The following is a 57,220-nucleotide window of genomic DNA, read 5'->3' as shown; positions in this document are numbered from 1 at the left end:
ATCGTACCGTCCAAAATATTGGTGATCGTCGCTCCGGAGATCGAGATCCCGGAAATCGTCCCATCCATGATAATCGTTTTTACGTTTCCTGCGGAATCTGTTGCTACGGCTCTCGGCGTTTCGGTAGCGTCTTGTCCAAAAATAAGCGTACGCAAATTTTCGGGATTCGTGTTGAAGGACGCAAAGTTAGGCATAGCTCTCCCCCTTATCCTGCGGTCTGGGCTTGGAAGTACACATCAATAACCGGCTCGGTTCCCGGAGCTTGGGCCCGCACTTGAATTCTCGCGAAGCGCAAAAACCGGGAAGGCACGAGCGCAAGCGTCTCTCCGCCCTTTACAACCCCTTCGCTGTCATCGGCAAAATCGTTTGCATTCGGCCCGATTTGGGCTTTTACAACTACAGGATCGCTGCCCCGGTTCACGATGCCGTAAGAGTACACCGAGAATCGGGATACGTCCATGAGCATGTGCGGCTTCCATACATCGGTCACCTGTATCGAGCGCTCGCTCTGCCCGCAATAACGGCCGGACTTGCCGCATGCGGACCGGATCGGTCGACAATTCAGCGCAGTCCCCTTGGGTGCTAGAAAAGGTTTGCTGCACTTCTGCTTCTCTTTGTGCGGCTTGCATACGAGCTTGCAGCTGCAGCTGCTGCTGGCGCTTCTCTTCCCCTTAGGCTTGGTTCCGGCACATTTTGATCGAGTTCCCATGTCGGCTCTCCTTGTTAGTTGTGCTTCGACAATATATGACGCGCATCCTGATTGGTCACGGCTTCTGCGCATTTCTCGTCGAAATCGAGGGTTGTACCCAGCCAAGCCTGTCTGCGGCGACATATAGTAAGTAAGAACCATGCAAGGGGGCACGATCACCATGACCAATCACTCCATTTTCAATAGCTCAAACCTTCCCCTCTACACCTATTCCACCAACACGTATGTAGCCCCCGAGATCGGCAATACGCCGGAGGGCGACGCGGCCAAGGCCGGCGCTTTCTATATTCTCAGCTCGGGAAATATCAGCGTGGGCGGAGGCAGCAGCTTGCTGCTGCAAGCGGCGAATGCCGGAGGCAGCGGCAAAACGATGTACATCTCCCGCATCGTCGGCGGGACGACAGCAGCTGTAGTGCTCACCATCAACTCCAGCGGCACGATCACAGGCGGCGTTACGCCTACCCCGTTCAATACACGGTTCGGCAGCGCCAATACGAGCGTGATGACCGGCCGGCGGAATACCGGCACGCTCGGCGGCTCACCGACCGTCTTCTGGACGGCTCAGCTAAGCGCGGGGTTGTTCAGCGTCGAGTTTCGCGGCGGTCTGATCGTACCCCCAGGCCAGACGATCAGCATCACGCTCGGTACGACAGCCTCGAGCTCCTCCATCAACTTGAGCTGGTGGGAATATTGATAAGGAGGGCGGTGCCGGCATGACGAACGAATTTGTTTTCGATAGCCCGAATCAACCCATATACACGCAACAGGTCAACACCTACTTAGCTCCAGGAACCGTGGCTCCGCCGGAGGCAAGTGCAGGCAAAAGCGGCTTCCTGTTTGTCGGCACCGCCACTAATACCAGCTCGCTTGGCATTCTTGGGGGCAATGTCATCATCTCCATACAGCTCGCGAATCCCGGCGGCAGCGGACGAACTTGCTACGTCGCCCGATTCACGGGCGGCATCGGCATCTCCCTGAGCCTGCTCTCCAACTTTACCGGGTCGGTTACGCTACTCCAGGGAGGGACTCTGACCGGACCGACTACCGTTACTCCGGCGAACAGCAACTTCACCAGCGCGCAGACCAGCGTTATGACCGTCCGCTCCTCCACATCCGCCGTCTCCGCCGGAACTAGTCTACAGGCGATCCCGCTCGTCGGCGGCCCCTTCCAGTTGAGCGAGAGCGGTCGCATTGTCGTCCCCCCCGGACAGACGCTATCGGTGCAAGTTGCGGGCTCGCTTTCCGTCGCCGGGGTGCTGACCAACACAATCAATCTCGAATGGTGGGAAGCTTGAGCAGGAAAACCGCATCTCGATGCGGAATACATACGAGGAAGTCTGAAGAAACGCCATTAATCGACGGAAGGATGACATTAATGAAGGACAAGCTGAAAGGATTGCTGGTCGGGCTGACGATCGGCACCATGATGACAGGCACGCTTACATATGCGACGATGAGCACCTCGATCGAGGTTTATTTTCGGGAGCTCAAGTACACGTTCGACGGGGTCGACAAACAGCCGCCGAGCGGGAGTCAAGGCTTCATCTACAATGACACTACTTACGTCCCGCTCCGCTGGGTAGCCGAATCGCTCGGCAAGCCGGTGGACTTCGACAATGATACGAGCTCCATCTACATCGGTAAAAATTACGGCGGCGCCGGCGCAGCCGTCGTCGCCACTTATCAAGGCGGCGGCCAAGTGACGAAGGTCGAGCTGGATACGTTTAGTTCAGCCTCCCGCTTCTATGGCTCCCAAGGCGATCCGGGCATCGATCCGGCTTACAAGGAATACCAGCTGAAGCAGTTGATCGCCTTGAAGGTGTTGTCGTCGCGTGCGAGTGCGGAAGATCTGCAAGGGGTTGGCGCTACAGTCGATGCGCAGTTCAATCAAGTCGTCCAGTATTTCGGTTCGACCGATACGCTCGCGGCGCAGCTGAGAGGGTTGAACTTGAACCTGCAAGACCTGCGCCAATATATTCAGTACAACGTGCTTGCCCAGCAAGCGCTCCTCAAGATGGTGGACTCCGCCGCGATTCAAGCGGAGTACGACCGCCAGCGCAAGGAAGATTCGGCTGCGTTCGTGACGGCTACCGTGCGGCACATTCTGGTCGGCTTGAACGATCCGAACACCGGGCAGCCGACTCGTACGGCCGACGAAGCGCTCGCCCGCATCAAGGAAGTGCGGGAGAAGCTCGTGAAGGGCGGCAGCTTCGACGAACTGGCCAAGACATACTCCGACGACCCTGGGTCGAAGGACAGCGGCGGCCGCTACACCGACGCCGTCATCGCCGGCTACGTGACCGAGTTCAAGAAAGCCGCCGCCGATTTGCCGCTCAAACAGCTGAGCGAGCCGGTCAAGACGGAATACGGCTACCATCTCATCGAGGTCGAGTCGCGTACCGTGCAGACGCTGGATCAAGTGAAGGACCAGTTGAAGCAGCAGCTGACCAACACCACGTACAACAAGTTCATAAACGTCGAAATCACCGCTATGATCGAGAGCACGAATTTGAAGTAAATTGAACAAAAAGGACCGTTCGGCTTTTCGCCGGACGGTCCTTTTTGTTCGCAAGGGGAGGTCTGAGGGGTGGTGACGACCCAGTTCTCAGTTGTACAAGCTTTGTACATCTGCGGGCCGAAATCGGCCAAGTTGGTGCTCAGATGTATAAGAATTGTACGCCTGACTAGAATTTTTGACGTTCAGATGTCTATTTCTTATACTTTGACTGCGAAAATAGACCGTTTTAGCGTACAGTTGTACAAATCCTCTACATCTGTAGCTGATTTCCGGGCATTTTCGGCTTCAGATGTAGAATCGTTATACATCTGATTCGGAGCGGGAGGAATTGCTGCCGAACGGGACGCTCTACTCGCCATGTAGACTAAACTTTACCCCACTTCGACCTTTGCCGACCTCTCCATCTGCCAAGTAGACCTTTCTACCGAGCTTTTTAATTCCATCCGTACTGGATTAGGTGAGGAGGTTACTTGGTCGTCGAGGTTACGAAGGTGCAGAGGATGTATGTGAGCGGGGTGAGCGAGGATTGGACGGGGGGTGGAGTAGCTTGGTTTGCTGGGAAATCGGTGCTCGATCGTGCTGGGGCTGTTGGATAGTCGGATTGGGGAGCTGTAAGTAGTTGAGCAACTTGTTACTGGAGGTTGAGGTTGGCTGGGCTTGCTGGGGTGCTGGGTTTGCTGGGGTGGCTGAGCTTGCTGGGGCGGCGGGCTTGGCTGGGCTTGCTGGGCTTGCTGGGCTTGCTGGGCTTGCTGGGGTGGCTGGGTTTGCTGGGCTTGCTGGGCTTGCTGGGCTTGCTGGGCTTGCTGGGCTTGCTGGGCTTGCTGGGCTTGCTGGGCTTGGCTGGGTTGGCTGGGTTGACTGGCTTGGCCGGGTTGGCTGAGCTCTAGTTACTTCGGTTGTTCGGGTTACTTCGATTGTTCTGGTTCTCAGGTAGCTCGGATTGTTTGTGTTGCCAGGTTGCTGCGGCTGCTGAGTTGACAAGGGTTGCTGCATCTAGCCCAGTCAAATCAAACCTGCTGCTGGGTACCAGCTTCAATAACCAACCTCCCCGCAGTTGGACTTTTCCCACCCCACCTACAGGAGCCAGCACTACCTCGAAAGACGCTGCAGTCCGATTTCACACAATTGCAGCGCCACTTTTCGAGCCCACCTTGCGAAACCACCTCGCCAAGTGGGCAAAATCGGCAAAATCGGACTGCAGCGGATATCCGCCCATGCCCCACCTCTGTAGTCCGGAAAAAAATTCGGACTACAACAAACAAGCCAGCCTCAAGCGCCTCGATCCCCTTCCCGCCGCAAGCGCCAAACACGCTCCAGCACCGCACACAGTGCGGTGCCGACGATCAGGCCATTGCCGAGCACGTATTGCAGGTTGCTCGGTAGCGCCTGCAGACTCTCCGCCGGCAAGAACATTAGTCCGCCGCCAAACAGCAGCGACACGCCTATGATCGTCACTCGACGCTGGTCGAACGACTCGGCGGCGATGGATTGCAGACCCACGCCGAGCAGTTGGATGAGCGTGGCCATAATGGCTGCGCTGGCGACCGGGCCCGGGATGGCGCCGAGGTACCCGGTCCAGAGCGGGAAGCAAGCGAGCAGCGCCAGCAGGACGCACGCGACGAGCAGCGGGCGCAGCGCGGCGGCACGCGTCAGCCGGACGAAACCTGCCGTCGATGCCATCGACACCATGCCCGTCGTAGAGAAAAGCGCCGAGATCCACTGGTTCACGCCGCTTGCCAGGATGCTGCGGGCCACGAGCCGCTCGCCAAGCGGCAAGGCACTAACACCAGCTCTCGCACCAGTACCTCCGACAGCTCCCGCGCTCACGCCTGCACTTGCACCCAAACCGGCTTCAGCCCCTGCACCTGCATCGGCACCACCGGCTCCAGCCCTCGTACTAACGTCTCCGTCAACTTCTGCACCTGCACTTCCGGCTCCAGCCCTCGCACCATCGCCTCCACCAACTCCTGCACCTGTACCAACGGCTCCAGCCCTCGCACTAGCGTCTCCGACAGCTCCTGCACCTGCACTTCCGGCTCCAGCCCCGTCTCCGTCAACTTCTGCACCTGCACTTCCGGCTCCAGCCCTCGCACCATCGCCTCTGCCAACTCCTGCACCTGCATCGGTTCCCGCACCGGCCTTCACGCCATCACTCGTACCATCGCCTCTACCCACCTCTGAGCCGCCAGGCTCCAGCTCATCGACCAGCCGGCCGACGGCAGCCGCAGAGGCGATCGTGTTCGAGACGAGCACGAACGCGATCAGTACGGCGGTCGCTGTCATGCCCGCGTTCCACGCCGGCCATCCCCAAGCGAACAGCTGCGGTAGCTCGAATAGCGGCAACTCCGCCATTGCCACAGCGTCCGCGCCGATGCCTCCGCCGCCTTCCGCCCTGCCTGAGCCGGCCAGAAGCGTATAAGCGACCCAGCCAACGGCGATGCCCACAATAACCGAGTAGCCGCGCAGCCAGCTCGCTCCCCGCATCGAGAGCACGAGGATCACCGCGAACACGCCGATCGAGACGCCGGACGCCGACACATCAATCCCTGGCGATGCCGCGCTGACCCCCAGCATTCCTTTGAGGAAGATGCTGCTCAATTGAACGCCAAGCAGCAGCATATACGTGCCGGTCACCGCCGAGCTGAACAAAGCGAGCATGCGCCGGATCAGCCCCGTTACGTTCAACCCCAGAAGCACAAGCCCGGCGGTCAGCATCCCGCCTTCGAACAGCCGCAAAGCTTCACCCGCTGCGGCGCCTTGCCTGACCGTCGTCTCCACCACCAGGAACACGACTGCCGTCCAAATACCGGCCGGCCCGTCGGCGATCGGCAGCCGATGCCCGAACCGCACCTGCAGGAAGGTGGTGACGCCCACCACGAGCAGCGTCCGCTGCATTAGCCCCACCGTCTCCTCGACGGTCGAATGCAGCATCCCGCTCAAGACGATCGGCACGGCGATCGAGTTGGCGAGCAGGAACACCATCCATTGGACGGCGCCGAGCCCTTCTTGCATCCACACGGATTTCTCGACTCTATTCAAGCTGGCCCCCGAACCTTTCCGTTTCAACATTTCGTATGTGCCCAGTGTATGTAGCTTGCCCCTCTCTCATACACCTGCTCCCTCCATCCACTCTACTAGTCCGTTATTCCGGCCCAATCTAGCGTCTTTTGAACCGTTTTCATACCATTTATCGGGCGAATGCTAGGTTGTCTTTAGGAATTTTTACACGCTTACAGTTCCTTTTTTCGAGACAACCCTTGATGCGACAAGCTTTTCCGCCGAGCCCCTCCAGAATGGCAGGGTACTCCTTTTGACATGGACGGCCTATTAGGAGCATAATAAACATAAAATCTTAATACTTTAATAGCTAAACCACTTAGTAAGGAAGGCGTCCTAAATATGAAATCATGGTTCTCTTCCGACCGTTTGCTGCGGGCCCGGCTGTTTGTGTTTTTCTCCGTGCTGTTGCTGCTCAAAAGCTATGTGGCCTGGACTATCCTGTTCGATAACGGCCCATCGTGGTCAACCTTACTCAAGGAGCTTCCGGTAATCTGGATTGTATTCTGCTTGATCGAATGGTTTTCGTCCAAGCGCAAGCTGGCGGTCTATTTGTGGGTCAATCTGTTTTTTACGTTACTCTTCTTCTCTATTATTATGTATTACAAATATTATGGCGTCATCGCAACCTATCATTCTCTCAAACAAGTCAACCAAGTGACCGCTGTGAAGAAAAGCGTCCTTAAGCTGGTCGACCCGTATTATTTGCCGATTTTCATGGATATTGTGGTTTTCGGCATTCTCATGTTCCGGAAAAAAACCAAGATGGTCTGGAATTCGATCAGTTCGGTCCGCATCTCCAAAAAAGCGGTGGCGATTATGTTCACAGCTTCCGTGCTGCTGGCGCTGCTGGATGTCTTGCCGAACCGGGCCAGCCTGAACGAGCATGTGAAGGCCGAGCAGATGGGCATTCTGAATTACGAGTTTTATACTTTGTTCAAAAAGGACGAAATCGAGCTGGCCGATCCTTCGGAGCTGACTCAATCGCGGATCAACGAGCTCAAAAAGCTGCAGCCCGCATCGGAATCTCCGGCTTACTGGGGAGCGGCGAAGGGTCGTAACTTGATCATCATCCAGATGGAATCGTTCCAGAGCTTCCTGATCGACTATAAGGTCGGAGGCAAGGAAGTAACGCCCAACCTGAACCGTCTGGTCAGGAACCACTTCTATTTTCCGAACTTCTATCAGCAAGTAGGGCAAGGGAATACGTCCGATGCGGAGTTTATTACGAACACGTCTTACTATATCCCGCCAAGAGGCCCGGCATCCCAGGAATACGCCGACAAAGTGCTGCCAAGCTTGCCGAGACTGCTGGAGAACCAAGGCTACTCTACGCAGACATTCCATACGAATGTCGTGGAATTCTGGAATCGCGGCGAATTGTACTCGGCGCTCGGCTTCCAGCGCTATTACGATCAGGCGTTCTTCGGTGCCGATGACGCGATTGCCTTCGGTTCCTCCGACGAGATTCTCTACGACAAGACGGTAGAGGAGCTGAAGAAGATTGAGCAGCGCCGAGATGGGAAACCGTTCTACGCACAGCTCATCTCGATGTCGGCCCATCATCCGTTCGATCTGCCACCGGAGAAGAACCGGATGCAGATGCCGGAGAAATACCAGGACAACATCGTAGGCGACTATCTCCGTTCGCAGAACTACGCCGACTACGCGCTAGGCAAATTTATCGACGACTTGAAAGAGAAAGGGCTGTGGGACAACAGCCTGATCGTGCTGTACGGCGATCACCGCGGCGTCCCGATGAACCAGCTCGATCACGAAGAGAAGAAGCTGATGCTTGAGATTTTTGGCCATGAGTACAATTACAAGGACATGATCAATGTGCCTCTGATTATCGCCGCACCTGGCGTGACGGAGCCGAAGACATTCCCGCAGATCGGCGGCCAAGTCGACACGATGCCGACAATCGCCAACCTGCTGGGGATTTCGCTGGACTACTACCTGCATTTCGGGCAGGATTTGCTGAACAACACGAGCAATCTGATCCCGCAGCGCTACTACTTGCCGTCCGGCTCGTTCCTGAGCGACAGCTCGCTGTTCCTGTCGGGCAGCGGCTTCCAGGACGGCACCCAGTTCCCGTTGCTGAACGAGAACGGCGAAGTAGCGACGGAAGAGGATTTCGCCCGAGCTCTCAAGCTGCTCAACTTGTCGGACAGCTACGTGCTACAGCTGCCGGATCGGGTGCAGAAGGAATAGCATTTTACGGAGAAGGACCTCAAGCAACTCCAAGCTTGCGAGGTCCTTCACTTTTGCTGAAGCTGGAAGACTTGACCAGGGTTTATTTTCTGTAGTTACTGTAAACGGATGGTTACGTCCTGGCGGTAGCGATATAATAGTAAGGATGACATAGGCAGGTGAAACCGGGATTGTCTTGGAAAAAAGTCATTTCCACATGTCTTAAGGTTCTGTTGGCGGCAGTCCTCGTATTCTTCATCGTCCGCAGCGTCGATATGAAGCCGGGCGAGATTTGGCGGTATTTGCTCCATACCGGTCCCGTGTTCTATACGTCGCTCGCGCTGTTCACATGCTTCCTCATGTTCCAGTCCGCCATCTGGCTCGCGATCTTGAACGACGGAGGGCGCCAGCTTTCGATGTTCAAGGGGCTATACATTTATAACCGCTCGCAATTCGGCAAATACATTCCAGGCGGGTTCTGGAACTACGCCGGGCGCATCGTTATGGCAAGCCGGGAAGGCGTCGGGATGGCTCCGCAGCTGTCCGCTATTTTCTACGAGCATGTCCTGCTCATTCTAGCCGCGGCGATCTATTCATTGATCTTGCTGCTGATACTGAAGGTGCTCCCTTGGTATGGGCTTGTCTTATTTGTGATCGCCATGGGGCTTGTTTACGGGTTCTACCCTCAAGTGTCGAAGGGCATCGCTCGAGGGGCCGGCTGGTTCATCCGCAAATTCAAAATCAAGAATTTTTCCGCCCCGGCCAAGCTGATGACACGCAAAAGCTTTTTCTTGTACCTCGGCTATTACTTGCTCAGCCATATGGTCATGGGGGTCGCCTTCTGGCTGCTGATCCGCAGCTTCGATGTCCCGTCGGTCGGCCTGATGTACGCTGCGGGCACATTCGCTTGTGCATGGCTGCTCGGTCTGCTGAGCCCGCTTCCAGGCGGACTGGGGATCCGGGAAGGATTTCTCGTCTATTTCCTATCCTTTCACATGGATGCCGCCACCGCGCTGCATATATCGATCATCTCGCGCATTTGGAATATTCTGAGCGAGGCTCTGTTCTTTGCCGTCATGCAAGCCGTCCATTTTACGAGAAAGAGGATGAAGGTCTATGAAGCGTAAAAGTGTCGTTCTCGTTGCGGGCGTCTTCCCTCCCGGTGTCGGGGGCATGCAGAAATACTACTACAATTTAAGCAAATACTCTAAGCATAAAATGACCGTTGTAGCCCCTCATTACCCAGGTGACGCCGCATTCGACGCCGAGCAGCCCTATCAGACCGTACGGGGCGATTTTCTTCAGCAGGAGACCGTTCACTTGAGCAGTTGGCCGCGCCTGTTCCGGATGGTGAAGCGCACGGTGCGGGAAGAGAAGGCGGATGTGACGCTATATGGCTATATCCTGATCGGCATTATCGGGTTGATCTTGAAAAAATGGAAGGGCTGCAAGTACGCCATCTCTACGCACGGCATGGATATGCTGCAATTCCGTAAAATCTGGGGGCTGAACAAGCTCGTTTCGCTTATATTGCAAAAGGCCGACGGCGTGCTGACAAACAGCGAGTTCACGAAGGCGCTCGTCCTCGACTATGGGGTTAACCCGGCTCGGATTCAGCTTGTGTACCCTGGCGTTGAGGACGTGTACGAGAAGCAGCAGCCGAGCCAGACGCTGATCGACGAGTACGGCCTTGCCGGTAAATACAAGCTGCTCACGGTCGGGCGGCTCGTTCGGCGCAAAGGCCACGACAAGGTGATCGAGTCGATGCCGGCCATCCTGGAGGCGATCCCGAACGCGGTGTATGTGATCGCGGGGGACGGGCCCGAGCGCAAGCGGCTCGAGCAGCTTGCCCGCGACCGCGGTGTCGCCGAGCAGGTCGTGTTCACCGGTTATGTGAAGGATTTGGCGGCGATGAACGCCTTCTACAATACATGCGACCAGTTCCTGATGGTGTCGCGGGAGCTCGAGCAGGGCGATGCCGAAGGGTTCGGCATCGTGTACTTGGAGGCGGCGATGACGGGGATCCCGGTCATTGCCGGGAAGTCCGGCGGAGTGGGCGAAGCCGTGCTCGACGGGGAGACGGGCGTGCTCGTCGACCCGCAATCGCCGACGGCTATCGCAGACGCCGTCGTGCGGCTCGCGCGCGATGAAGCGCTGCGCGAGGAGCTGGCGAGCGCCGGCTACGAGCGGGCGCGTTCGCAGTTCCGCTACGCGCAGTTGGCGGAACGGTTCGACCGCGCGATGAGCGCGTTCTGCGCGCCAGCTGGGGCGGAGGCGCGGGCGTCCGCGGCGCAGCGGGGGGCTGGCGCAGCCGGTGCGGCCGGCAAGGAAGTCGGCGCGAGTGCGGGCGGCAAGTAGCGACGGTTAGTCTCAGGTTGCGGTGGCTTAGCAGAATAACGTTATGAAATCACCTTATTTCGCTCCACACTCCGATTCCGAGCAAAATAGCGTTATGGCATCACCTTATTTCGGGTCTAGCCGCTCCCTACGGGGCATTTCGGGGCGAATAGCATTATGGCATCATCTTATTTCTCTCCGGAATGCCGAGTTAGGCAAAATAGCGTTATGGCATCACCTTATTATATCGCAGCGCAATCGAAAAGGCCGTTCCCTCTATCGCTCAGTAAGCGATCAGGGAACGGCCTTTCGTTGTGCCAGAAACTAACCGTGCATCAGGACGGCTTCCTCGCCTTTGCCCTTGCCGTCGCGCGCCTCTTGGGCGCCAGGCTTCTTGCCGCGCCGCAGAACGAGGCCGAGCAGCGCTCCGGCGATGGCGATGAAGATCATGACATGGAACGTCTCGCGGAAGCCATGCACCATCGCCTCCATGAACGCGGCCTGCGCCTCGGGCGTTGCGGCTGTGCCTTTTGCGGCTCCCGCCGCGGCACCTGCACCCGCAGAGCCTGCAGAGCTGGCACCGCCACCTGCCGCCGCCCCCGCACCGCCTGCTGCCGATTGCAACTCGGTCAGCTTGGTCGCCGTCCGCGACGTCAAGATCGTGACGAGCGTCGCGACCGCCAGCGAGCTGATCACCTGCTGCATCGCGTTGGTGAGCGACGTGACGCGACTCACGAGGTCGCGCGGCGCCTTGCTGATCAGATGCGAGTTCATCGGCATCATCATCATGCCCATCCCCGCGCCGCACATGAGCAGCGGCAGAATCAAGTCCACTCGCTGCGTCGTCAGGTCGACATGCGAGTACTGGTACAGCGCGCCCGACACAAGGCCGAGCCCGGCCACGACGAGCCAGCGCACGCCGATCTTGTCGAACAGCATGCCGGCGATCGGCATCATGAGCCCCGAGGCGAGCGCCTGCGGCAGCAGCGTCAAGCCCGTATCGAACGGCTCGAAGCCCCGCGCCTGCTGCAGGAACTGCGGCATCAGGAACAACGCGCCGTACAGCGCGAACTGCGCAATCCACTGTACGATGATGCCGGCCGAGAAGTCCAGCGAGCGGAACACGCGCAGCTCGAGCAGCGGCGTCTTCGACCGCAGCTCGACGAAGATGAACAAGATCAAGGCGATGCCGCCGACGATCAAGCCGGTCAGCGTCTTCGCCGAGGACCAGCCGTGCGCGCCTTCGCTCACGCCGTAGGACAGCGCCGCGAACGCCAGCGGCCCGAGAATAATGCCCGGCACATCGATCGTCGCCACTCGCTGCTTGTCAATCTTCGGCAAGCGGCGCAGGCCGACCCACAGACAGATCAGCCCGATCGGAATGTTGATCAGGAATATCCAGCGCCACGAGTGGAACTCGACGAGCCACCCGGACAGCACCGGTCCGATCGCCGGAGCGAACAGGATCGGCACGCCCATCATGCCCATGACTACGCCGACTTTCTCCGGCGGGCTGAGGCGATACACATAAGCCATGGCGACCGGCAGCACGCAGCCGCCGCCCAGCCCCTGGATGACGCGGAACAGGATGAGCCACTCCGCGCTGTTCGGCAAGGCGCAGAGCGCCGAGCCGACGGTGAACAGAACGACGGACACGAGGAATACGCGTTTCGCCCCGAAGCGGTCCGACAGCCAACCGGACAGCGGAATGACCGAAGCCTGCGCCAGCATGTAGCCGGTCACGGTCCATTGCAGGCGAGACAAAGGCGCGTCGAAGTCGTGCACGAGGCTGGACAGCGCCACGTTCATCGCCGTCGCGTCGAGAATAACCATGAACACGCCGGCGATAATAGCGAGCAGCGGGACTATGATGCTGCCGATGCGGAATTCAGCCGGATTTCGGTTCGGATCTAGCGTTGCTTGGTTGGCACTCATAAAGCGTCTCCTTCTTCTTTTACCCGGCGATAGGACTTAAGCCTTTCTCGGTAAATTGGCTATTGTACAGCTCGGCGTAGAAGCCGTTTTGCTCCAGAAGCTCTTGGTGGGTACCTTGCTCGATGACGCTGCCTTGATTCATGACCAGGATGAGATTGGCGTCCCGAATCGTCGACAGCCGGTGCGCGATGACGAAGCTCGTACGGCCTTCCATCAACCGCTGCATCGCCTTCTGGATGTAGATCTCCGTCCGCGTGTCGACGCTGCTCGTCGCTTCGTCCAGGATCAAGATGGCCGGATCGGCGAGAATCGCGCGGGCGATCGTCAGCAGCTGCTTTTGCCCTTGCGAGATGTTCGACGCCTCTTCATTCAGAACCGTATCGTAACCGTCAGGCAGCGTGCGGATAAAATGGTCGGCATGCGCCGCAACGGCCGCCTGCACGATTTCGTCCTCGGTAGCGCCAGCCCGCCCATATCCGATGTTGTCGCGAATCGTCCCGTTGAACAGCCACGTATCCTGCAGCACCATCCCGAACAGGCCGTGCAGGTGGCTGCGCTTCATCGCCGTGATGTCTACACCGTCGATTGTGATCGAGCCGCCGTTCACCTCGTAAAACCGCATGAGCAGGTTGATCAGCGTCGTTTTCCCCGCTCCCGTCGGACCTACGATCGCAATCGTCTGTCCTTGCTCCACGTCGATGCTCATGTTCTCCATCAGCGGCGCGTCCTCGGTGTAGCCGAACTTCACATTCTGGAACTTCACTTTGCCGCGAGGGTAGGCCAACGCTGTCGGCTGAGCCGCCTCCGGCACTTCCTCCGGCTCATCGAGCAGCTCGAACACCCGTTCCGCCGCCGCAATCGTCGATTGGATGACGTTAGCGATCTGAGCCGTCTGGGCGATCGGCATCGAGAACTGCCGGGCATACTGGATAAACGCTTGAATATCCCCGATGGCAATGGAATTCCGGGTTACGAGCAGCCCGCCGACGATACAGATGAGCACATAGCCGATATTGTTCACAAAGTTAATGAGCGGCATCATAACGCCGGATATGAACTGCGCCTTGCGGCCGGACTCGTAGAGCTTCGCGTTGATGGCGTCGAACTTGGCGATCGACTTCGCCTCATGCCCGAACGCTTTCACGATGCGGTGACCGGTGTACATTTCCTCCACGTGGCCGTTCAACTCGCCGAGCTCTTTTTGCTGCCCCATAAAATGCTTCTGCGACTGCTTCGCGATCCGCGCCACAACGACGCCGCTTAGCGGGATGGTCAGCACTACGATCACGGTGAGCAGCGGACTGATCGTCAGCATCATTACGATAACCCCTAGGATCGTCACGATCGAGGTGATGAGCTGGGTCAAGCTCTGCTGCAGCGTGCCGCTGATCGTATCGACGTCGTTGACGGCGCGGCTCATGATTTCCCCGTGCGTCTTGGAGTCGAAGTAAGAGAGCGGCAGGCGCGTGAGCTTGGCGCTTACTTCGCGGCGCAGCTCGTACACCGTGTTCTGGGCGACGCCCGCCATCAAGTATTGCATGATAAAGCCGAAAATCGCGCTTAATACATATAACAGCGATAATATCGAGACAATGTTCCAAATGTAAGTGAAGTCGATCTCCGCGCCGGGCACTTTGTTCAGACGAGCCATGACGCCTTCGAACATTTTGGTCGTCGCGTGGCCCATCAGCTTCGGGCTGACGATGCCGAATACGGTGCTTGCGATAGCCGTCAACAGGACGGTCATCAGGCGGAACCGGTATGGCCGGAGATAGCCGATCAGGCGACGGAACGTGCCTTTGAAATTTTTGGCTTTCTGCGCCGGCATGCCGAATCCGGGCGGGCCGCCGCCGGGTCTCCAGGCGCCGGGCCCCATGCCGGGACCGCCTTGACCGGGGCCGCCGGGACGGGACGGTGCTTCTCTGCGCTGGTGGTCACTCATGCGATCTCCTCCTCTGACAGCTGGGAAAGCACGATTTCCCGGTATACTTCGCAAGTGGCCATGAGCTCGTCATGATTGCCGTTGCCGGCAATTCGTCCGTCCTCGAGCACGATGATGCGGTCGGCGTCCATAATGGTGCTGACGCGCTGCGCGACGATGAGCACGGTCGCCTCCGACGTCTCGGGCTTAAGCGCCGCACGCAGCTTGGCGTCGGTCTTGAAGTCGAGCGCCGAGAAGCTGTCGTCGAAGATGTAGATATCCGGCCGCCGCACGAGCGCACGAGCGATCGACAGCCTTTGCTTCTGGCCGCCGGAGACATTCTTGCCGCCTTGGGCGAGCACCGAGTCGTAGCCTTCCTTCATGCCGGAGATAAACTCCGTCGCTTGCGCGATATCCGCCGCATGCCGAAGTTCTTCCTCCGTGGCGTCCTCTTTGCCATAGCGAATGTTCTCCGCGATCGTGCCGGTGAACAACACGGCCTTCTGCGGCACGAAGCCGATCTTCGCGCGCAGCGTCTCCTGCTTCATCTCGCGGACGTCCATTCCGTCGATCAGCACCCGGCCTTCGCCCACGTCATAGAAGCGCGGGATCAGGCTGACGAGCGTCGACTTGCCGGCTCCGGTACCGCCGATGATGGCGGTCACTTCGCCCGGCTCGGCGGTGAAGCTGATGCCCCCGACCGCCGGCGCTTCGGCGCCTGGGTAATGGAACGTCACGTTCTCGAACCGAACGTGGCCGCTCCGCTGCATCGCAGGCTCCTTCGTCTGCACGGCATCCTCGATCTCAGGCTTGATGTCGAGCACCTCGTTGATGCGCACGGCCGAAGCGGAAGCCCGCGGCAGCATGACGAACATCATCGACACCATGACGAGCGAGAACATGATCTGCATCGCGTATTGGATGAACGCCATCAGGTCGCCGACCTGCATTCCGCCGGCCTCGATGCGCAGTCCGCCGAACCAGATGATAGCGATCGAGGCGAAGTTCATCACCAGGATCATCGCCGGCATCATCGCCGCCATAATCTGATTGGCGCGGATCGCCGTATCGGTGAGATCCCGGTTCGCCTCGGCGAACCGCTTCGTCTCATAGTCCACCCGGTTGAACGAGCGGATGACGCGGATCCCGGTCAACGACTCGCGCAGCACGAGGTTCAGCTTGTCGAGCTTCGTCTGCATCACTTTGAAGAGCGGAATGCCCTTCCAGGCGATTCCGAAGATCGTCGCCACTAGAATCGGGATGACGACCGCAATGACGAGCGACAGCTTGGCGTCCTTGGAGATCGCCATGACGAGACCGCCGATGCACATCATCGGGGCCATGACCATCATCCGCAGCATCATCATCATGACCATCTGAACTTGCGTGACGTCGTTCGTCGTCCGGGTGATCATCGAGGCGGTGCCGATGCGATCGAATTCCTGCAACGAGAATTTCTCCGCATGGGCGAAGAGCTTGCCGCGAATGATCCGGCCGAGACCGGCCGAGATTTTGGCGGACAGGTCGCTCGCCCAGATCGAGAACCCGACGCCGACCGCCGCGATCAGCAGCATGATCCCTCCTATTTTCCAAATGTACGAGTTGTCGCCCCCCACGATCCCGATGTTTACAATGTCCGCCATCAGCGTCGGCAAATACAGCTCAGACAACGACTGCAGCAGCGTCAGGAACAGCACGCCAGCGAGCGCAAGCTTATACGGCTTCAAAAATCGAAATAGTCGTAACAATATAAAGTCTCCTTTCCAGACAGGTTCTCCAGTATGTACACCACCTTATCATACTTTTTTAAACCCAATGTTAACAGGGAGAGAACGGTTCAAACCTTCTCTTCCTCCAAGTAAAAAGAAACCGGCCCTTTCTCCTAAGAGAGAGTACCGGTTACCATCAACCTACATTACCGCTCAGCCGCCTTGATAAGCGCTTTGGCCGCTTTCTTCACCACGCCTTTGCTGTGATCGGCATAGTCGTAGCCGTACTGCAGCGCCTCAATCGCCATCCCCGGCGCGGACACGACTACACGGCTCAGCGCAGTTAGCGCGCGGCCGAGATGCTTGCCGTCCCAGACGCTCAGCGCCTCGACCAGCACCGGGTACGCGGCTTGCGCCGACGCCTCGCCGGCCTTCGCCATGCCGCCGAGCGCGTCGACCGCGTAATCGCGGACGATCGTGCTGCCGTCGGCGCACAGCAGCCCCGCCAGCTGCGGCACGAGCGCGAGCATCCGCTCCGTCGGCGCGTGCTCCGCGAGCAGCGCGATCGCGTGCATCGCCTCCCAGCGCACACGCGTCGTCTTGTGCGCCAGCAGCGGCACGAGGCGCTCGAAGTACGGCAGGCTGAGCTCCGGCTTCGCCTCGGCCACCTTGGTGAACACTTCCGCGCAATCGCCCAGCAGTGCGGCGTCCTTGCCCGTCAGCGCCTCGGCCAGCTCCTCGAGCAGCGCTGGCTCAGCCAGACACGCCTGTGCCACCAGGCGATTCGATTCTTCTGTACGATCCCCCGTCCGAGAGGACAATTGACTTACCAGACTCATTAAAACGCTCACCTTTTTCGGAATTGGATAATCATGGTTTCCCCACTTTTCAACCCCAGTATATCCCGTTTCCAGAATAAAGGCGAGTGCCTGCCGTAGTCACACCCTCAATCCGTCAACTCAAATGTATCGTACAGCGTCACATCATCGAAGTACACATTCCCCGTGTTCCCGTCATCCGCATTATCACCCAGGTGAATCTGGTTGAATGAGGTCAGTACATCGGTGGTGGCGATCAGCGTTCCGTCAATGTACAGCTTGCAATCGATGCCGGAAGACACGTCGAATTTGAACTCATGCCAGCCTGTCGTCCGGTTCACGGAGGAAGTCTTGAAGAGCAGATTATCAACCATATAAGAATATTTCGTCGTCGAGTTGTAGGTGACCACGCCGATCATCGCATTTTCATCCGTCCACGTATCCGTAATGCGCGCCCTCGTCTTCATCGATGTATCCGAAGCGTTGTCGTAAAACCAGATCGTGAGCACTCCGAACGTTTCGCCATCCATCACATGGTAAATTTCGTCCTGTCCCTCATCGGGAATGAAGCTCGTGACGTCCGTGTGAGCCTGTGTCGTAGAAGCTGTCGGCGTCCCGTACAGCGTCTGCCATTCTCCGAAGCCGTTCTCGAAGCCCTCATAGAACGCCGGTTCCGGATCAGGCTCCACCACACTCGTTTCGAGACTCAAGTCAGCCATCGAGTCGGCATAAATATAGTCGCTTTTCAACCCGATCGCGCTCGTGTCGATTTGGTTAAATCCTTTGGCCAGCATAGGGGATGTAGGTTGCAAAGTGTAGTTGTGCGCGGCGGCATTCACGAACTGCGGATCGGCCGTCGTCGAGTTCTGGTCGTACTTGTTGCTGAACAGCTGTTTCCAATGGGCGTACGTATCGCTGCCGGGAATATTGTTCATCGTGCGAGTGCCTGAAGGACTATAGAACGTATTGTAGTTGGAGGACGACACCATGTTGGCGCTCCAGGACAAGAAATTGTAGAACACCTTGTACTTGTAGAAAATGTTATTCAGAAACGTATTGTTCAACGTAGGCTGACCGCTGATGACGTTCATGCTGACCGCCGCCGCGCCGCCCGTTCCGTCCGCGATGTTGTTTTGGATGAGGTTGCCGGTTCCTTTGACATTGTAGGTAGTGTTCAGCTTCGTGCCATAGACGATATTGTTCGTCACCGTGTTGTAGTCCGACACATCGTCCAGATACAACCCCTTCTGAGCGCCGAAGCTTCCGCTGTCGTGCAGCAGGTTGTTGTGGATCGTCGTTTTGTACACGCCGCCCGTCTTGATCATCCCGGTGTCCTGTGCATCCATGTTCACTTTGGACACATCGTTGAACTGAATGACGTTGTAGCGCCCCGGGTTGAAATTGTAGCGGTTCGCCGTCGTAACGGTGACCCCTTCGATCACGTTCGGCATTTGGGTCCATTTGCTGCCCTTCACTTCGATTCCGTAGTGCGTGGCGTTCGTGATCTTGTTGTAGGACGCTTCGCTCGCCGTCGTATTGGAAAATTGAATGCCCGCCCCGTTTGTGGAAATGCGCGCGATATCGCTCACTTCATTGTTCGAGACCAGGTGATCCGTCTGCATATAGTTCAGGGTATTGGCGATGCCGTATATTTTGACGCCGCTTTCCCCGATGTTGTGGATGTAGTTGCCGTAGATGAGCCCGTTCATCCCTCTGGACTTCACGGGAGTGGACTGCAGGTCCATGGAGGGGTAGGAAATCCCGTTGGACGCAGAGTTGAGAATTCTGGAGTTTTTGACCGTAATGTTCTCCGCGTTGATGATGACGATGTTCCCTGTTCTGCCCGAGTTCATTTCCGCATACGTGCTGTTGGACACCATGACGGTCACGCCGTCGAACGTAATGTTCTTTACGCGGTTGGTGTTGGAGCTGCCGTTAAGCAGAATCGTTCTGCTCACCCTGGGGGCGATGATCTCCTGGCTGTTGATGTTGGCGTTGACCGGATAGTAGTACAGATAGCCCGCGGCTTTGTCGAGGTAAAATTCGCCCGGCTGATCAAGCAGTTCCCTGGCTCCCTGGATAAAATAGCGGGACCCCTTCTTGAGGGTGTCCAGGTAATCCCACCGTTGGTTCTGCGAGAGGGTGATTTTTCGGGTCGTCGTATTGATCGCCGTAATCGGCAGGATTTCGTTCGCCCAGTTATGCGCGCCCGGCCAGACGTACACCTGCAGGTTGCTGATGTCCGAGATCGACGGGATGTCGCCGGCGAAGTAGTAGAACGCTTTTTTCGGCTGGCTGCTGTCCGCCTCCTTGATCTTCTTGTAACCGGTGTTCGGATGGCGCGCGATGCGGGACGATTCCCCGTTCTCGAACAGCGCGTCGAAGCTCCAGCTCGTGCCGACGTACGTCTTGTAGATGTTGCCCGAGTCCAGCGTCCAACCGGTCAGCTTCTCGCCTCCTATTATACGGGCGCTTCCGGGAGCGTCGTAGTTTCGGTAAATGACTTGATACCCGTTCGTGCCTGAATCGGACTCGTTGAATTCAATCGTGCTGCTCTGGAAATAGTCGCCTGCGCGCAGGTTCACGATAATATCGCCGGTCATACTGCTGTTGATCGTACGTACGACATTACGGGCTTTCGCGATTGTCTTGAATGGCTGCGCGAGTGTCCCCGGATTGCTGTCGTTGCCGGTAGGCGAGACATAATAGGTCGCCTGTGTCGCCGCATGAGACGTCGTGGTGCTGCATAACCAAGCGATTGCCAAGAATCCTAATAGAATCGTTAACTTTACCATCCATCTGTTATTCCGTATTGCGCCGGCGTTGTCCATCATCATTCTCCTCACCCGTTTTGAATTTCAGCATGGCGGTTACGCGCTTCCCAGCCTTCCGTCCTTTCGTGCAGCAAGCTCTCTCTACCCCCCAAGCAAATAAAAAAACACCTCCTCCGTTTGCATATACTCGCGGCTGACCGTGTTCTCGTGGTATGTACCTGTAGAGTAACCGACGTTGGAATCGTTCGTGTACTGCAAGTTGCGGGGATTTCTTCAATTAGCGGGGAAAAGCGGAAGAAAGATCCATTTTGCGTGAGTTCGGTTTCGCTGCGTATTCCAATGCTGCGCGGAGAGGTTGGGGGCAATCGGAGGGTGTCGGTGAGCAAATCCAAATCCCTTCTTGACTGTCGGTCATGATAATGATTATCATTATTGCATAACGATTTCCAGGGGGAACTAGATGGACCCGAATTCGCAACAAATGGACTTGTCGCTGCTCAACTACTTTTTCCATATCTCGTTAACGGGTGAGACGGAGCATGTGGTGCTGGAGATGCCGGCCACGGATCTTCTGAAGAAAGAACGCATGGACGAAGTGATTCAGGTGAGCGGCGACCTGATGAAGGCGATCGGCACGGAGCTGCCCGCCTCCTTCGTCGGGATGGGGTTCTTCGGCGTGAGCGCGAGCGTGCAGCTCGTCCTGGCCACTTACAACCGGCTGCTGGACTTGTCGCTGAGCAATCTGACATTCCAGGTGCAGCCGCATGATGATCATGTGCATAGCTGCTTCCGAATCAACGAACTGAAGTACAAGGAGGCGCCGACCGATCCGGAGGAGCGTCAAGCCTGGCTCGTGGAGGAGCTGACTGCGTTCTATCGCGACACGGTCCGCCCGGTGATCGAGATGGCGGCTGTAAGCGCCGGTGTGAAGCCGGACCTGGTGTGGAGCCAATACGGCGCACGTATGGCGTATGCCGTCGACTATATGGAAGGCGTCGAGAAGCGGCCGGAGGTGCTTGTGCGGTTCCGTGCCGACTACGAGACGCTCGCGCGGGTGCTGCCGCCGGAGCTGTTCGGACGCCGGCGCAATCCGTTCGACCACAAGCCGCGCTACATCGACAGCCCGTACGATGCGGGCAAGAAGCTGATGATGCGCTCGGCTTGCTGCATGTACGACCGCCGCGAGAACGGCGAGAAGTGTTACAATTGCCCGATGATGCTGCCCGAGGAGCGGGAAGAGCGGCGCCGGCGCATCGAGGCGACGCGCGAGAAGCCGGGCGAGCAGCCGGCTTAGGCGGTAGGCGAAGACAGGGCCCGCGCACCGAGTTGTTACTCCAAACCACCTGGTTCTGCTGGAACGGACGTCCGTGCACGGAGTTGTTACTCCAAACCATCTATCTCTGCTGAAACGGGCGTCTGTGCACCGAATTGTTACTCCAAACCATCTAATTTTCGGAAACCGACGTCCACGCACCGAGTTGTACTCCAAACCACCTATTTCTGTGAAACAGACGTCTGCGCACCGAGTTGGTACTCCAAACCACCTGGTTCTGCTGGAACGGACGTCCGTGCACGGAGTTGTTACTCCAGATGCACGACACCGGACACAGCTGACCTTATTTCGCCAAAACCAGGCCATTTGCACCTGTTGGCGGACACAGCTGACCTTATTTGCCTCTTTCGGCGATCCAATCAACGTTTTCGAGCCCAATAGCGTCTCCTGTGTCCGCCAAACTCGCGAAATGGCGCCATTCCGCCCGAATAGCGAATCTATTGTCCACCAACGCTAACCCCACTCCCCGCCCAAACCAAAGAACCGTCCCACACCCGTAAGGGGATCGGACGGTTCTATTCACATTATGGCAGCACCACCAGCGCAGCCGACATCGGCTTCAGCTTCGCGGTGAAGCCATTAGCCGTCGCGGTCAGGTGCTCCGAGAACGCCAGGCGGCTGCTGGCGTCGAAGCGGTACACCTCCGCGCGGTCTGTCGCGGTGAACGTGCCGGCGACATCGATGGAGCGCGCCGCGGTGTCTTTGTTGAACAGCAGCACATACGTCCGGCCGTCCGTACCCACGATCGTGTAGGCGCCGACCGCATCCGGGAGGGTGCTCGTCGTGCGGACGCTCTGGCCGGTAATGCGGCTGCCCTTGCCGTCGTAGTCGAGGTACAGCTTGAACGCGTCCTCGAGCGGAGTGCCCGCCGGCAGCGTGCCGAACCGCGTCGCCAAGTCGACGCCCTCGCGGCCGAAAATCGCGAGCGCCTCGGCTTGCGCCAAGCCGGCGCTAACCCCGTTGCCATTGCCGAAGTTGTACTCGGTAATGGCCAGCTTCGTGCTCGGCATATGACGAGCGATCATTTCCTTCATCCGCGGAATGAGGCGGATCGGCTCTTGAATCCACGACTGATCCACGAAGTTCGGATCATACAGAGATTTCAATGCCTGGAAGCGGCGCTTCACGGCTGCCGGTCCCTCGTCGTCCGTAGGCACATTGTTCTCCTGCGAATAGTAGTGAATGTCCAAGTAGTCGACCAGTGTCACGCCGGTCTGCTGCTTGTAGGCTGCAATCTTCTGCAGGTACCACTCAAGGAAAGGCACGCCGCCGTGTGCCGCACGGTCCGGACCTTCCGCACAATTGTCCGCGGAGGAGTAGAAGTAGGCGCACCAGCCCCAAGAAGTGGGCCCATACACACGTGCCTGGCTATCCTTTGCCTTAATAGCAGCGCCATATTTCTCTGTAAAACCCCAAATCTCATCGTACGTCGGCGGATTCGGATGTACGTCGCGATGCGTTACATGCCAAATTTCAGGCTCGTTGTCGAGCGCATAGTCGTGCACGAGGTTGCCCGTGCGGTCGGCGATATGGTCGATCCAGCGGGTGGCGAAATCGACGCCGACCCGCTTGGACGTGTCGAACGGATCGTTGTTCGTAATGAGCGTGTCATACGTGCCGCGCACCACGCCGTTGCCGGCATCCGGCAGCTCGGTCGCCCAGCTCGATTGCAGGCCGTATTTGTTCTGCGAGAAGCCGTATGTGATCTCCCTCGACTTCGGCGTCCAGCCGATCGTCGGGATCGTCAGCAGCACCTTGCCCTGCTTGCTCAGCACGTTGTCCATGAAGCGGTCCGCCATCGAGCCGTTCGGCAGCTGCGACGGTTTGTCGTGCTCATACGGGTAATTCATGAAATACCAGTCGGATGCCCGGTTCGCCACGTCCAGCTCCCAGTTGTAGCGAGTCGTGTTGTTGCCGCCCCAGCGTTGAACCGGGAAGGCCAGCTTGGACTCCGTTGGATGCGTATCGTCAAAGTTGATGCCATAGATGTCCGGATTAATCGCCCGGCGGTCCGCATTTTTGTCGACGGTCACTTGAACAGACGGCAGTTCCGGCTGCGGCAGCTGTCCGGCGGCCGTATTGCGCAGCAGGCTGACATCGTCGATGTACACCGCCGCTTGATTCGCTTCCGTCGCCGCTTGGAAAATAAGTCCGTCAAACGACTCGTTGTGCAACCCCATGTCGGCGAAGTTCACGACAAATTGCGTCCACTGCCCGGCGGGTATCGAACCATTCGGGACATACCGGCTTAAATCCACTGTCCCTTGCGCCGAACCTCCGTTGTACACATGTAGCATTAGCTCCTGACCGCCGGTTGTCCCGCCATGCAGCCAGAACTCCACGCCGTAATACTCGGACACCGTGCGCTTGTCGCTCGAAGAGAACCACACTCCGTCCCAGCCGTCCGGCTCGAACTTCACGGCATACGAACCGCCGTGCCGTTGCTCCGCATTCGCCAAATCTTTGTCATGCCAGCTGAAATTACGGAACCCGTTCTTCAAAGCATCGTCATACACCGTCTCCAGCGCAATCTCAGCCACCTGCACATACGCGACCGCAGTATGCCCTTTGAACGTCGCGGTGATCTTGGCGATCCCCACCGTCGCCGCCGTCAATTGCCCCTTCTCGACCCGGACAACGTCCGGACGATCTGAAACCCATACCGCATCCTGCGTTACATCGGCCGTCACACCCGTCTCCAGGAACGACTCCGCCGTCAGGCTATGCGCTTCTCCGGGAAGCAGCACCGCTTGCGGACGGTCCATGCGCACTTCGACTACCGCAGGAGGAGCTACATATTTGCGTACAAGGGCGATGTCATCCAAATACACCGTGCCTTGCGTCGCACCTACACCGGCAATGAGCAAGCCGTCGAACAGCTGGTTCGGCAACTCGAGCTCCGGCAGCATAATCACCGCCTTCACCCACGTGTCCGCTGGAATCACGTCACCGCTGTCGCCCACAATCGCCCCGTTCAGCGACACTTCCTTCACCGGCTGCCCGCCGAGCATAAACACCAGCTTCAGCTGCTGCCCGCCTGTCGCGCCGCCATTCAGCCACAACGTCAGCTTCTCGTACTCCTTCGAGGTCATGAAGCGGTCGCTGTAGAAATACAACGCATCGTCGCCGCGAGTCTCGAATCGGATCGCTGTCCCTCCGGTATGCACCGTGCCGCTCTCATCCAGCGAGTGAGTGGCCCAGCCGAAATCGGAGAACCCTTCTCCTATCGCATCCGCGTATACATAACGCCCGTCCATCGGCTCAATCGGCAAGCGAGGCTGCGAGCTCGGAGTCGGCGTCGGGGTTGGCGTTACGGTTGGAGTCGCGCCAGGTGTTGCCGTCGGAGCAGCTGTCGGCGTACCAGCCGGCGTGCCGATCGGCGTTGCCGTCGGTGGCGGTGAGCCGCTTGGCGTGCCTTCCCCGCTGACGGTTACGAACGCCATGTCGTCGAGATATATCGGCTCCTGATCCCCCGCGCCCCACAGCCAGATGCCGTCAACCAGCCCTTGCAGCCCGATGTCTTTTAACCCGACGTTTACCTCCGTCCACTTCCCGGCCGGTACAACGCCGCCTGGGAGGAAGCTTTCCACCTGGCGCTCCACCAACGTCCCGCCTCCAAGCGAGAACACCAGCTTCAGCGACTGTCCGCCTTTCGTGCCGCCATGAATCCAGAACCGGAACGCATCATACTCGTCCACGTTCATCACGCGGTCTTTGTACAAATACATCGCTTTGCCTTCATCCGGATCAAGCTGCATCGCCGCCGTTCCCGAATGCACCTGCTCCGTGCTGGCGTCGTTCATCGGCATCCAGCTGTAATTGACGAACTCGCTCGAGATCGAGTCCTTATAAACCGTCAGCTCCCGGATCGAAGCCCCCTGCACCTCCGATACTCCCGGCGTCCAAGCCGGAATGAGCAGCGACGCCGCCAGCAGTCCCGCCGTCAGCTTCGCCGTCGCTTTTTTCCACTGCCAAGCCCTTGCCATCCTTCATTCTCCTCCCGTCCGTATCCTACAACTTTTCCTTCACATGACTCCCTTGATTCCTTGCATCCTTAGCATAATTCCAGAACTTGTATGCCCGATAGTTACAGCGTGTCATGTCTTTTGTCATAAGCGGCCGACACCCGTCATTTCTTCCTTCGATCCTCTGCCCGAACCCCTGCATTTGTGATACGCTGAGAAAAAAAGAGCAAAGGGCTGGAGCGACATGACTGCCACAACGCCTGCGGGCGTGACCCGCCTCCTCATCGCAGACGACCAGACGCTGCTAAGGGATGGGTTGCAGACCATCTTGAACATGGAAGACGACTTCGAGGTCATCAAAGTAGTGAGCAACGGGGTGGAAGCCTGCGAAGCAGTGGAGAGCCTGAGGCCGAATCTCGTGCTGATGGATATCAAAATGCCGCAGATGGACGGAATCGAAGCGATGAAGCGGATCAAGCGGGATTACCCGGGGACGATCGTGCTGATGCTGACAACGTTCGCGGAGGACAAATATATTGTGGAATCGATGGCCGGCGGCGCCGACGGGTTCCTGCTCAAGGACATGCCGGGGGATCGCATCGTGGAAGTGGTGCGCGACGCCGCCAAGGGGCATATCATGCTGCCGGCCGCCATCGCCGCCAAGCTCGCCGCGCGGCTGTCTTCGTTCGTGCCCGCCGGGACCGACGCCTTCGACGAACGCGAGCTGAAGCAGCAAGGACTGACGCTGACCGAGCGGGAGCGCCGCATCAGCATGCTGATGCTGGAAGGGTATTCGAACAAGCAGATCGCCGGCAGCCTGTTCATGAGCGAGGGCACGGCGCGGAACTACATCAGCATCATCTATAACAAAATCGGCACAAGCGACCGGCAAAAGGCAATCGCCCTGCTGAAGGAGCTGATGCTGAAGGATGCCACTTAATCCGATTAAGCCGAAATGGATGCAAGCCCCGGAGCGAAGCTCCCGGCGAGAAAGGGCAGCCGCCGTCCTGCTGCTCTTGCTGTGCGTGTGCACAGCGGTCGCGGGTTTGCTGACATCGTTCCCGAGCCGTTCGATCGCCGCGGAAGGCTCGTCTCCTGCCTTGCTGGAAGACGGGCGGGAGTTGAAATACAGCTTGGTTCACAAATGGATGGTGCATTGGGGGGACTTGCGCAAAGAAGAGCTGAGTGCCGCAGCCGAATGGGAGCCGTTCGACGAGCAAGCCTGGAAGCGGATGAGCAGCTATAAGGGAGTTATCTGGATCAAGCGGGATCTCCCGTTGCTGCTGCCCGCACGGGACCCGAACTTATTCCTGCTCGGCTGGAAGCAATTCGACGTCTATATTGACGATCGCCTCGCCTACCGCGCCCATCCGGGAGAGCCGTATCCGAGGCGCAATCCCGTAGCGACCATCTCCGCAGTCAATCTGGAGCCGAGCGATGCGGGGAAGGAGGTGGCGATCCGCCTGGTCTGGAACGGAGAACCGTTCCGACCCGGCTGGAATGTTCTCACCACTCGTTATGACATCTTGCTGAGTCTTATTCGGGGAGAGTGGCCGCTGGCCCTCTATTCCGCCTGGTTCCTAGCGGCAGGACTGACCGCGCTCACCCTCTTCTTCCGACGGCGGAAGGAGTCGCTCTACCTCTGGTTTGGCCTGCTGTTCATGGCTGCCGGAGGCGGTACGTTGCTATCGATGCAACTGGGACAGTGGCTATTCGAGACCTCCGCCACCTTCTACTGGAAAGATCTGATGCTGCCGTTCGGCATGTATGCGTTTCTCGGCTTTTATGGCGCCGCACTGCGACTCAGCCGCAGCTGGATCTACCGCGCGATGCGCAGCCTGGTGCTGCTCTATACGGCCTTCACGTTCGCATGCGGCTGGAGCAACTCCGACTTGTACCGGTTTATGCTCGTGGATGCGTTGCCTTACATGTTCATCCCGGTCTTCGCGATAGTCAGCGTCACCTTGTTCCGGCAATACCGACGTGAATCTCGCACCGTGGAGACGGTATGGCTGCTTCGGGCGTATGTCCTTCTCGTCCTGACGGCCTTGTTCTATCTAGCGATGAACACTTCGCTCCAACTGCAGGAATGGATCAACTTGCTGCCCTGGCTGCTGTACCATCTCACCGCCACGCTGCTCTACATCGGACTGCTGCTCTTCATGGTCTGCCTCGCAATGGTGCTCGTCCTGCGGTTCTCCGAGGTGTATCGCCAGGTTGAGCGCAGCCGCCGGGAGCTCGCGCTCAAGCATGAGGAGCTCGAGCAATTCCACCGCTCGCTGGAGCGGCTCGTCGAGGTGCGGACGCAGGAGCTCGCCCAGGCGAACCGGTCGCTCGCGGCATCGCTGCGCGAGAAGGCGGAGACGCTCGCCGAGGTGTCCGTGCTCGAGGAGCGTAACCGGATCGCGCACGAGATTCACGACGTCGTCGGCCATACGTTGACGGCGGCGATCGTGCAGCTGGAGGCGACGAAGAAGCTGGCGGCGCGCGATCTGACGAAGGCGGCGGAGAAGCTCGACACGATCAACGGGCTCGTGCGCAAAGGCTTGGACGACATCCGCCGCTCCGTCCGCATCTTGAAGGACGAAGGCGAGAGCGGTCCGTTCGACCTGCACGCCGCGCTGGAGGAGCTGATCCGCGAGACGGAGCAGACGATGGGCGTCAGCGTGGACGCCGACATCGAGCGGCTGCCGCCGGACGATTCGCTCGGCTGGCTGACCCAGCGCGTCGTCTACCACGCGCTGATGGAGGGCCTCACGAACGGCATCCGGCACGGCGGGTGCAGCCGGTTCCGGTTCCGGCTGTACCGCGCGGACGGACGGCTGCAGTTCCGGCTGACGAACGACGGCACGCCGTTCGGCACCGCCCGACCCGGCTTCGGACTGACGACGATGATGGAACGCATCCAGCTGCTCGGCGGCACCGCCGAAGTCGGCACCGGCCCGGACGGCGTCGGCTGCGAGCTGGCCGTCACGCTGCCGCTGGCCTCGCTGGCGGATGCGATGTAGATAGAGAGGCCGGAGCTACACCTAGCTCCGGCCTCTTTATTCAGTCCAATTGTAGGTATTGCTGTCGGCTTCAACCCGGACAAAACCCCGCATTCGCCTTGCACATCTGCTTCGCATACGTCGGATCGAGCTTGCTCAAGTCGTTGAAGTAGTCCGCGATGATATGGTTCGCCGCCATCGATCCGTCCTGGAACGTCAGTTGGGACAGCTCCCGCACATGCATGTAATAGTAGATCGTGCCGTCGAGCGGCAGCGGGTAGACGACCGGCGGCAAATGCGGCACCACGTCGTACTGGTTGGCGATCCGGTGGCCGACGCTCACCCGCTTGTTGAACGCATCGGCGAACGTCTGATTGCCGACCCGCGGCGAGCCGTACGTATAGACGACCGGCGTGCGGAATTTTGTATTCGACGCCACGTCGAGCGCGCACAGCGTAGCCAAAGCACCGCCCAGACTATGGCCGGTAATGAACAACCTCTTGCTGTCGGACAGCTTGGCTAAGGCGGCCAAGACGTTTTTGCGAGCGGAGCTGTAAATCTCGGTGAACCCGTGATGCGTCCAGCCGGCATCCTTCGCATATTTGTATTTCACTTGCCGCGCCATCGCATTGGACATCCAATCGGACTGCGAGCTGGTGCCCCGGAACGCCACGATGATCTCCGAAGCCGATTCCAGCACGAACCCGAACCACTCCAGCTGCCCGCCGAACGAAACGGCCTTGAATGGAGCGACCAGTTTATAGCCTTTCGGCACGACGAATGTCCCGGCCGTATTGCCGTACTGCGTGTACGTCTGTCCGCATACCGCCGCCAGGAAAATCGCCTTTTTCTTGTCTAAGGGCTGGTCCTTCATAACGCCTTCCCCTCTTCTCCTCAACATCCTGCCATGTTTCATTTTATGAAGAAGAGGAAAGGTTGGTTCCGGCCCGCAGCTCGAGGCAGCCTACATATTTCCACAGTCTGGGCCTACAGCAACAGGAGTTCGGCAGTCCTTTGTCGAATGGTATTCCTATATTCCTAGATGCATGCGGAGGACCCCATGATTGATTCGCTTCGAGAGATTGCGCTATTCGCCAACTTGGACAGCTACCAGCTGCAAAATATCGCAGATAAATGCACATTGAGGACGTACAAAGCCGGCACCATCCTGTTCCGGGAAAACGAACCGGGCACCGTGTTCTACCTCGTCGTCTCCGGCACGGTTAAGATCTTTACATCCAACTCGCGCGGCGAGGACAAAATCATGACGATCCTGAGTACCGGCGACAGCTTCGGCGAGCTCTCGCTTCTGGACGGGCGGCCCCGTTCGGCTACCGCTCAGGCGATTGAGGAGACGACGGTCATCTCGCTGGCGGCGAAAAGCTTTCAGGTGCTGCTCAAAACCCACTTCGACCTCAACCTCAGCATTCTGAAGCAGCTCAGCATCCGGCTCCGGGAGACGAACCAGCAGGTGCATGATTTGACTTACATGGATGCGCGGCAGCGGGTTGTGAAAAATTTGATCAAACTCGCCAACGATCACGGCACCCGCGGCGGCACGATGGTCAAGTTCCAGATCAACCTGAACTACGACGAGCTGTCTCAACTGGCCGGCGTGGCCAAACCCCTCGTGTTCCAAGTGCTGGCCGAGCTGCAGAACAAACGGATTCTCACCGTGTCCGGCAATACATATTTGCTCGATCTTAGGCAGCTGTAGGGGAGTTGCGCGGCAATAACGTGACGGCATATCGCTTTTTCACCAAAGGGCAGTTACCGTGGCAAAATAAGCATCTCCCATAACGCTATTTGGTTAGGCAAGGTGGCTGCCGGCCTGTCTGCCTGCCCGCTCGTTCGCTGGCGGCCTCCCCCGCCTCGCCTCACCACACGAACCGGCTCGGCTTCACGCCGCCCAGGTCTTGCACCTCGATCGCCAAGCTGCGCAGCGTCTGCTTGGCGGGATCAAAGTGGCGGCCGGTCGCGTCGGCGAAGTCGCCGAGGTGGTAGCTGCTGCCGCCGCGCGGCACGACCGGCGACGTGTAGCGGTACTTTCCGTTGATCGTGATCGTCGCGCCGTTCCATACATGCCGGTTGCCGTTGTCGATCATCACATGCTCCGGCGTCGCGGTCAGCGAGACGACCAGCCGGTTCGCGCCGCTCGCGTTGTCGCCGCCAAGCCCGCCGCAGCCGCTCAAGCCGAGCGCCACCAGCAGCAGCAGAGCCGCCGCTAATGTCAGCAGCTTCTTCTGCCGCTCCACCTGCCGATCCATCTGCTGCTCCACCTGCTGCTCCACCTGCTGCTTCTGCAGCTTCACCTGCGCCAGCCCCTGCAACGGCAAATGCATTCGCAAGCCCCCGGTCCCCCGAGGCTTTTTTAGTTTTACCATACGGCCCTCCACGCCCTTATTTCACATAAGTGAGACTGAGGTCGAACATCAGGTTATGCGCCTTCGGATGGGAGCGATGCACCTCGACCGCGATCGTGTTCGTCCCGCGCACCAGCTTGTCGAGATGCCCCGTCAAATTGAACGTCGCGTAAATATTCCCTTCGCTCGCGTACGCCAGGGACCGGTAGTCGATCAATCCGCCCTTGATGGAGTCGCGCGCCACCTCCGTCCCGTTGATGTAAGCGACATAGCCGTCCTCGTACGTGATGTGCAGCAGCAGCTCCTTGAGCGTCGAAGGATCCTCGTCCACCGTGAACGTCTTGCGGAAATAGTGCGCCGGCGACTTCGCCGAAGGCGTAAGCTTCGTCCGCAGCATCCGCTCATGGACTGGCACCCAGCTGTACCCCAGCGGTCCGCGGCCAATGTCCCAGCCGGAGTCGTTGAACTTGGCGCTCCGCCAGTCGTCGTCCGGCAGTTGAAACCGCTTCTCGATCGGTTGCTCGCCGGTCAGGTCCATCCCTTCCGGGATGACCGCTTTCACGTCGGCGCCTGCCGCGTGGTACCGCCAGAGCGACTGCACCGCGACGAGCGTGCGCTCTTGCCCGGCGTCGGCATACAGCCGGTTCGTCGCATCCAGCACAAGCTGGTCGAGCGCCTCGCCGCCGCGATTCTCCGCCACGACCTTCAGCTTGCTCGCGACGCCGGACACGATCAGCAGATGCGGCTCCGCGAACTGCCGTCCCGCCTCCCACACGCTCCAGCCCGCGGCTCCGCCTGACGTCGTGGCCCGGCTCATCACCGAGGGCTCCGTCACCACGGTATCCGTCGGCACATACAGCCGCCCCTGTGCAGCGACGAACACGGCATTGATTTTCGCCTGCTCCATCGCTTTCCAGAAGTCCACGGCCACGGCTCCGGACCCCGGTCCGGAGCCCGCTCCGCCCCCAGCCGCGCCAGGCTCCTCGCCGATCCAGACGAGCTTCGGCCCGCGGCCTCCCGCCGCCGCTTCGCGCAGCACCCAATCGAGCTGCTCGCGCGCACCGGCTGCGCCTCCGCCGTTCAGCCGCTGCCCGTTCAGGAACAGCAGCCTGGCACTACCGATCGTCGAGCTGTACACGGTGCGGCCGTAGCCCGGCAATTCTTCCGCCGGCACATAACTGTACAGCCGTTCGAATTGCTCGGCGGTGACGCCGTCCCCGAACACCGGCATGTAACGATGCGACGGCAGCGGCGCCTTCCCTCCCGTCGACATCGACGCTGAAGCCGCTGCGCCAGCGTAAGCCCCGCCATCTCCGACGAACAACGGCATATCGGGTCTGTCTTCGATCCACTCCCGCACCTCGTCATCCGGCGTCCCTGCGCTGAAGGAAGCCGCCTGGAACGAAGGCGGCGCCAAATCCGCCTGCAGCATGCCCTCATAAGGAAAATGCGTCAGCAGCACCGATCCGCCGAGCAGCAAAACCCAGGCCGTGACGATGTACAGCAGCTTGAATTTTTTCAAATGCGACACGCCGTATCTCTCCTCCTATCTCTCTTACGACGCCGTAGTTGGATTCCAGCCGAACCAGGCATGAATCACCGGAGGCCAGAACAGCAATGTCACGAGCAGCACGCCGGCCAAGAAGGCATACAGCGCGGGCTTCAGGGGCACGCTCCGCCGATGCAGCAGCAGGAACAGCAGCACCCAGCTCCCGAGCCAGACGATGAGCCCGATCGTTTCTTTGCCCGCGAACGGGCCGATTTTTTGCCAGCCGGGAATCCAGACCGCCAGCTTGAGCAGGAACAGATTCGCCTTGCTCGGCATCGCCATGCTCCACAGATGGCTGGCCAAGAGAGCCGCCATCCCGAGCCACATCGCCAGCAGCGCCGCGGCCAGCTCCCCGCTTTTCGGAGTCGCACGCATAACGGGCCTGCCCCCTCTCTATACGATTCTCAGCTTCGTAATCCCAATCCCGAACACGAACCCGATCAGCAGAAAAATCCACATCAGCGTCACGAGCAGCGCGACCACTGAGGACACGTCCTGAAGCTCGCCGAACCGTCCGCGAAACCGCCACAGCACGTAGCTGGCTCCGAGCCCAAGCGGCAGCGGGAACAGCGCAACGAATTCCTTGAACTCCATCATCACGAGATGATTGACCGGCGCGTTGTACATAAACCATTGCTGCACGCTGTCCGGGGCCCGGTAGCCCATATAGATCCAATTGCCGAACACGATCGTCGCCAGCACCAGCGCATTCGTGATCCAGAGCGATCGCTCAAGTCTTTTCGCCGACCCTTCCTTGCCCCGCAGAAACGGATACAGCCCGTGGAGGACGTAGCAGGATACGAGCACCGTCAGCGTCGCTCCCATGCCGTGCAGGATGCTGTCAAGCTTGTGATTGCTGATGCTGAAGAGGTTGAACAAGGGGATTAGCATAAAAAAGAAGGCGGCCGCAATTCCTTGCGTAACCGCCATATCACGTGTACCGAATACAGGCTTCATGAAGAGAGAATCCCCTTCCCTGGTCTCTGTCTGTCCTATTGCATGGCCTTCGCCAGGCCTGCCCCATCTTATGGCGTTGTCACGAGCACATCGTCATATCGGATATCCCCGTACGTCTGCATCAAGCCGCCCTTGCCGCTCGAGAAGGCGCTATCGGTTGCGGTCAGCTCGAGGTTGCCGTTCACGTACAGGTTGATCGTCGGTCCGTTCAACTGCGCCTTCAGCGTATGCCACGTCCCCGTCGAGAGCGTGACGCCGGTCTTCGTCGCCAGCCGCGTGAACACGCCGGCTACTTGCTTCGTGATGCGGAGCTCGCCCGCCGTCGCGTTGTAGTTCAGGATGTAGTAGTTGGTCGCATCCTGATAACGAGCCATTAAGCCGACGGACTTGTCGCCGCTGCCCCACGAGTTGATCTTCACCTTGGACTCGAGCGCGTAGTTGCCCCAAGCCGTGCCGGTGATCGCCCGCGAGATCGCATCGGTGTTCGGCGTCCGGTAGGTGACGGTGCCGTCGGTGACATACGTCCAGTTGCCATCCACGACCGACCAGCCGTTCGCTACGCCGTCGTTGAAGTTCTCGTCGAGCAGCGTAATCCGGCTCACGGCCACGTCGTCATAACGAACGTCGCCGTTCGTCTGCATGACGCCCGCACCGCCGGCCGTCAGCGCACTGTCGGTCGCGCTCAGCTGAAGCGTGCCGTTCACGTAGAGCTGGAGCGACGAGCCGACGAGCTCGGCCTTGAACGTGTGCCACGCGCCGGTCGACAGCGTGAAGGCGGTTTTCGTCGCCAGCCGCGTGAACACGCCGTTCACCTGCTTCGTAATGCGGAGCTCCGACGCCGTCGCGTTGTAGTTCAGGATGTAATAGTTGGTCGGATTCGTGTAGCGCGCAATCAACCCTACGGATCGATCCCCGCTGGCCGCCCAGCTATTGATCTTCACCTTGGCTTCCGTGCGGTAGTCCCTCCACGTCGTATCGCCCACATAAGCGCGGGCCATGCTGTCCGTCGAAGGCGCCCTCAGCACCTTAGTGCCGTCGGTGATGACGCTCCATGTGCCGTCGATCATCGTCCAATCCGCCGCAGCGCCGCTCTCGAAGTTCTCGCTGTACGGGATCGGAGGCGCCGGCACCGGTACCGTCCGCGAGACGGAGAAGTTGTCGAGCAGGTTGTTATTGATGTCATACGTCTTGAACGTGGCGAGACCGTCCGCGATGTCGACGACCGTATACTGGTAGCTGGCCAGCGGCCCGACCGTCAAGTTGCGCGTGTCCGACGTGATCGAGTTCAGCGGAGCGCCGCCGCCGCCGATCGTCAGCTGGTTGATCGCGTTCGTGAACGTCTGCCCGCTGCCGTTAAAGCTGCTGTCAATCAAGCGACGGTTGTAATTGTGCTCATGGCCAACCAACACGGCTGTCACGTTGTATTGGTCCACGATATCCCAGAGCGCATCACGCTGAGCCGCGTTCGAATCGAGCGAGTTGCCATAGTGCGCGCCGACCGGGTAAGCCGGCACATGAAACTGGATGATGTTGTGCGTCATCCCGTTGTTGTTCAGCACGTTCGTCAGCCAAGCCCGCTGCGTCGCATCGATTACGTAATTGCCGCTGCCGTCGCGGCGATTCGAGTTCAGCGTGATGATCCGGGTGTTGCCGTAGTCAAAATAATAAGCCGACCGCTGATAGCCGCTTAGCTGCCCGTTCGGCAAATGCGGGAACACCGTCGAGAACACCGTCTCGTTGTGCTCGTGATTGCCCAGCGCCGGGTATATCATCGTCATCGGGTAATAATCGTCGACGATATTGCTCCAGTCATTCAGCTGCGTCTGCACATCGGAGCCGCCGTACACCTGATCCCCTGTGAAGAGGATGAACGCCGGCTGGACGGACAGACCCTTCACCTTGGTCATCAAGGAGCGTAGCGTCGTTTCATTGACTCCGTAGGTGGAGCCGCGGGTATCGCCCATGACGACGAAGCGGAACGAGGTCGTTACGGCGGTTGCCGGGTCGCTGCGCGACCAGAGAATCGCCGTACCCAATAACAGTATGAACCCCGCGGTCATGAGGAGAAGCCGGGCTCTGCGGGTTCGCAGGAAAGAACGAATGGTCACTTCGGTCACCCTCCTTATGGCGTCGTCACGTTGAAGTCATCGAAACGGATGTCGCCATAGGTTTGCAGCAAGCCAGGCTTACCGGTCGACAGCGCACTGTCCGTCGCCGTCAGCTCCAATGTGCCGTTGACATACAGCTTGAGCGTCGAGCCGTTCAGCTCCGCCTTGAACGTGTGCCAGGTTCCGGTCGAGAGCGATACGCCGGTCTTCGTCGCGAGACGCGTGAACACGCCCGCTACTTGCTTCGTGATGCGGAGCTCGCCCGCCGTTGCGTTGTAGTTCAGGATGTAGTAGTTGCTGTTGTCCTGATAGCGGGCCAATAGCCCGACCGACCGGTCGCCGGTGGCGTTCCAGGCGTTGATCTTCACCTTGGACTCCGCGGAGTAGTTGCCCCAAGTGCCTGTGCCGCCTACAGCACGGGACATCGCATCGGTGCTCGGTGTCCGGTAAGTCACCGTACCGTCCGTGACGAACGTCCAGTTGCCGTCGATGACGGTCCACCCGTTGGCCGTACTGTCCTCGAACTGCTCGGTCAGCAGCAGCTGCTTCGCGTTGAACGTATCATAGCGGACATCGCCGTTTGTCTGGATCAGGCCGGCCGCGCCGGATGTCAGGCTGCTGTCGGTGGCGGTCAGCTGCAGCGTGCCGTTCACATACAGATTGATCGTCGAACCGCTAACTTCAGCCTTCATCGTGTGATAGGAGCCTGTCGCCAGCGAGACGCCGGTTTTCGTCGCCAAGCGGGTGAACGTGCCGTTTACTTGCTTCGTGATCCGGTATTCGCCGGCGGTAGCGTTGTAGTTGAGAATGTAATAATTGCTAGGATTGGAGTAACGGGCAAGCAACCCGACGGAGCGGTCGCCCGAAGCAGCCCAGGCATTGATTTTCACACGAGCTTCGGCATTGTAATTCGTCCAAGTGTTGTTCCCCACGATGGAGCGCGCCATCGCGCTAGTGGACGGAGCGTTGTACGCTTTAACCGCGCCATCGGTGATGACGCTCCACCCGCCTTCGATCGGCGCCCAATCGGTCGCCGTGTTGTCTTCGAACGTTTCCGCGTATGGCAGTGTGGCATTGGAGGAAACGACGGAAGAAGGCGGTGCAATCTCGCTTTGGATCGATGTGATCGTAGCGCCTGTCGTGTTGCTGAACCGCACTTCGTCATGGTACACGACGCGGTGGTTGACGACCGACGGGCTCGGAGAGGCTGCCCATACCCATTTGTAGATGCCCATCTTGAATTGGGCCGTTTCGCCTGAATAGTTGTTCGCCTGTGTGTATGTCATCTCCAGGGAATAATTGGAGCTTTGGGTCGGAATGCGCTTATACACTTCCAGCAGCGCGTTGGTGTTCGTATCGCGCCATTTGACATGGAAAATCCAGTCGGTCCAGACGCCCTTCTCGATCGTCCCCACGGACTGCTGGTAGCCGTTCGTCGCGGTGCTGTCGTTGCGGACGTCGACTTTCCACGTATTGCCCTCTGTCACGAGCGCGAGCGGAGGAGAACCGCCGCCTTCATGATGCCATTGGGCGAGAATTTCACGCGACGTATCCGGGCAGTAGTTCTCGCCCGTATCGGAGCAAGAACCGCCGTCATCGCCGGTCGTCGGGATGAAGATGCTGAACGCGTACCAGCGTTCGGAGCCGATTGGATCGAGCGGCTCGTACACGAGCTCGGTCCGCTTGCTGCCAACGATATTCACCGGATCGTTCTTGTACAGCTCGAACCGCATCGATTTGTTGCCTGCGCGCACCGGCGCATTCGGATACGTCGCCGAAGGGACGACGTTGCCCCAGTGGCTCGGCCCTGCGCAAGGGCTAGGAGTACACGTACCGCTCTTATACTGCACTTGACGTGTAATCCAACCGCTCATCGTACCCGATTCGAAGTCGCCCGTGAAGTAAGTAGCCGCCGACGCGGAAGGCACGGCCCCGATGAGGCCCAGCAGCAAGGACAAGGTCAGCATGCCTACAAGTGATAAACGTTTCTTTTTCACAATTTCACTCCTCCAATAAGTTGGATTTCAAGTTGGTGACTGAACCTAGCTGTCATCTCGCGAAACCGATCCGTCGGCACGGATTTTGCCCATCGTATCTTGGTGATCAAACAGGTTCGACAAGAGCTGCTTGAGGATGAGGTTGAGGCGGCGTACCCCCTTCCAGGAATTAGGCGGACGGTCCGTCCTTGCCGGGACAGGCCCCCCTATTGCCTTAGCCCTATTTTAGTAGCGCTTACATTCCGGGAACAATAGCGGCATTTGAAGGATTCTCCCCAATTTTCCGATTTTCCATAAAGCAATGACAAATTCGCAAAAGCGACATATCCGCGTGGGCTCGGCCAAAAAAATTCACAAAACGGAGCAACATCCGGCCCCTCTCCTGCGTCAGAATCATTGGAAAACATTACCCATCCAATATTAGGAGGATTGTACATGCCCTTCGCTAAAAAGACAGCCGCCCTCGCTTTGTCGACCGCTCTTCTGTTGTCCTTAGCTCCTTCCGCATTCGCCGATGAGGCGGTATCCGGCATGGCGCCGGCTAAACCGATCAGCAGCAGCCTGCCCATCGGAGCCGGAGGATCATCCGGCAGCGGCAGCAGCGGAGCCAGCACCGCCGTGAACGCCAAGATCAGCAAGGATGCGGCTGTCGAAGCCGCCAAACAAGCCGTCTCGATCCCAAGCGATTATGTACTGCAGAACATCAGCTTCAGCAGCTCTATGAGCGGCTCGGGCGGAGCCTGGGGCCTCAGCTTCGAGAAGCGCGATCAGAACCGCTACCTCGGCAGCCTGAACGTGACGATCAATGCCGACAACGGCCAGTTGATCCAGTACTCGAGCTATGTGAACGACCCGGATCAGGTTCCGTCCTACCCGCCGAAGGTCGACTTCGCCGGGGCGAAGACGCTGGCGCAGGAGCTGCTTCAGAAGATGCACGCGGGCGAAATCGACTCGCTTCTTTACAATACCGAGTTCGAGAAGTCGTTCAAGCCGCCGCTCAGCGGGCAAGTCCGTTACACCATCCGCTACGACCACGCGGTGAACGGCGTCCCGTTCCCTCAGAACTACATTCAATTCTCCTTCGACGGGGACGGCAAGTGGGTGGACTACCAGTATCGCATGAACGACCAAGTGGAATTCGGAGACGCCTCCAGGCTGCTTTCTCCGGAAGACGCGCTGGAGAAGTATCGCGCCGCCATCAAGGCCGAGCTGAACTACATCGTCATTCATCCGAGCAAGGGCAACCGCAAGCCGGTGCCGGTGCTCAGCTATTCCACACCGCTATACATGATGGATGCCGTCACGGGCAGCCTGCTTGATTCGAAGGGCCAGCCGCTCGGCGAGCTTCCGGCACCTCAGCCGCTGACGGAGAAGCCGCTTGCCGTCAAACCGGCCGGAGGCCAGAATTTGACGCAAGAACAGGCGATCGCCAAAGTGAACGCGCTGCTGCCGCCGCCGGAAGGCGCCGTCCTGCAGAACGCATCGTTCAACGAGAACGTCGACACGAAGCAGGGCACCAGCGTATCGAGCTGGGGTTTGTCGTGGCAGACGAAGCCGGATGCGAAGACCGGCGATTCGATCTACATCAGCGCTTCAGTGAATAGCCAGACCGGAGAAATCCTGAGCTACAACCGCTACAAACCTTACAGCTATGACAAAGCCGGCTCTTCGGAAGAAGAGAAGCTGGCGCTTGAGTCGACGGAAAAGGCTAAAGGCGTCGCGGTTGACTTCGTGAAGAAGGTGATGCCGCATTTCTCCAGCGAGCTGTTCCTGGACGATGCCAACCTGGCGGCCATCCCGCTTGCGGATTTGCAGCGGATGCGCTCGATTTCATTCAACTTCAAGCGGCTAGTGAACGGCATCGAGGCCGAGAGCGAGTCCCTCTACGTCGGCGTCAACCTGTACACCGGCGAAGTGGAGAGCTACTGGAGCAACCTGTCCGACCTCGTATATCCGAACGACGCCGGCAAGGCGATCGATGCAGAGAAGGCGGAGGAGCTGCTGCTGTCCCCTTACACGCTGGAAAAACGTTACATGGTGATAGGCGGCGATAGCGGGTATGGGGTATACGGGAAAACGTTGCCTTACCCGGGTCCCGACGCTTCGACTTCGACGCCGCAGAAAGCCCAAGTGGTCTATATGCCGGTGTCGAAAAACCCGAGCGACTACGTGTTCCTGGATGCCGTTACCGGCGAGTGGAAGACGCGGGATACCGGGGAACCGACCACGCTCGGCCAAACCGTCGTCACCGATCTGGAGTCGCATTGGGCGAAGCGCGAGCTGCAGCTGATGGTCGACTACAAAGCGATCGACGCCAAGGACGGCCTGGTGAATCCCGACCAGGCGATCAAACGCGGCGAGCTGATCAAGATGCTCATCATCGCCATGAACGGCGGCTACTACAACGCCACCTACGCCGCCAACCGCAAAGCCACATTCTCCGACGTCGCGAACGGCTCCGAGTACTTCGCTTACGTCGAGTCCGCAGTCGATCAGAATTTGATCGACCCGAGCAAGCAGGCGACATTCAACCCGGAGAGCAGCATGTCCCGCGAAGAAATGGCGGAGCTGCTCGTCCGCGCGCTCGGCTACAGCAAGCTAGCGGCTACGCCGGGCCTGTTCAATCTGAGCACGGCCGATGCCGACGCCATCACGCTGAAGGGGCACGTGGCGATCATCACGAGCCTCGGCATAATGAGCGCGGCGAACGGCGTATTCGACCCGGCGACGCAAGTGACCCGCGCGCAAGCGGCCACTGCGTTCTTCCGCTACCTGGAGAAGCGCGCCGCGCTGCAGGATACGCCGATCCGGGCGTATTGATCGGCTTAACAACGACCCCCCTCCGCAGTTCGACTTTGCCGGACTGCGGAGGGGGGTTTTGTTGTGTGCCCTGCAAAAACAGCGACGCAATTGGGCGAATTCGGACTCCGGTTTTCCGCGACAATCTCCCTCTCCAATTCGAATATTTCGGACTACAGTAAACTATCCTCTTCCCGCCGCCTAGCCTATGGCAAGCAGGGGCTGGTGCAGGAAACGGGACACAGGAGCAGTCAGCAGGCAAACTAACCCCAAAAGGAAGGCCTCGTGACCAAGGTCACGAGGCCTTCCTTCAATCCATCCTAATAAGCCCAACGATATAAATCATTGCCGTTGCTGAAGTACACGTTGCCGTAATAGTCCAGGGAGGCGCTGTTCACCGCAGTCGATGCCGTAAAGTGGGTCGTGACCGCCTTTGTCGTCGTATCGATGCTGAAGAAGCGCGTCTTGATCGTGCCGAACATTTTATTGCTGCCCGGGCGACCCATCACCAGCGACCCATCGCGGGTGATCTGCGTCGTAGACGTGTAACTCACGTCCGTGAACTTCTGGACATGATACTCGACGGTGTTAGTCGCCGGATTGAAGACGAACAAGTATCCTTCCGACAAGCCCCATATTTTATTGTCCGGCCCCACCGTCAGTGCCGTTATACCTTGCGACGACACCGGCATCGTATACGTCGTGTAAGCGCCTGTCGCCACATTCAGCTTGACGAGCTTCGCCTCGGTCGCGACCGGCGTCGTATTTTTGCCTCCGCCGATCGTCGATCCCGCATACACGTACCCGTTTAGATACGCCACCGACACGATGCTCTGATTCGGCACGATGTTGTAGTACACCTGCGCCGTATTCGTCGCCACATCGTAGACCGTAAGCGCACCCTGAAGATGCCCAGAAGCGGCCACCGTGCCGATGAACACTTTGCCGTCGCCCTGCGCCATGCCGTAAGGGCGCTCCTGCAGGTTCGACGTGCCGAGATCCAGAATCTTCGTTTTATTGGCCCACCCGTTCGACAGATCGTACTTGTAAATATTAGCGTCCGGATAAGCGCCCAAGAACATTGTATTCCCTTGGTACGTCATTCCCTCCAGCTGGCCGATCCCGTACAGCATCGCGTTCTGGTCGCTGCGCATCGGCGTATAGACGCCCATGTTGCCGGACAGGAAGCCGCTTGTGTAGATTTTGCCGTCGGGTCCCGACCCGACCAAGCCGATATCCGCCGCAACGCCGGTAATGCCGGTCAGCAGCACGTTCGAGCTCTTCTTCGTCGTCGGGTTGTACCGGAACAGCATGATCTGACCGGAGGAGTGCCCGACCGCAACGATGGATTGGCCGGGGAAGTTTACTTGATCATCCAGAGTAGCAATCCCCCAGCCGTAGCCGTTAGCAGCTGGGAAATGCGGAGAATTGTCCGGATTCAAAGCCGCAGCAACGGTTTTCGTAGCGATATCGTAAGTTTTCAAGCCGTTGTCGCTAAAGTACACTTTCCCGTTCAATGCCGGGGACACGCCGTAAGAGGTGATCGGGAAGCTGGCGTCCATCACGACCGTAACCGTGCCGTTCGGATTGTCCGTCACGTCGAGCACGATTTCCGTATTCGACGGAATCAGGCGTCCGAACACTTTGCCGCCGGAGTAGCTAAGCTTGTCGACCGCCGTATTCGCATTCGCCAGAACAGCCGGAACCAGATTGTCATTGCGCTGACCGCCTGCATTTTCCAGTCGACTGATTTGCGCGACCGTACCGCCCGTCCCTGCATAGAGCACGTTATTCGCCGCGTCATGGACGATCGAGTACGTGTACTGCGAACCCGCGAAGAACGGCTTGGGCACAAACGTATAGAAGCCCGGGCTGTTCTCGTACTTAAAGACGCCCGAATTCGGATACGTCCCTCCGTACACCTTGCCGGCAATATCGCTTGGCGACAATGCCAAGATATAAGTGGCGTCGGAGATCGCCCTACCCAGATTCACCGGCGCAGCGTCACCCGGCGTGTATTTGAACAAGTACCCGTTCGGGTATGTACCCATATAGATTTTGTTGTCGACGGTCGTCGCCGCCGCGTGGGCATAAGTCGTCCCGGCCATCGGCATCTGCCTCTGCACCGCGCCGGTATTGACGTTCACCTCGACCATCTTGGCGTTCACGTCGCTCGAGCCGTTCAGCCCGATGTAGAATGCCGGTTTGCCATTGGCGTCATTCCCGAGCGTCGCGCTGCGCATCGCAGCGCTAGTTACCGTCGTGCCGACAGTGGTCAGGTCGGCCGTGACCATCACATCGTCCCAATAGACCGTCCCTACATTGACATTGTTGCTGTAGAGCAGCACGGCCACATAAGCGGTCCCGGCCGGTGCGACGCCCCCGGTTTGCATCGAAAACCATTGATTCTGAGGCGTGCTCTTGTTCACGAACGTCGAGGTCAGCAGCGTATAGGAGCTGTTATAGAACCGCAAATACAAATCGGCGGCACCGCTCTCAATATACGCCCAAGCATAAGCATAATAGCTTTTCCCTGCGGTAGCCGGCATGTAGCCGCCTTGAAGTCCGAATTGCTGACCGTTTATCGTATCGACGATTTTCACGCTGTAGCTTCCCGTATGCGCCTTGTCGCTAACGACGGTGATCCCGCCTGTGCCGTAGTTTTGATTCCAATGAGCTATGGTGCCGGTCTCGAAGCTGTAGTTAGGAATGAGCAGATCCGCCGCACCGGCTTGCCCGGGCAGCAGCGTCAACAGGGTGAATAACGCAAGAAGCGCTCCGACCCATTTTTTCAACATACAATCATCCTCCTTCAAAAAGTGGGTGTGTGCGCATCTATCTTCGATGTCCGTTAACTAGGTGCGGTATCCTCCTTCCCCTCAAACGTGGTGAGCCTCGCTAAACCGAGTGTAGCATCGTGTCGCCACAACCGTATGACATTTACCGAGAATAGAATGCCATTCCTTTACAAATTTGCTGAAAACCCGCTTCAGGCCAAGCTCCAGACGAAATCAGCGTTGCCGTGTAAAAAACTGCAGATTTCACCCTTCGATATTTGTATACTAGTTTAATAACATGAATGTAACCTGTATTTTTCGAGTATTGGGTGATCCAGGATGAGCTGAAGCGCTACCAGATCGAGAAAGTGTTCAAGCGCGCTCCTCTGTTCCAGATTTTTTTATGTCCGCCAGTGAAATGAGCTGCTGGGAGTCGTTAATCGATACAAAAGCTCATTTTGGCGGAAAATAAGGTGATGCGGATAGTTACTAATTAGGTGTTGTGGCGGCTGAAGTGAAGCTAGACTAGAAAAATCCCCTGTTTGTTCAGGGGATCTGAGTAATAACGTTTTCATATCGATATTTTTGTTCCAGCAAGCAGCATCACTCTACCAAGCCAAGCCGCACCCGCCGAAACTTCATATAACTGCCGATCCGCCACACGCTGATATACAAGTAAGCCAGCACCAAGGTCAGCACCGTGAACTCAGTATAATCGAGCCCTTGGAAGTACTGGGCCAGAGCGAAGCGCAGCACGATGATGGCGATCAGCACGTATTTGAAGTTTTTGTTCGGCTTCGAGTAGATCAGGCCGTCCTCCCGTTTCTCGTATCCCGTGTGGTACAGCATGAGGCTGCCCAGTCCGGCGCCCAGCAGACCCGCGCACAGCAGCTCCCACAGGACCGGCAGATGGAACGGATGGTTGGGAATTTGCGTCAGCGAGTAGATGGAGAAGCCGATCATAATGGGAAAGATGAGCACGGGCAGCAATATCCCGAACCCGCCGCGCCGGATCGGACGTTTCGTCCGGCGAGTTCGAAGCACGACCACCAGCAGGACGATAAAGGCTGCCACCGCATAACCAATTAATGTTTGGGAGTCCATAGGAAACGATTCCTCCTGGTTGATTTCTGAGCCAGCGCAGCGCACATAATTACAACTATTATACACCATCGGCGCCAAAAATCAGTCCAAGTCCCCCAACCTCTCCTACATACCTGCCATCCCACTTGCCTGCTCATAACCCGGCCGGCCGCCACACCTTCCTGCCATCCAGCCTATCACCATGTCTATCACCATGTCTATCACCATGCCCACCATTATGCCGGCTGGCCCAACTACCTGCCCGCCTACCACCCTACATGCCTGCCACCCGCCTACAAAGGAAGACGCACGCGGAACAAGCTTCCCACTCCGACCTCGCTCTCCGCCTCAATTGTTCCCCCGCCGGCCAGCACAAGGCTCTTCGCGATCGCCAGTCCGAGACCGTGACCGCCGGCTTGCCGTGAGCGCGCTTTGTCCTGCCGGTAAAACCGGTCGAAGATGCGCGGAAGCGCCTCCGGCGCAATGCCGATCCCCGTGTCCCGCACTTCAAGGGTCAGCGCACGCCCTCTCTTGTCCGCTACCGCGTCGAGCGTCAAGATGACTTTTCCTTCATCCGGCGTATATTTAATGGCGTTATCGATCAACAGCACGAGCAACTGCGTCAGCTTGTCCGCGTCCCACAGCACCGGTATCGCCGCCGGGGCTTGCAGCTCAATGGCGATGCGCTTCGTCTGGGCGAGCGGCTGCAGCTTCCGCACGACCGCTTCCGCCGCCTGCCGCGCATCGAACGCATTCCGCTCCAGCACGACATCGCCCGAGTCGGAACGCGCCAGCTGCAACAACTCCACGGACAGCTTCGTCATCCCTTGCACCTCGTCCTTCAGCCCGCTCACCACTTTGCGCTGGAACAAATCCTGCTCGACGCTATCCTCCAGCTGCAGCGCCTCGATCGAGGTCAGCATGACGCTGAGCGGCGTCCGCAGCTCGTGGGAGGCGTCGGCGACGAACTCCCGCTGCCGCTCGTAGGCCGTAGCGATCGGAACGATCGCCCGGCGCGCCATCCGGTGGCTCAGCCCCAGCGCCACGATGAAGAACAGCAGCGCCAGTCCCACAAGCACGTAGAGCAGCAGGCGGAACAGCTCGTGTTGGAACGTCACTTCTTTGCCGATGTATAATGTGGCGATCCGTTGGCCCTGGACCCGCAGCTCCTGCGCGGTGACGAGGAACCGCGCCTCCTCCCCTTGCTTGGCAGGCAAGCCGTCTCCATCGCTCGGGTTGTCCCTTACAGCAGCAGGCTTGTCATACGTTTGCAGCGTCAGCTTATCGAACTTCTTGCCTCGGAAGCGACCCTCAGCAATCGCCGTCATCACCTGCTCGCGCAGCTCCGGCTGAATCTCGTTCCCCAACTGCACGGTGCCGTTCTCCGCGATCAAGTAATAGAACGACTGGTCAGCGCTGATCGCGAACGCGTCCTCAATCTCTCGCGGCGGACGGCGGTTCGGGTTATCGTCTTGTCCAGCCCACCCCTGCAGCGTCGTCATCTCGCTGTCCGACATGTCCCGCAGCCGCTCATGCTGGTCGTTCCAGATCAGCGCGTAGAGCAGCGCATAGACGACCCCGACGAACAGGCTGAGGAACAGGATCAGCACGCCGCTATATTGCAGCGTCAGTTGGGTCCGCGTCCGGGTGAACAGATCGTTGCCCGGCAGCCGTCTTCGAATCGTCCCCTTCACCGCATTTAGGCTAAGCTTCAATTTTGTACCCCACGCCTCTCACGCTCTGAATGAGCTCCCGGGAATCGGCAGGCTCGAGCTTCTTGCGGATCAATTTGACCGTCGCGTCGATCGTCTTCAGGTTCACGTCCGCGTCCAGCCCCCATACCTTGTCCAAAATAAGCTCGCGCGTCAGCGTACGGCCCCGGTTCTGCAGCAGCAAGTCGAGAATCTGAAATTCGCGCGGCGACAATTGAATCTCCCGTCCACCCTGCTCGACGACCTGGCTCGACCGTTTCAGCACCAAATCCCCGACCCGCACGATGTCCTCCTGCAAAGGAACAAAGCTCCTTCGGCTAAGCGCCCTCAAACGAGCCAGCAGCTCGTCCATTTCGAACGGCTTGACCAAGTAGTCGTCGGCGCCCGCATCCAGCCCCTCCACCCGATCCTGCAGCCCATCCCTCGCCGTCAGCATCAGAATCGCCCCGCTGTAGCCCTCCCGGCGCAGCCTCGCGCAAGTATCGCGGCCGTTGCCGTCCGGCATCATCCAATCCAGCACGACCACGTCATAGCTGGAGGCGGTCACGTATTCGAACGCATCGTTCCCGCTCATCACCCAGTCGATCGTGCAGCCCGACTTCTTCTTCAGCGTATGGACGGTCAACTCCCCCAAGCGCTCATCGTCTTCAGCCAGCAATAGTTTCATGCGTACACCTCCCGTTAAAAAAAGTATAGCGAAAACGATTCGGCCTTTCACCAAGTTTTCACCAAACGTCGGTAAGATAAGGATCAAGAAGACCAAAACCAAACCAAATCCAATCCCGAAAGGAAAGATTCCCATGAAAAAACCAAGCAAAGTATTGTTGATCGGCGCAGTAGCCGCCGTCTTGACCGTCAGCGCAGGCGTAGGAATCAGCTACCAAGTGTTCACCGCCTCCGCCGCTTCGACTTCGGCCGATGGCACAGGCGCCACCGTGCAGGGTGCAGAGGATTGCGGCAAGCCTGCCCGCGCAGACGGCCAAGGGCAAAAGAAACGCGGCCCTGAAGGCCGCGACAATCAAGGTAACCCACCGCCGCGGGACGGCAAGCCGGAAGGCGGACCACGCGGCGGCGGTGGTGCCGGAGGCGCTGGAGGTGCAGGCGCTGGAGGTGCAGGCGCTCCAGTTGCGCCGCCGGCCTCGCAGCCGCCTGACCGCACCGACTCCGCGGCGAGCGACCCGAACGCGCCGGCGGTCGCCATCTCGGGCGGCTTCCAGCCCGATCCGGTCGACCGCGGCCGCCCGGTCGTGCTGATCGCCGCTGCGCTCGGCGTACCGACCGAGGTGTTCCGCGAAGCGTTCAGCGGCGTCACCCCGGCGGGCAACGGCTCGCCGTCCAGCGAGCTCGCCCAGCGGAACAAAGCGGCGCTGATGAGCGTCCTCGGCCCATATGGCATCACGAACGATCGGCTGGACGAAGTGTCCAACTACTACCGCTATAGCGAAAGCCAAGGCGAAATGTGGCGTCACACCCCCGCCAGCGCCACCGCCACCATAACGGACGGCGTCGTTACCGGCATCACAATCACGAACCCAGGCGCCGGATACACCTCGGACCCGACAATTACGATCCAGACGCCGAACGGTCCGGTACGCGCCGTCGCTACGATCGCGTATACGCAGGACTTCGCTACGAACGGCAGCATTACCGGCATCACATTGCAGCTCTAACCGCACGATTCGTGCGATTGAGCCACGCAAAGGTCAAAATGACCTCTGCTGCACAACGATTCGAGCTTCCAACCATGCGAACAACAAAAAAAGTCCGGCTCCCGCAAGGGGTCGGACTTCTTCATGTTTAACGCAATCGTCTTCGAGGCTGGGAGAACACTTTGTACCACAGATGTCCCTCGTCATCTCGAAACAATTTCACGCCTATCAGCTTAAGCGGGGTCCAGATTTCGCGAAAATAAAACATCGGCACGGTCTCCCACCCTCCTTCCTGTGTCCACTATAGAATATTTTTCATCAATGGAGTAGTGAGGGTTGTCATCGTTTCCTGTCATGTGACAAAGGAAATTTAGACGAAAGCGTGCAGCCGGACGATCGCTTGCGCACGGTCGCTCACCTCGAGCTTGCCGTACAGGTTGCTGATATAGTTTCTCGCCGTTCCCTCCGCTACCTGGAGCTCTTCGGCAATTTCGCGGTTGCTTAGCCCGCGCAGCATGAGCTGGGCGATTTCCCGCTCGCGCTCGGTCAGCTTGATCCGCTTCAGCTTGCCCGTCGACAGCCGCCCGCGCGGTCCGCCGCCGAGCTCCGTCTTCATCCGCGTCACATGCTCGACCAGCTTGGCCGCAACCGCCGCCGGCAGGATGAACTGTCCGACCATTGTGTCCCGGATCGAGGCGATCATTTTGTCCCCGTCGATATCCTTCAGGATGTAGCCGCTCGCCCCGTTCGTCATCCCTTCCACGATATACTCGTCTTCCATAAAGGTGGTCAAAATCAAGACAAACGTGCTCGGGCAGCTTCGCTTGATGCGCTTGAGCGCGGTAATTCCGTCCATATGCGGCATCTGAATGTCCATCAGCACCACGTCCGGCCGAAGACTCTCCGCCAGCTCGCACGCCTCCAGCCCGTTTTTGGCGAGACCGACCACTTCCATATCTTCTTCCAGCTCCAAAATTGTCCGTAACCCTTCACGCGTCAGCATCTGGTCGTCAGCTATGATCAAGCGGATATTATCCATCTCCATGCTCCTCTCCGGACGCGGTTCTATTAGGAATGACCAATTGCAGCACACCGCCTTGCCCGGACTGGAGGCCGATCTGCAGCTGGCCGTTCAACTGTTCGACCCGCTCCTGCATCGACTTGAGCCCGAAGCCCATCTCGAACTGCTCGGCCCCGCGCCCGTTATCCTCCAGCCGGAACCGAATCGACTCCGCCTCTAGCTCCAGCCGGAACCGGAATTTCGTGCTCCCTCCGTGCCGAATCCCGTTGGTCAGCCCTTCTTGAAGCGCGTGATAAATCGTCTTGGATTGAGCGGTCGACAGCTCGGGCAGCTCGTCGGGAAAAGAGGCTTCTACGGCGACGCCCGTATGCTCCTCCGTATCGCGGATCAATTGGCGCAGCGCCTGATCGAGCTCGAATGTCTTGCCTTCCTTCAGCATACGGACGGAACGGCGAATTTCGTTCAGCCCGTGACGCACCAAGTTCTGCGCACCCTCCAGCCGGCGAACCGCCCCCTCCTTATCCTTGTGCAGCAGCCGTTTGCCGGCCTCGACCTGCAGGATCGTAGATGTGAGCGTATGGCCGACGACATCGTGAATTTCTTGAGCGATCCGGTTGCGTTCCTCGTAGACGGACATATCGGCGATCGCCGCCGCCGTCTCTCGCATCGAGAGCTCCAGACTGCGCGTCCGCTCCTCCACCTGGCGCTCGAGGCTGATCTTCAGCTGCTGCATGCCGGAGTAGAGACGGGCGTTGTCGATCGAGATGGCGCATTGAGAGCACAACAGCTTGAGCACGGCGAGGCGCTCCTCCGTAAACAATCCCGCCGATAGCCGGTTCTCCATATAAAGCAAGCAGATCAGCTTGTCCTGATGACGGATCGGGAGGCATAACACGGACCTCGGCCGAAACTCCCGAATGTAGGCGTTGCGCGAGAACATTCCTTCCTCCGCCGCGTCATGCAGCACGACTTCCTCCTGCGTACGCGCCGCATAGCCGATGACGGCCGTCGGCAGGAGCTGCCCGGCCCGCTCGAGCGGGATCGATTCGATGGCGAGCGACTCCGCCGTGCCATGCGCCTCCACGATCCAGCTCCCGTCCTGCTCGAACAGCAGCGCGCCGGCTTCCGCTCCCGCATTGCGCAGCATGATGCGCATCAGCATGTGCAGCAGGCGGGACATCTCCATCTCGCCGGAGAGCGCCTGCGCGGACATGACCACCGATTGGACGTCAAGCCGGTCCCAGCCGCCCGGTTCCGGGCGAGTCTGCAGCAGGTAGCCGTATTGGGCGGCCAGCTCGGTCGCTTTGAGCGCTGCCCCCCATTGCCGGAACGCTTCATACGCTTCGGTCATGTACACTTTCGCCGCCTGCGGTCTGCCCTTCTTGAGCAAATATTTGGCATATCGCTCGGCTGCCATTCCCATGTTATGGATGTGCCCGTGCTCCCGCGCATCCTCGACCGCCCGCTCGTACAGCTCGTCCGCTTCCCGATCGCGCCCCGTTAACCGGGCTTGCTCCGCCTGGACGAGCCAGTACTTGTGCTGGTAGTTCTCCGGGCAGCGGGCGGCGTATCGTTTCAACTGCTTAAGTCGACTGCGGAGGAGAGCCAACGTCTCCTTTTTATCCAAATCGGTCCCTCGCTCGAACAACTCCGCTCTAGTCAGCGTTTCAAACATATAATGGCCGGTGTGCTCGTGCAAATCGTTTTTCCTCGCCTCGAGAATCGCCGTCGCCAGGTTGAGCTCGACCAACGCTTCCTCATACCGGCCGTGGATGTAGAAAGCCACATAATTGGCGATATGGCACAGTTCCTTGAGCAGCGACAAATAATCCTCGTGCACCCTCTCGATTCCCCGCAGCCGGTCCAACTCGTTCACATTGAAGCGATCGTCGGGCGAGCGGCGGCCGGTCAGCCGAGTCAGCATCTGCGCGAATACGGACGCCTCCTGCCATTGGATCCCGTTCTCGCCGCGTTGGAATTCCGTCGTATGGCGGACGACCCGGTCGTAGATGTCACCCAGGGGATGGCCAAACGCGAACAGAAGGCTGCAACTGATCAGCACGCTCTGGTTGCCTTGCCACAAGTCGCCCGACTCCAGCCCTACCTTGCCGGCGGCAGCGGCGAATTTGCTCAAGTAATCGGGCTCGTATTTCCGCCAGCTGTCGTAGCATAGCGAGATGGCGGATAAAACCTTGACATGCAGCGCCGGATAAGGCTCGGACACTTGACGGGCGATATTCCCCCACTCGAACGCCTCCCGATCCTGGTGGAACCGGTAGTACACGAACAAGGCGTACCCTGCGAATCCGACGGAAGACTCCGGGGTTAACCCATAATCGAGCGTCATCTCCAACAGCGTGAATGTGGCCGCCGCCCAGCTGATCTTGTCCGGCGTGAAGGTGACATTGCAGATGGAGACGAGCACCGCCATCGCCAATTTGCGGCTCTCGTCGGTCATCGGCGGCAGCTCCAGCAGCGACTCGATGCGAAGCCCCCGTAGCCTCCACGCCAGCTTCAGCCATTGCCGGGTAAGGGCGAACGAATTCGGCTGTATCCGGTATCGAACACCAACCAACTGCAGTACTTTAGCGCTTAGGGCCATGACCCGCTCGTAATTGTCGCGGCTCGCCTCGAGCTGCACCATCAGCGAGTACACATGCGCTTGATCGAGCGCCGTTCGGGAATGCTGCAGCAGCTGTCGGAACGAGTCATTGGCCGTCTCGAACTGCATGCATAGAAACTCGGCCTGCGCCCGTTCCTTGTACGCCTCGAACATGAGCGCATAGCGGGACTCCCAGTACGACTCGTCCAGCAGTGCGGTCGCCTGGCGGAAATAACCCAGCGCGGTCTCATACGCCGTCGCTTGCTTCGCACGGGCGCCCGCCTGCATGTTCAGCTTCGCCCATTCGAGCCGCTCCTCGCGGCTGCCGATTCCGCAGGAGGCGGCTTCGTTCAGGTGGTTCACCGCTTCGAACACACTGGCCTCGCCACCCGCCTGGAGCGACTCCAGCAGCAGCCGTCCCGCCTGCAGATGCAGCCCCGGCCGCTCCTCCTCCCGGATTAAGGCGGATGCGGCTTGGCGGATGCGGTCGTGCTGGAAGCGGTAGAGCGGAGCTCCGCTTCCAGCTTGCTGCAACAGCCGTTCGCTCTCGGCGACGTCGATCGATTCAAGCAGCGGCTCCCCCGAGAGGCCGGTCAGCGCGCTCAGGGCCGACAGCTCGAACCGGCTGCCCAGCAGGGCGGCTCGCCCAAGCACGTGTACGGTCTGAGCAGGCAGCAAGCGCATGCGGCTCGAGAGATAGGCGGCCACGGAATCGGGGATGTCCCTCTCGGCGATGGCCTGGAGATTCCATTGCCAATGCCGTTCCCGGTCCTGGAATGCGATATGCCCGCGCTCCACGAGCTCCTGCAGCACCTGCTTGAGAAACAGCGGGTTGCCGGCTGTTTTGTGCAGCAATAGCTCGGCCAGCGGCTCCACCTGCTGCGCGCCGACGCGCATGGCGTCTTGCAGCAGCCGCTGCACCTCTTGCAGGCTGAGCGGCTCAAGCGGAAGCGTGCTTGTGCTTATGCGGCGCTCCGTGAGCTCCCGCACAAGTCGTCCGACCGGATGCGCCGGGCCTACCTCCTCCTCACGATACGTGCAGGCGATCAGCAGATGCCGCGACTCCTGATCGGACACGAACTGCACGAGAAACTGCAGCGACGCCTCGTCGGCCCACTGCAGATCGTCGAACAAGAGGATGAGCGGCTGCCCTGCTCTGCCGGCGAACAGCTGCAGGAACCGCCCGAGCACGAGGTGGAACCGATGCTGGGCTTCCAGCGGCTGCAGCGTTTGGACTGACGGCTGCTCGCCGATCAGCAGCTCGAGCCGGGGGACGAGCTCGGTCAGCAGTCGCCCGTAGCCGTCCAACGCGTCCAGCATTCGGAGCTTCCACACCTCCGACTGGATCTCCGACTCCATCAACAGCTGATCGATGAACGCTTCCAGCGCCTGGACCCACACATCGTAGGGCAGCGCCTGCGGGTTCGGGTCGAATTTCGCGACGGCGGTGAAGCTGGCGGTGATCGAGGCGATAGAGGCGATGGAGGGGCTGCCCGTTGCTGTTCCGTTCCCGCTTCCGTCCGCCTCCGGCTGCAGCAGCGCATCCCGGGCGAAGGCGCTTTTCCCGATGCCTCCCGCCCCGCTCACCAGCACTACCTCGATCGCGCCTTCGGCCGCTCGCTGCCACGCCTCCCGCATGCGCTGCCGAGGTGTCTCACGCCCATACAGCTGCGCCGGGAACAGCCAGCGCTCCGGCACGTCCTGGGTTGCGAGCTGGAACCCCTCGATCTCCCCCGACTCCGTCGCACAACGATCCAGGCAGACCTGCAAATCCGCGGCGATGCCGAAGGCGCTGGCGTATCGGTCGTCCGGCATCTTCTCCATGCACTTGCTGATGATCGCCGACACGATCTCGGGCAGGAAAGGCGCTCTGACATACGCCGGCTCCGGCTGCACAGCCAGATGCCGATACACGAGCTCGAACTCATCGGTTTGGTCGAAGGGCAGACAGCCCGTAAACCACTCGTATAAGAGGACACCTAACGAATAAAAGTCGGAGCGGTAGTCCGGCTCCCGATCCGAGCGACCGGTATGCTCGGGCGATATGTAGGGCAAGCCCGAAGCGGCATGCGGCTGCCGCACGAGGGGGCTCCGGCCCGAGGCGGTCGAGCAGCGCCGGAGATCGAGCCACTGCACTTGGCGCTTGTCGCGGTTCACCAAGATCAGGTGGGGCACCATCTCCTGGTGGGTGATCTGCTCGCGGTGCATGTCTCTCAGCGTCTCGGCAAGCGCCGCCGCCAGCTCCAGCTGGGCGTGGAGCTCGCTGCCGTCCGCCTCTGCGACGGAGGCGGACGTGTCGGTTTGCCCCCGCTCCTGCCCCTGCTCTCGCTCCCGCAGCAGCTTCTCCAGCGTGCAGCCCCCGTTGTCTTCGAGGAGCAGCAGCGGCCGATCGCCGAGAAATTCGAGGCTGTAGGGCTTCGCGGCTCCCTTGCCGTCCAACCGGCGCAGGATGTCGTACTCGTACCGGAACGCCGCCGCCATCGCGGAAGCCGGGTACTCGTCGCACGTCGTCTTGGCCACGACGAATAGACCGTCCTCCATTCGCTGGAGCCGGTACAATCGGATCTCTTCGTTGCCGCCCAGCTCCTCCACCGTGCGATAGCCCCGCCATTCCACCATAGGTATAGGCGCCTCCCTCACTAGGCAGGCCGTCCCTGCCGGACGGCCTATTCTCCTATGTTCTTTCGATAGAGGGGCGACATTTCCTCCTTTTGAGCAGGAAACCCTTAGGACTTTTGCCATGGACGGGCCGTTTCTCTTATTTGATTCGCACCAGGTTCTTCTGCAGCACCGTGTCGCCAGGCTGAGGCGTGAACGTCCGGCGGGTCACCCCGAACACATTGGAGATCAGCTTCGGATCGCTCGCTTGCGTAATACGGACCTCGTATTGGCGGACTATCTGGGCACTGAAAGAAGAAACCGAACGAACCAACGGATACGCCGCGAACCCAAGTATCCAGTCTGAGTATCATTTTTCCTTCAATGAGGAGCGATGTGGCGTTCTGAGTACCCAAGTAAACAAAATCGGAAGCTAAGTTCGCGATTTGTTTACTTGAGTATCCAGATGGGGGATCAGGGCATCAATAAGCGAAAATAGGTACTCCGCTCGCGAAATTTGTTACTCAAACCAGTATCCAATAGAGCACTAGCATCAGCACGAGCATCAGCACGAGCACAAGCACAAGCACTAGCACGAGCACAAGCATCGCACAAGCATGAGCATCAGTATTAGCATGAACCAGAGCAAATGATCTACTTCGCCGCATTCCCAGTATTTACATTTCCGCCCGTCACTGGTAAACTTCGATGGGTTGGATTTTATTAGGAGAGAGGACGAAGAAACGGTGAAGCAATGGAGTTCAGGGATCAAAGGATTTGTTCTGGGCGTGTGCACGACCTTGCTGCTGCTGGGAGCTACGGTCGCGTATGCAGCGGAGAGCACGCAAATCGAGGTTTACTTCAAAAACTTGCGCTACATGTTTGACGGAGTCGAGAAAAAAACGAGCGACTTGAAAGGTTTTATTTACGAAGGATCTACTTATGTACCGTTGCGGTTTGTCGGGGAATCGCTTGGTAAAGAGGTGTCTTGGCAAGAAGAGACGCAGACGATCTGGATCGGAGAGCAGCCGCTCATCACGCCGGCACCGACAACTACCCCTGCTCCTGCAACGAGAGGCGTCAGCTTAACCAGTTTAACGGTCAGCAAACAAGACGAAGCGAGCTCGCTTGCCGTCAACAGCTGGAGCGGCGGGGGCTTCAATACGGCGGCTTCAAAGTCTTTCAACATAAAAGGTCAAGAATACAAAACCGGATTAGGCGTGTATTTGAATCACACTCCTTATCCTCCCTATATTCGCACTGGCGGGACGGCTCAATTCCAACTGGAAGGCAAGTATACCCGTCTTCATGCGGTGGTCGGAGCGGCTGCCAGTACCTCGAAGCCAGAGAGCGTAGCGGCAGGAACCTTAACGATTATCGGCGACGGGAAGGAATTGCAAACCATTTTCCCAATCGTTACCGGACAGGACGCTCAGCAGCTTGATGTCGATATTACCGGCGTGCAGGAACTTCGCATTCAGTTCAATTCGAGCCGACATGGAAGTCTTAACCTGATCCTCGCCGACCCCCAATTGACACCGGCAGTGCCTGAAGCCATCAAGGAAGTGCAATCCCAACCGGTATCCGACGTGTTCATTGTCACGAGAAACCGTAAAGCGGAGTATGTGGCGCTCAAGAACCGCGGCAAACAATCCGTTGATTTGAAGGGCTGGACGGTCATAAGCACGGCCGGCGGGCAATCCTATACGTTCCAAGAGAGCTTTGTCCTCGGACCGGACAGCTATGTGTTCCTGACTAGCGGCAGTGAAGGCGACAGCGGCAAAAAAACCGATTTTCAAAATTACGCGCGCACGCTCGTCTGGTCCACCGCATCGATTTGGAACGACCAGAAGGAAGACAATGCCCAGCTGCTGGACGCTTCCGGAAAGCTAGTCAGCGAATATCAATAAAGCTCCTTGCCCGTTTCTCCGGAAGCGGGCATTTTAATTGTCGGCGCCATGCTCGCATGCCCCAGAACCGCCTCCACCGAAATAGCGATACGCCATAATTCGCCATAACTTTATTTTTCTGCCAAACAAAAAGAGAGCCCAAACTCCAGCAAGGACTAAACTCTCCGGCCGCTTATAGCAGCTTCAAGTAGAAATCAAGAGTGCGGTCCAACACTCCCGCTACCAATTCTATGAATATGGCAGAATCGCCGGTCGTATGCGCGTAATCCAACGCGGCGTAGTACTCGCTCCGGTTTTCTTTCTCAATGACGATTGGGGGATAGCCATGCTTCATCAGCTCAAAGTTCAGCAGCAGCCGCGAAGTGCGGCCATTCCCGTCGATGAACGGGTGAATGCCTACAAATTCGATATGTACACGAGCCGCCAGCTCGATGGGATGGAGACGCCGACCCTCGCCCTCATACCAAATCATAAACCGTTGCATCTGGGGGCCGACTTGAAGGGCGTCAGGCGGAATAGGGCGGGCACCGCTAATAAGCACGTTCTCCTTGCGGTAAACCCCCGCGTGCTCTTCCTCAATTCCTTTTAGAATCAGTCGGTGTATGTTTTTGATCTGCCACTCGGACAATGGCTCCTGATTCCTCACGATCTCTTCCACGTATAAAATGGCGTCTCTATGGTTGATAGCTTCCAAATGCTCCTTAATCGTTTTCCCGCCAACCGTAATGCCTTCTAAAGCAACTTTCGTCTCCGACAAGGTCAGCGTATTGCCTTCGATTGCGTTGGAGTGGTATGTCCAATTGACAATCAAGTGCTCGCGAATGCTCTTCAGCGTATGGACCGGCAGCGGTCTTTTTTGATCGAGCCGACTCTTCTTGTTGTCAATCGATTCGAACAACCTCCTCCCCAACGAAAAAAAGCACCGCACAAGCAGAATCCCTCCTGCCGCACGATGCTCCCGCACCAATACTCTCCAACTAATCGGCTGCTATCTCGCACGCCCCCACATCCGCGCCTGGATCTTCCCCTTGCGCCGTTAGCTTCAGACGGTCCATGTATTGCGTCCAGCCATGGTTATGCGAAGCCACTTCCTCCGCAGTCGGCAGATCGTAATGCGTCAAAGTCAGCACGGTACCGCCATCCTTCGGCGCCAGGAGGAACTCGAGGGTGCTCGATCCCGGAGGCACCAGCTTGGACTTCTCCCAGCCCCAGCTCAGGACGACTTTCTCATGAGGGATCAATTCCTTGTACTCCCCCAGCGCCACATCGCTGCCGTTCAGGTCGATGCGGAACTTGCCGCCGATGCTCGGATCGAGCAGCACTTGGCGCCCCATCCAGCGGACCAGCTTGTCCGAATCGGTGAAAAAAGCGAATAAAATTTCCGGCCGGCATTCAATGTAGAGCTCCCTCCGAACTACTTCACTGCTGATGGATGTCATCGCTTTGTCTCCTTTTCTTCTCCTCTTCTTCGGCCGCTTCCTTCAGGCGCAGCAAGCTGTCGTCCCAGAAGCTTCCTAGATACTGCATCAACTCGGCGAACCCTTCCCTCCTTAGGCCATAAAATCGTTTGGTACCCGCTCGCCGTACTACGACGAGGCCGGCTTCTTCCAGTACCTTAAGATGCTGCGAAATAGCCGGCGCAGAAATGTCAAAATGGGATGCAATCGCGCTGGAGGTCAGCTCCCGGTCTCGGACCAGATGCAAGATGTCTCGGCGCCGTGGTTCGGTTATCGCTTGGATGGATTTTTCGATCATGACATTAATTTAGCATACACTTAATTTAGTGTCAACTTAAATAATAACTCGATTCATTTCCTTCCTTATGGTATCCTGTACTTA

General features: G+C 58.6%; 39 protein-coding genes and 1 pseudogene. 14 read left to right on the top strand and 26 right to left on the bottom strand.

The genetic code is table 11. The features are described from left to right. Window positions 1-194, bottom strand: a pseudogene (locus PKO02S_RS15715) (DUF6385 domain-containing protein); the annotation flags it as partial. Between the two features lie 11 nt (window positions 195-205). After that, entirely contained in the window at window positions 206-709 is a 504-nt protein-coding gene (locus tag PKO02S_RS15710) for a DUF6385 domain-containing protein (protein ID WP_127584475.1), read from the bottom strand. Between the two features lie 160 nt (window positions 710-869). On the opposite strand from PKO02S_RS15710, the gene PKO02S_RS15705 reads away from it, so the two are divergent. The 4 genes from PKO02S_RS15705 to PKO02S_RS15690 all read left to right on the top strand — a co-directional run bounded on the left by PKO02S_RS15705 (window position 870) and on the right by PKO02S_RS15690 (window position 4,114). Beyond that, window positions 870-1,403, top strand: coding sequence for a hypothetical protein (locus PKO02S_RS15705; protein ID WP_127584473.1), 534 nt, complete (start codon window positions 870-872; stop codon window positions 1,401-1,403). 19 nt (window positions 1,404-1,422) lie between these two features. Next, window positions 1,423-2,004, top strand: a complete 582-nt coding sequence (locus PKO02S_RS15700; RefSeq protein ID WP_127584471.1) for a hypothetical protein — start codon at window positions 1,423-1,425, stop codon at window positions 2,002-2,004. 80 nt (window positions 2,005-2,084) lie between these two features. Further along, window positions 2,085-3,227, top strand: coding sequence for a peptidylprolyl isomerase (locus tag PKO02S_RS15695; protein WP_164821479.1), 1,143 nt, complete (start codon window positions 2,085-2,087; stop codon window positions 3,225-3,227). A 647-nt stretch (window positions 3,228-3,874) separates the two neighbouring features. Beyond that, window positions 3,875-4,114 carry a hypothetical protein gene (locus PKO02S_RS15690; RefSeq protein ID WP_218033935.1) on the top strand — a complete coding sequence of 80 codons (240 nt, stop codon included), beginning with the start codon at window positions 3,875-3,877 and terminating at the stop codon, window positions 4,112-4,114. A gap of 382 nt (window positions 4,115-4,496) precedes the next feature. Here the strand turns inward: PKO02S_RS15690 and PKO02S_RS15685 are convergent, their stop codons facing one another. Beyond that, complete coding sequence (locus PKO02S_RS15685; RefSeq protein ID WP_127584467.1) at window positions 4,497-6,296, bottom strand: purine/pyrimidine permease; 1,800 nt, start codon at window positions 6,294-6,296, stop codon at window positions 4,497-4,499. 330 nt (window positions 6,297-6,626) lie between these two features. Here PKO02S_RS15685 and PKO02S_RS15680 point away from each other — a divergent pair, with 330 nt between their 5' ends. The 3 genes from PKO02S_RS15680 (at window position 6,627) to PKO02S_RS15670 (ending at window position 10,835) form a co-directional block, all read left to right on the top strand. After that, entirely contained in the window at window positions 6,627-8,498 is a 1,872-nt protein-coding gene (locus PKO02S_RS15680) for an LTA synthase family protein (RefSeq protein ID WP_127584464.1), read from the top strand. A 170-nt stretch (window positions 8,499-8,668) separates the two neighbouring features. Beyond that, window positions 8,669-9,604 (top strand): lysylphosphatidylglycerol synthase domain-containing protein, encoded by a 936-nt coding sequence (locus PKO02S_RS15675; protein WP_127584477.1) that lies wholly within the window; start codon window positions 8,669-8,671, stop codon window positions 9,602-9,604. Further along, the gene (locus PKO02S_RS15670; protein ID WP_127584462.1) at window positions 9,594-10,835 is read left to right on the top strand and encodes a glycosyltransferase family 4 protein; all 1,242 of its coding nucleotides are present in this window, start codon (window positions 9,594-9,596) and stop codon (window positions 10,833-10,835) included. The genes PKO02S_RS15675 and PKO02S_RS15670 overlap by 11 nt, the downstream gene beginning before the upstream one ends. Before the next feature lie 303 nt (window positions 10,836-11,138). Here PKO02S_RS15670 and PKO02S_RS15665 read toward each other — a convergent pair whose 3' ends face one another. The 5 genes from PKO02S_RS15665 to PKO02S_RS15645 form a co-directional block, all read right to left on the bottom strand. After that, window positions 11,139-12,749 carry a DHA2 family efflux MFS transporter permease subunit gene (locus tag PKO02S_RS15665; protein WP_127584460.1) on the bottom strand — a complete coding sequence of 537 codons (1,611 nt, stop codon included), beginning with the start codon at window positions 12,747-12,749 and terminating at the stop codon, window positions 11,139-11,141. A gap of 19 nt (window positions 12,750-12,768) precedes the next feature. Beyond that, complete coding sequence (locus PKO02S_RS15660) at window positions 12,769-14,691, bottom strand: ABC transporter ATP-binding protein (protein ID WP_127584458.1); 1,923 nt, start codon at window positions 14,689-14,691, stop codon at window positions 12,769-12,771. After that, window positions 14,688-16,418 carry an ABC transporter ATP-binding protein gene (locus PKO02S_RS15655; RefSeq protein ID WP_127584456.1) on the bottom strand — a complete coding sequence of 577 codons (1,731 nt, stop codon included), beginning with the start codon at window positions 16,416-16,418 and terminating at the stop codon, window positions 14,688-14,690. Before PKO02S_RS15655 ends, PKO02S_RS15660 begins: the two co-directional genes overlap by 4 nt. 167 nt (window positions 16,419-16,585) lie before the next feature. Then, window positions 16,586-17,218, bottom strand: coding sequence for a hypothetical protein (locus PKO02S_RS15650; protein ID WP_127584454.1), 633 nt, complete (start codon window positions 17,216-17,218; stop codon window positions 16,586-16,588). A gap of 107 nt (window positions 17,219-17,325) precedes the next feature. Beyond that, window positions 17,326-19,992 (bottom strand): right-handed parallel beta-helix repeat-containing protein, encoded by a 2,667-nt coding sequence (locus PKO02S_RS15645; RefSeq protein WP_127584452.1) that lies wholly within the window; start codon window positions 19,990-19,992, stop codon window positions 17,326-17,328. Between the two features lie 439 nt (window positions 19,993-20,431). Between PKO02S_RS15645 and PKO02S_RS15640 the strand changes: the two genes are divergently transcribed. Continuing rightward, window positions 20,432-21,265 carry a (2Fe-2S)-binding protein gene (locus PKO02S_RS15640; protein ID WP_127584451.1) on the top strand — a complete coding sequence of 278 codons (834 nt, stop codon included), beginning with the start codon at window positions 20,432-20,434 and terminating at the stop codon, window positions 21,263-21,265. Window positions 21,266-21,828: 563 nt separating this feature from the next. Here the strand turns inward: PKO02S_RS15640 and PKO02S_RS15635 are convergent. Beyond that, a complete protein-coding gene (locus tag PKO02S_RS15635) occupies window positions 21,829-25,290 on the bottom strand; it encodes a glycoside hydrolase family 44 protein (RefSeq protein ID WP_127584449.1) in 3,462 nt (1,153 codons plus the stop codon). 223 nt (window positions 25,291-25,513) lie between these two features. On the opposite strand from PKO02S_RS15635, the gene PKO02S_RS15630 reads away from it, so the two are divergent. Both PKO02S_RS15630 and PKO02S_RS15625 read left to right on the top strand, forming a co-directional pair. After that, complete coding sequence (locus PKO02S_RS15630) at window positions 25,514-26,209, top strand: response regulator transcription factor (RefSeq protein WP_127584447.1); 696 nt, start codon at window positions 25,514-25,516, stop codon at window positions 26,207-26,209. Then, complete coding sequence (locus PKO02S_RS15625; RefSeq protein ID WP_127584445.1) at window positions 26,199-28,277, top strand: sensor histidine kinase; 2,079 nt, start codon at window positions 26,199-26,201, stop codon at window positions 28,275-28,277. The genes PKO02S_RS15630 and PKO02S_RS15625 overlap by 11 nt, the downstream gene beginning before the upstream one ends. Window positions 28,278-28,347: 70 nt before the next feature. Here PKO02S_RS15625 and PKO02S_RS15620 read toward each other — a convergent pair whose 3' ends face one another. Next, window positions 28,348-29,130, bottom strand: coding sequence for a lipase family protein (locus PKO02S_RS15620; RefSeq protein WP_127584443.1), 783 nt, complete (start codon window positions 29,128-29,130; stop codon window positions 28,348-28,350). Between the two features lie 186 nt (window positions 29,131-29,316). On the opposite strand from PKO02S_RS15620, the gene PKO02S_RS15615 reads away from it, so the two are divergent. Then, on the top strand, window positions 29,317-29,973 hold the full coding sequence (locus PKO02S_RS15615) for a Crp/Fnr family transcriptional regulator (RefSeq protein WP_164821478.1): 657 nt from the start codon (window positions 29,317-29,319) through the stop codon (window positions 29,971-29,973). Window positions 29,974-30,133: 160 nt separating this feature from the next. Here PKO02S_RS15615 and PKO02S_RS15610 read toward each other — a convergent pair whose 3' ends face one another. From PKO02S_RS15610 to PKO02S_RS15585, 6 genes are all read right to left on the bottom strand, one after another. Then, on the bottom strand, window positions 30,134-30,640 hold the full coding sequence (locus PKO02S_RS15610; protein WP_127584439.1) for a hypothetical protein: 507 nt from the start codon (window positions 30,638-30,640) through the stop codon (window positions 30,134-30,136). Between the two features lie 16 nt (window positions 30,641-30,656). Further along, the gene (locus tag PKO02S_RS15605; protein WP_127584437.1) at window positions 30,657-32,150 is read right to left on the bottom strand and encodes a hypothetical protein; all 1,494 of its coding nucleotides are present in this window, start codon (window positions 32,148-32,150) and stop codon (window positions 30,657-30,659) included. Window positions 32,151-32,174: 24 nt separating this feature from the next. Then, on the bottom strand, window positions 32,175-32,543 hold the full coding sequence (locus PKO02S_RS15600; protein WP_127584435.1) for a hypothetical protein: 369 nt from the start codon (window positions 32,541-32,543) through the stop codon (window positions 32,175-32,177). An 18-nt stretch (window positions 32,544-32,561) separates the two neighbouring features. Continuing rightward, a complete protein-coding gene (locus PKO02S_RS15595; RefSeq protein ID WP_127584433.1) occupies window positions 32,562-33,125 on the bottom strand; it encodes a hypothetical protein in 564 nt (187 codons plus the stop codon). Window positions 33,126-33,193: 68 nt separating this feature from the next. Further along, the gene (locus PKO02S_RS15590) at window positions 33,194-35,233 is read right to left on the bottom strand and encodes a 3-keto-alpha-glucoside-1,2-lyase-like domain-containing protein (RefSeq protein ID WP_127584431.1); all 2,040 of its coding nucleotides are present in this window, start codon (window positions 35,231-35,233) and stop codon (window positions 33,194-33,196) included. 14 nt (window positions 35,234-35,247) lie between these two features. Continuing rightward, window positions 35,248-37,230, bottom strand: coding sequence for a heparin lyase I family protein (locus PKO02S_RS15585; RefSeq protein WP_127584429.1), 1,983 nt, complete (start codon window positions 37,228-37,230; stop codon window positions 35,248-35,250). 435 nt (window positions 37,231-37,665) lie between these two features. Between PKO02S_RS15585 and PKO02S_RS15580 the strand changes: the two genes are divergently transcribed. Continuing rightward, on the top strand, window positions 37,666-40,050 hold the full coding sequence (locus tag PKO02S_RS15580; protein ID WP_127584427.1) for an S-layer homology domain-containing protein: 2,385 nt from the start codon (window positions 37,666-37,668) through the stop codon (window positions 40,048-40,050). A 299-nt stretch (window positions 40,051-40,349) separates the two neighbouring features. On the opposite strand, the gene PKO02S_RS15575 is transcribed toward PKO02S_RS15580, so the two are convergent. The 4 genes from PKO02S_RS15575 to PKO02S_RS15560 all read right to left on the bottom strand — a co-directional run bounded on the left by PKO02S_RS15575 (window position 40,350) and on the right by PKO02S_RS15560 (window position 46,268). Then, window positions 40,350-42,827: a hypothetical protein gene (locus tag PKO02S_RS15575; protein WP_127584425.1), complete on the bottom strand. Its 2,478-nt coding sequence runs from the start codon at window positions 42,825-42,827 to the stop codon at window positions 40,350-40,352. Window positions 42,828-43,409: 582 nt separating this feature from the next. Then, window positions 43,410-43,910 (bottom strand): CcdC protein domain-containing protein, encoded by a 501-nt coding sequence (locus PKO02S_RS15570; protein WP_127584423.1) that lies wholly within the window; start codon window positions 43,908-43,910, stop codon window positions 43,410-43,412. A 272-nt stretch (window positions 43,911-44,182) separates the two neighbouring features. Next, complete coding sequence (locus PKO02S_RS15565; protein WP_127584421.1) at window positions 44,183-45,604, bottom strand: sensor histidine kinase; 1,422 nt, start codon at window positions 45,602-45,604, stop codon at window positions 44,183-44,185. Further along, window positions 45,594-46,268: a response regulator transcription factor gene (locus PKO02S_RS15560; RefSeq protein ID WP_127584419.1), complete on the bottom strand. Its 675-nt coding sequence runs from the start codon at window positions 46,266-46,268 to the stop codon at window positions 45,594-45,596. The genes PKO02S_RS15565 and PKO02S_RS15560 overlap by 11 nt, the downstream gene beginning before the upstream one ends. Before the next feature lie 133 nt (window positions 46,269-46,401). On the opposite strand from PKO02S_RS15560, the gene PKO02S_RS15555 reads away from it, so the two are divergent. Beyond that, window positions 46,402-47,271, top strand: a complete 870-nt coding sequence (locus PKO02S_RS15555) for a hypothetical protein (protein WP_127584417.1) — start codon at window positions 46,402-46,404, stop codon at window positions 47,269-47,271. 349 nt (window positions 47,272-47,620) lie between these two features. Here the strand turns inward: PKO02S_RS15555 and PKO02S_RS15550 are convergent, their stop codons facing one another. The 3 genes from PKO02S_RS15550 to PKO02S_RS32405 all read right to left on the bottom strand — a co-directional run bounded on the left by PKO02S_RS15550 (window position 47,621) and on the right by PKO02S_RS32405 (window position 53,805). Beyond that, window positions 47,621-48,289, bottom strand: a complete 669-nt coding sequence (locus tag PKO02S_RS15550) for a response regulator transcription factor (protein WP_127584415.1) — start codon at window positions 48,287-48,289, stop codon at window positions 47,621-47,623. Further along, window positions 48,282-53,492 (bottom strand): AAA family ATPase, encoded by a 5,211-nt coding sequence (locus PKO02S_RS15545; protein ID WP_127584412.1) that lies wholly within the window; start codon window positions 53,490-53,492, stop codon window positions 48,282-48,284. The genes PKO02S_RS15550 and PKO02S_RS15545 overlap by 8 nt, the downstream gene beginning before the upstream one ends. A gap of 139 nt (window positions 53,493-53,631) precedes the next feature. Then, on the bottom strand, window positions 53,632-53,805 hold the full coding sequence (locus PKO02S_RS32405) for a hypothetical protein (RefSeq protein WP_164821477.1): 174 nt from the start codon (window positions 53,803-53,805) through the stop codon (window positions 53,632-53,634). Between the two features lie 412 nt (window positions 53,806-54,217). Between PKO02S_RS32405 and PKO02S_RS15540 the strand changes: the two genes are divergently transcribed. Further along, window positions 54,218-55,381 (top strand): lamin tail domain-containing protein, encoded by a 1,164-nt coding sequence (locus PKO02S_RS15540; RefSeq protein ID WP_127584410.1) that lies wholly within the window; start codon window positions 54,218-54,220, stop codon window positions 55,379-55,381. Between the two features lie 172 nt (window positions 55,382-55,553). Here PKO02S_RS15540 and PKO02S_RS15535 read toward each other — a convergent pair whose 3' ends face one another. The 3 genes from PKO02S_RS15535 to PKO02S_RS15525 form a co-directional block, all read right to left on the bottom strand. Next, window positions 55,554-56,279 (bottom strand): Fic family protein, encoded by a 726-nt coding sequence (locus tag PKO02S_RS15535; protein ID WP_127584408.1) that lies wholly within the window; start codon window positions 56,277-56,279, stop codon window positions 55,554-55,556. 79 nt (window positions 56,280-56,358) lie between these two features. Further along, complete coding sequence (locus PKO02S_RS15530) at window positions 56,359-56,820, bottom strand: SRPBCC family protein (RefSeq protein ID WP_127584406.1); 462 nt, start codon at window positions 56,818-56,820, stop codon at window positions 56,359-56,361. Continuing rightward, on the bottom strand, window positions 56,801-57,136 hold the full coding sequence (locus PKO02S_RS15525) for an ArsR/SmtB family transcription factor (protein WP_127584404.1): 336 nt from the start codon (window positions 57,134-57,136) through the stop codon (window positions 56,801-56,803). Before PKO02S_RS15525 ends, PKO02S_RS15530 begins: the two co-directional genes overlap by 20 nt. Between the last annotated feature and the right edge of the window lie 84 nt (window positions 57,137-57,220).

Source organism: Paenibacillus koleovorans NBRC 103111, assembly GCF_004000845.1.
In the GTDB taxonomy this organism is placed as follows: domain Bacteria; phylum Bacillota; class Bacilli; order Paenibacillales; family NBRC-103111; genus Paenibacillus_AA; species Paenibacillus_AA koleovorans.
Note: the sequence above shows the minus strand (reverse complement) of the source record. Positions and strands in the feature narration are given on the sequence as shown.

What these genes read in the sequence shown, in the direction of transcription:
- PKO02S_RS15665 (WP_127584460.1), bottom strand. Translation starts at nt 12,749, where the DNA reads ATGAGTGCCAACCAAGCAACGCTAGATCCGAACCGAAATCCGGCTGAA.
- PKO02S_RS15545 (WP_127584412.1), bottom strand. Translation starts at nt 53,492, where the DNA reads ATGGTGGAATGGCGGGGCTATCGCACGGTGGAGGAGCTGGGCGGCAAC.
- PKO02S_RS15610 (WP_127584439.1), bottom strand. Translation starts at nt 30,640, where the DNA reads ATGGTAAAACTAAAAAAGCCTCGGGGGACCGGGGGCTTGCGAATGCAT.
- PKO02S_RS15630 (WP_127584447.1), top strand. Translation starts at nt 25,514, where the DNA reads ATGACTGCCACAACGCCTGCGGGCGTGACCCGCCTCCTCATCGCAGAC.
- PKO02S_RS15595 (WP_127584433.1), bottom strand. Translation starts at nt 33,125, where the DNA reads ATGAAGCCTGTATTCGGTACACGTGATATGGCGGTTACGCAAGGAATT.
- PKO02S_RS15635 (WP_127584449.1), bottom strand. Translation starts at nt 25,290, where the DNA reads ATGGCAAGGGCTTGGCAGTGGAAAAAAGCGACGGCGAAGCTGACGGCG.
- PKO02S_RS15615 (WP_164821478.1), top strand. Translation starts at nt 29,317, where the DNA reads ATGATTGATTCGCTTCGAGAGATTGCGCTATTCGCCAACTTGGACAGC.
- PKO02S_RS15705 (WP_127584473.1), top strand. Translation starts at nt 870, where the DNA reads ATGACCAATCACTCCATTTTCAATAGCTCAAACCTTCCCCTCTACACC.
- PKO02S_RS15575 (WP_127584425.1), bottom strand. Translation starts at nt 42,827, where the DNA reads ATGTTGAAAAAATGGGTCGGAGCGCTTCTTGCGTTATTCACCCTGTTG.
- PKO02S_RS15670 (WP_127584462.1), top strand. Translation starts at nt 9,594, where the DNA reads ATGAAGCGTAAAAGTGTCGTTCTCGTTGCGGGCGTCTTCCCTCCCGGT.
- PKO02S_RS15645 (WP_127584452.1), bottom strand. Translation starts at nt 19,992, where the DNA reads ATGGTAAAGTTAACGATTCTATTAGGATTCTTGGCAATCGCTTGGTTA.
- PKO02S_RS15680 (WP_127584464.1), top strand. Translation starts at nt 6,627, where the DNA reads ATGAAATCATGGTTCTCTTCCGACCGTTTGCTGCGGGCCCGGCTGTTT.
- PKO02S_RS15620 (WP_127584443.1), bottom strand. Translation starts at nt 29,130, where the DNA reads ATGAAGGACCAGCCCTTAGACAAGAAAAAGGCGATTTTCCTGGCGGCG.
- PKO02S_RS15550 (WP_127584415.1), bottom strand. Translation starts at nt 48,289, where the DNA reads ATGGATAATATCCGCTTGATCATAGCTGACGACCAGATGCTGACGCGT.
- PKO02S_RS15695 (WP_164821479.1), top strand. Translation starts at nt 2,085, where the DNA reads ATGAAGGACAAGCTGAAAGGATTGCTGGTCGGGCTGACGATCGGCACC.
- PKO02S_RS15660 (WP_127584458.1), bottom strand. Translation starts at nt 14,691, where the DNA reads ATGAGTGACCACCAGCGCAGAGAAGCACCGTCCCGTCCCGGCGGCCCC.
- PKO02S_RS15650 (WP_127584454.1), bottom strand. Translation starts at nt 17,218, where the DNA reads ATGAGTCTGGTAAGTCAATTGTCCTCTCGGACGGGGGATCGTACAGAA.
- PKO02S_RS15625 (WP_127584445.1), top strand. Translation starts at nt 26,199, where the DNA reads ATGCCACTTAATCCGATTAAGCCGAAATGGATGCAAGCCCCGGAGCGA.
- PKO02S_RS15525 (WP_127584404.1), bottom strand. Translation starts at nt 57,136, where the DNA reads ATGATCGAAAAATCCATCCAAGCGATAACCGAACCACGGCGCCGAGAC.
- PKO02S_RS15685 (WP_127584467.1), bottom strand. Translation starts at nt 6,296, where the DNA reads ATGTTGAAACGGAAAGGTTCGGGGGCCAGCTTGAATAGAGTCGAGAAA.
- PKO02S_RS15530 (WP_127584406.1), bottom strand. Translation starts at nt 56,820, where the DNA reads ATGACATCCATCAGCAGTGAAGTAGTTCGGAGGGAGCTCTACATTGAA.
- PKO02S_RS15580 (WP_127584427.1), top strand. Translation starts at nt 37,666, where the DNA reads ATGCCCTTCGCTAAAAAGACAGCCGCCCTCGCTTTGTCGACCGCTCTT.
- PKO02S_RS15640 (WP_127584451.1), top strand. Translation starts at nt 20,432, where the DNA reads ATGGACCCGAATTCGCAACAAATGGACTTGTCGCTGCTCAACTACTTT.
- PKO02S_RS15570 (WP_127584423.1), bottom strand. Translation starts at nt 43,910, where the DNA reads ATGGACTCCCAAACATTAATTGGTTATGCGGTGGCAGCCTTTATCGTC.
- PKO02S_RS15560 (WP_127584419.1), bottom strand. Translation starts at nt 46,268, where the DNA reads ATGAAACTATTGCTGGCTGAAGACGATGAGCGCTTGGGGGAGTTGACC.
- PKO02S_RS15710 (WP_127584475.1), bottom strand. Translation starts at nt 709, where the DNA reads ATGGGAACTCGATCAAAATGTGCCGGAACCAAGCCTAAGGGGAAGAGA.
- PKO02S_RS15700 (WP_127584471.1), top strand. Translation starts at nt 1,423, where the DNA reads ATGACGAACGAATTTGTTTTCGATAGCCCGAATCAACCCATATACACG.
- PKO02S_RS15600 (WP_127584435.1), bottom strand. Translation starts at nt 32,543, where the DNA reads ATGCGTGCGACTCCGAAAAGCGGGGAGCTGGCCGCGGCGCTGCTGGCG.
- PKO02S_RS15555 (WP_127584417.1), top strand. Translation starts at nt 46,402, where the DNA reads ATGAAAAAACCAAGCAAAGTATTGTTGATCGGCGCAGTAGCCGCCGTC.